The sequence below is a fragment of the Komagataeibacter diospyri genome, assembly GCF_043995075.1.
In the GTDB taxonomy this organism is placed as follows: domain Bacteria; phylum Pseudomonadota; class Alphaproteobacteria; order Acetobacterales; family Acetobacteraceae; genus Komagataeibacter; species Komagataeibacter diospyri.
In genome coordinates this window covers 2,987,844-3,045,514 of the sequence record NZ_CP171836.1, presented here as the reverse complement: position 1 = coordinate 3,045,514, position 57,671 = coordinate 2,987,844, and the positions used below count along the sequence as shown (strand labels likewise).

Here is a 57,671-nt window from a genome sequence, read left to right as displayed (position 1 = left end):
TTCAGCAGCCCGTTACGCAGGCTGATATGGGTCAGGGCATTGTGGTATTCATCACCTTCGAATTCCAGCTGCGCCACAGTCAGGCGCAGGTCCGCATCCAGCTTGCGCAGCCGGTCGAACGGCAGCGTTTCGTCACTGCTTTTGCCATTCGCAGGCGCGACAGTGTTTGCGTCGGCCCTGGTGGTGGTCGTGTTACCCATCAGGGCATCCGCGTTCACCCAGCTTGCATCAAGCGCGCCACTGACCAGCGGCACGCCCGCATGCCCACCGTGAACCGACAGGTCCAGTGCCCCCTTGAGAGAGACCTGCGTGCTCTTGAGCGCAATATCCGAAAGCTGGAAATGCGCGCCGTTATCCTCGCTGACCAGATGGGTCGAGGCTTCCAGATGATCGATCACGGCACCATTGGGCAGCGGCAGCTTGCCTGCGGTTGCGTTGACATTAACCACCGCGCGCGACCCGCCCAGCGTGCCCGCGACACGCAGGCTGCCCGGATCACCCGACAGGTCCAGCGACAGCGGCAGCGGATCGGCCAGATGCGACAGCGCCGCCTGCTCCACCTGCTGCAGCGACCCCAGCGTGCCGGACAGTTTCAGCCCCTGTCCCTGCCATGTACCCTGGCTGCGGATGGTCACGGCATCCTTCGGACCCGGCGCGTCAACCGACAGCCCCTGCAATGTCAGGCCGGACAGGTACTGCCCGGCATCAACCGCGCCCGTGTCCAGATGCAGGGAATTGAGCAGCGGCGTGCTGCCTTCCTTGTCCGCCGCACTGCCATCAACCACGTTGGCCTTGATCGACAGACGCCGCGCGTCAGGCAGGCTCAGGCCGGGGACGAACGCCTCGATCGCCTTCAGGCTGGCGATATTGCCATCCAGCGTGATGTTGTAGCCCTTCATGTGGTCGGGGTCAGCCACCGTGCCATCCACCGCCAGCTGGCCGACCTGCTGCCCGCCAGCCCTGAACGCCGCCTGCAACGCAACCGGCCAGCCCGCGCGCGCGGTGGATGTCAGGTTGATCGCACCCGTATGCCCCGCCAGCGTGAAGCTGCCGCTGTCATTATGGCCAGCCACGTCAATTTCGGGCTTTGCGCCATCAACATCCGACAGGTTGATATGATCCAGCACCACCTTGCCCCTGCTGCCCGACATCTGGTCGTCCCAGTCAAGGTCGGCATTGCTTATGCGGATGCTGCCGATCTGCACTTTCCAGTCGGACGCGGCCTGCGTGGTTTTGGTGTCAGCCGTGGCCGTGGCCTGCGCGCCGGTGGGCGACAGACGCCAGTTGGCCATGCCCTTGTCGGTGCGTTCCAGATGGACGACAGGGTGGACCAGCTTCAGGTCTTCCAGCCGGATTTCATGGTGCAGCAGCGCCATCAATCCCACGCTGGCCTGCAGCTTTTCCGCCGTCACCATGTCGGTATAGGCCCCACCGGCCATGTCCGACAGCCCGACATCACTTACGGACAGCGACAGCGTCGGGAAGACATGCAGTTCCAGCCCCCCCATGCGCACCTTGCGACCGGTCTGCTTTTCAATCGCGGCAATGGCCTTGGTGCGCAGCGCATCAGGGTCCAGCATGGACTTGACCGCAAGCCCCGCCCCGCCCGCGATCACGACCAGCGCTGCGACCGAGCCAAGGAGTATGCGCCGTGCATTTCCGTTCTGTGCCATTTCAATTCCTGTCCTGTACCATTCTGGCCGCGCTAGCTGCGGCGGGGCTGCGCCGTGGCGGGTGCGACAAAACCGATCTGCCGGAATGTCTCACGCATGTGGGGGGGCAGGTCCGCCTCGACCACCAGCGTGCCACCTGCCGGGTGCGGCAGTTCCAGCCTGCGGGCATGCAGATGTAGCTTATCCGTAAAGCCCGTGACATGAGCTATGTCACCGCCATATTTCGGATCACCCAATATGGGGTTGCCCAGTGCCTCGCAATGCACGCGCAACTGATGGGTGCGGCCTGTCAGTGGTGACAGCGCCAGCCACGACAGCTTGCGCCCTGCCGCATCCAGCACCTCGTATTCCGACAGGGCATGCACCGCGTCCGCGTCACCGCGTTCGGCCACGACGCTGATAGCACCCGCACCCGCGCCCAGCTTGGTCAGCGGCTGGTCAATGATGCCCGTGGCAGGGCTGGGGCGGCCCACGACCACCGCCCAGTAGACCTTGTGCACGTCACGCCCCCGGAAGGCTGCCGCCAGCTTGGCCGCAACCCCGGGCGTGCGCGCCACCAGCAGCAGGCCGGACGTATCACGGTCAATACGGTGGACCAGACGCGGCCGCGGGTCATCGGGGTTTTCGCGCAGGCCATCAAGCAGCGCGTCGATATGGTGCGTGATGCCGGGACCGCCCTGCACCGCGATGCCCGCGGGCTTGTTCAGCACGATCACATGGTCATCACGATAGACGACCATTTTGTTGATCTCGCGCACCTGCCGTTCGTCCAGCGGCTTGACCGCCAGTGGCGGAGGACGGTTCGCATTGGGGATGGGCGGCACGCGCACGGCCTGCCCCGGTTCAAGACGGGTGGCGGCGGTGGCGCGTTTGCCATCCACGCGCACCTGTCCCGTGCGGCACAGCTTCTGCAGCGCACCCTGCGTCAGATGGGGGTAATGCCTGCGGAACCAGCGGTCGAGGCGGATATCGGCTTCGTCATCACTGACGGTAAGGGTAACGACACTCATGACCCACGGCTTTCGCGCACTCTGTTCCAACTGTCCAGTCGTCGTGCCACTTCACGTTCATATCCGCGCCCGGTGGGCTGGTACAGTTTCGGGCGGCGCATGCCGTCGGGGAAGTAATTCTGGCCCGATATGCCACCTTCCGTATCGTGGTCATATTCATAGCCCTTGCCATAGCCGATATCCTTCATGAGCGTGGTCGGCGCGTTGAGGATATGGGCCGGGGGCATCAGGCTGCCGGTAGCGCGTGCCGCACGGCGGGCCATGTTGTAGCCTTTGTACACCGCATTGGACTTGGGTGCCGTGGCCAGATGCACCACAAGCTGCGCAAGCGCCAGTTCTCCCTCCGGCGACCCCAGCCGTTCGAAAGTCTCCCATGCGGCGACCGCCAGCGGCAGGGCCTGCGGGTCGGCCATGCCCACGTCCTCGGCGGCGAAACGGGTCAGCCTGCGGGCGATGTAGCGCGGGTCCTCGCCGCCTTCCAGCATGCGGGCGAACCAGTACAGCGCCGCATCCGGGTCCGATCCGCGCATGGATTTATGCAACGCGGAGATCAGGTTGTAATGCTCCTCCCGGTCCTTGTCATACAGTGCCGCGCGACGTGCAAGCAGGCTGGACAGGCCACCGGGGTCCAGCGGCGCCTTCTGCGGTGGCAGGGCCAGAAGCTGCTCGACCATGTTCAGCAGGTAGCGCCCGTCGCCGTCCGCCATGGCGCGCAGGGTGGCACGGGCTTCGGGCGTCAGCGGCAGGGTCATGCCGGTCGCTGCTTCGGCGCGTTCCAGCAGTTTTTCCATCGCCGCGTCATCCAGCCGGTGCAGCACCAGCACCTGACAGCGTGACAGCAATGCGCTGTTGAGCGCAAAGGACGGGTTTTCCGTCGTGGCCCCCACCAGCACCACCGTGCCATCTTCCACCACCGGCAGGAAACCGTCCTGCTGCGCGCGGTTGAAGCGGTGGATTTCATCAACGAACAGCAAGGTGCCGCCGCCATTCGCACTTGTGCGCCGCGCATCCTCGAACGCGCGCTTGAGGTCAGCCACACCGGAAAACACCGCCGAAAGCTGCACGAAGCGCAGGCCCGCCGCATCGGCCAGCAGACGCGCGATGGTGGTCTTGCCCACACCCGGCCCGCCCCACAGGATCAGGCTGGCCAGCGACCCGCGCGCAAGCATCTGCCGCAGGCTGCCCTGCGGCCCGAGCAGGTGATCCTGTCCCACCACCTCATCCAGCGTGGTGGGACGCAGGCGGTCAGCCAGCGGCTGGGTGCGCGCGGGGGACCTGGATTCATGGGCCGGAAACGGGACCGGGCCACGCCTGTCCTGCTGTGGCGGGGGCGCGCCAAACAGGTCCGCCGGCTCGTTATCCATGCTGTCACGCCTGCCTGCCATATGCTCCTGCCTGTAATCATAGCGGCCCCACGTGGCGGACCATTACTGAATCTGGGAACTGTTGCCCTTCAATACCAGTACCCCCGACACAATACATGCCCCATACGGCAATGACACGCGATGTCAGAACTGGAAATAGATGAAGGGCTCGGGCGGCCGCCCGCCAATCAGGAACACCAGCAGCACGAAAGCAATACCTGCCGCCACCGCCATCCACGGTGCGGGCCGCAGGCGTTCGAGCACCACCTGCTGTGACACGGGACCAATCACCGCCACACACGCCGCCAGCCCCAGCACGACCGGATGCCGGATGGCGGCCCCGCTTATGCCATGCAGTCCCGCCATCGCCCCCAGCATCCGTCCTGCCGTTGCAAGGTCGGCGGCGCGGAACACCACCCATGTCAGCAGCACGAACCCGACGGTCAGCACGTACCCGCCCACGCGCGGCATGGCCTGCCCCGCCCGGTCCCACGCATGGGCCACCGCCAGTGCCGCGCCATGCAGCAGGCCCCACACGACAAAGGTCCACCCAGCCCCATGCCACACGCCCGCCAGCCACATGGTGACCATCACGTTGGCGGCCTGCCGCAGCGGCACGCAGCGGTTTCCACCCAGCGGGATGTAGATGTAATCACGCAGGAAGCGCGACAGCGTCATGTGCCACCGACGCCAGAAATCCCGCACCGATACCGCCGCATAAGGCGCGTTGAAATTGAATGGCAGGCGGATGCCCATCATCAGCGCCATGCCGATGGCCATGTCGGAATAACCCGAAAAATCAAAATAGATCTGCAGCATGTAGGCCACCGCCGCCAGCCATGCCGCCCCCATACCCGGTACATGGCCCGCATGGGCTGCATCAAACACCGGCGCGCAGATGGTGCCCAGCGTGTCGGCCAGCCCCACCTTCTTGCCAAGCCCGATCAGCAGCAGCAGGCCACCCCGGCCAAGGTTTTCCCACATCGCGGCATTGCGGGGGTTGATGTCGAACTGCGGGATAAGTTCGTTATGCCGCACGATGGGACCAGCCACGAGTTGCGGGAAGAACGTGACGAATTCCATGAAATCCGCCAGCCGGTACACCCGCGCCTGCCCACGTCCCAGATCGACAAGGTAGGATATCTTCTGGAATATGAAAAAAGACAGCCCCAGCGGCAGCACGATGGGCCATGCCGCATGATCCAGCCCCGCCCGGTGCAGGACGCTGCCCACCAGCCAGTCGGCATATTTGAAGCCGAACAGCACGGCAAGGTTGCCCACGATCCCCACCCGCAACCAGATGCGCCGGCCGGTCCGCCCCCACAGGATGGCGATCATCTGGCTGAACCCGATCATCGCAAGCCAGAACGGCACGAAACGCCAGTCCCACAATCCATAGAACAGCATCGAGGCTGCGATGATGACACCCTGCCGCGCGGCACGACTGTCGCCCACGGCGTAATACAGACCGAGAACCAGCGGCAGGAAGACAACCAGAAACGATTGTGACGCGAACAGCATCAGCCGCCGCGTTCCGCCACCGCCTGCCCCGCCGCATGGCCGCTGGCCCATGCCCACTGGAAATTGTAGCCGCCCAGCCAGCCGGTCACATCCACCGCTTCCCCCACCATGAACAGGCCTGGCACGTCACGCGCCTGCATATCGCGTGAGGACAGGCAGTCCGTATCCACTCCGCCGCGCGTGACCTCGGCCTTCACATAGCCTTCGGTGCCATGCGGGTTGAGCCGCCAGCTGGACAGGACGCTGGCGACATTGGCCAGCACCGCATCGGGCATGCCCGCAAGCTGCCCGTCAGGCAGGTGCGCCTGCGCCATAAGCTGGGCCAGGCGCTGCGGCAGCAGCATGGACAGCATGGCCACCCCGCCCGCACGCGGGCGATCGCGCTTGATCTCCAGCAGCCTGCGGCCGGCATCGATGCCGGGCAGCAGGTCGATGTCCAACACCTGTCCCGGCTGCCAGTATGACGAGGCCTGCAGGATGGCAGGCCCCGACAGGCCACGATGGGTAAAGACCATACCGTCACGGAAGGTGACCTGACGCGCCTGCCGCCCTTCCCCGGCCAGGCAGGTAATGCCCACCGTGACCGACAGCCCGGCCAGCGGTTCCATCCATTCACGGTCCTGCGCGCCGAATGTCAGCGGCACAAGACCTGGCGCGGGTGGAACGATGCGCAGCCCGAACCGGCGCGCAAGGTCGTGAGCCAGCCCCGTTGCCCCCAGCTTGGGAATTGACAGGCCGCCGGTCGCGACAATCAGGTTGGGCGCATGGAAGATGCCATGATCCGTCTCGACCCGGTAATGCCCGGCCCCGTCACGCGTCACATCGATGATACGGTGCGATACCCGCACATCCACCTGCCCCGCCGCGCATTCGCGCCGCAGCATGTCCACGATGTCGCGTGCCGAACGGTCACAGAACAGCTGACCCGCCGCCTTTTCATGCCACGGGATGCGATGGCGCTGCACCATGTCCAGGAAATCGGCGGGCGTGTACCGCGCCAGCGCCGATTTGGCGAAATGCGGGTTGGCGGACAGGAACTGCCCCGCCCCGGCATCCATATTGGTGAAATTGCACCGGCCACCGCCGGAAATCAGGATCTTGCGGCCCGCATGCGGCGCATGGTCCAGCACCAGCACCCGCGCGCCCGCCTGCCCTGCCGTAGCGGCCGCCATAAGGCCCGCGGCCCCGGCCCCCAGCACGATGGCGCTGAAACCGGCGGTCTGTGCTGTCATATCTTTAGAAATCCAGATCCGCGTAATGGGCGGGAGGGGTGAAACCGGTGATGCGGTCCTGTAGCAGGGCACGGAAACACGGACGGCTCTTGACGCGGGCGTACCAGTCCTTGGCCGCGGGTGCGCGCGACCAGTCCACGTCATCAAGGAAATCAAGGCAGGACAGGTGGGCGGCTGCGGCGAAATCCGCCATCGACAGCATGTTGCCCGCCAGCCACTGCCGCGTTTCGGCCAGCCAGTCGATATAGGACAGATGGGTGCGGATATTGGCATACCCCGCGCGCAGGGCAGCGCCATCAGGGTTGCCCTTGCCCGAAATACGCTTCATCACCTTTTCATTGAGCAGGTTGCGCGACACTTCTGCCCCGAACTTCTCGTCGAACCAGACCACCAGCCTGCGCACCTCCACCCGTTCGGCCAGCGTGCGGCCCAGCAGCGGGGTGTCGGGATAGGCTTCCTCCAGATATTCGCAGATGACCCACGAATCGGGAATGCACAACCCGTTGCTTTCCTGTAGCATGGGCACCGTGCCTGCAGGATTGCGGTCAAGATATTCAGGGCGGCGTTCCCACACACGCTCGGTCTTGAGTTCGAACGGCAAGCGCTTTTCCCCCAGCACGAGGCGGACCTTGCGGGAATAGGGGGACAGGGGAAGGTGGTAAAGGATGCGCATGTTCCCGCTTTATTGCATTGTCCCGCCATTCGCCAAGCCCCGAGTGCGCAGGCATGGAAAAGTATGGATGCATGACAGGTTAATAAGGCATCCGCCCCTCGACAGTTACCGCATGGCACGGTAGCTGGAAACAACACGTCCCATTCACCAGACAGGACAGGATAACGTTGCCCGACGAACTGCGTCCCACACCGAAAATCCGCGCACGCGGACGGTCGTTCCTTGCCCTGGTGCTGTCGCCTGAACCCGTGCTGGCCGACTGGCTGGCCGGGCTTGATGCGCAGATCGCGCGTTCAAGCACATTCTTTGCCGGCAAGCCGGTCATCCTTGACCTGTCCCTGCTGGACGCCACGACGGAAGGACTGGCCGACCTCTATCCTGCGCTGTGCGCGCGCGGCATCCGCGTCATCGGCATAGAAGGCGGCGATGCCGCATGGGCCGCCTGCGCCGGCTGGGACTGGCCATCGGGGTTCATGGGCGGCCGTGCATCCGGCGCCGTGGAAATACCCGATGACGCTGCTCCCGCACAGCCCCAGCCACCACGCGGGTCGTCCATGATCATCGAACAGCCCATCCGTTCGGGGCAGGTCATCATGAACCCCGATGGCGACATCATCATCGTAGGCTCCGTCGGGTCGGGCGCCGAGGTAACGGCCGGCGGGTCGATCCATGTCTATGGTCCGCTGCGCGGCCGCGCCATCGCGGGCATGAACGGTCAGCCCGACGCCCGCATATTCGCCCATTCCATGCAGGCGGAACTGCTGGCGATCGACGGATATTACATAACTGCGGAGGAAATTGATCCGCAGTATGTTGAAAAACCCGCGCAGATCGTCCTCACTAATGACACACTTGTGGTGCAGCCGCTTGTGCCGTCTGCCTTTCCCGTGCGCAAACGCTAGGCAGGCACCCGACAGTCTCCCGTCACGCTCCTTACGCGTGCCAACCATCCAACCGTATCCATCAGGTCATGAACAAGAAAACACCCCCTAAAAGCGGACAAGGAAGTACCTCAATGGCAAAAGTGCTGGTTGTCACATCCGGCAAGGGAGGCGTCGGGAAGACCACCTCAACCGCTGCATTGGGCGCCGCACTGGCACAGACCGGGCAGAATGTCGTCGTAGTCGATTTTGATGTCGGCCTGCGCAACCTCGACCTCGTGATGGGGGCCGAACGGCGGGTCGTGTTCGACCTGATCAACGTGATCCAGGGCGACGCCAAGCTGTCGCAGGCGCTGATCCGTGACAAGCGCATCGAGACGCTGTCGATCCTGCCCGCGTCCCAGACGCGCGACAAGGACGCCCTGACGGCCGAAGGCGTTGCCCGCGTCATGCAGGAACTGCGTGAGAAATTCGACTGGGTGGTCTGTGACAGCCCCGCCGGGATCGAACGCGGCGCGCAACTGGCCATGTACCATGCCGACCACGCCATTGTCGTGACCAACCCCGAAGTGTCGTCCGTGCGCGACAGTGACCGGATCATCGGCATGCTGGACAGCACGACCGAAAAGGCGAAGGGCGGCGGCAAGATTGAAAAGCACCTGCTGCTGACCCGCTACGACCCTGCGCGCGCGGCACGCGGCGAAATGCTGCGGATCGAGGACGTGCTGGAAATCCTGTCCATCCCGCTGCTGGGCATCATTCCCGAAAGCGAGGAAGTGCTGCGTGCGTCGAACCTTGGCGCGCCGGTCACGTTAAGCAGTCCCGACAGCCCGCCTGCCCGTGCCTATGCCGAAGCCGCGCGCCGGCTGGAAGGGGAGAAGCTGGAAATCACGGTCCCGACCGAACGCAGGGGACTGTTCGCACGCCTGTTCAAGGGGAAAAGCTGATGAGCTTGTTTGGTTCCCTTTTTGGTCGCGGCACGAAAACATCCGCCCCTGTTGCCCGCGACAGGCTGCAGATCCTGCTGGCGCATGAACGTACGGGAGAAGGCAATGAATCCGACCTCCTGTCCAAGCTGCAGGCGGAGATCCTGGAAGTCATCAAGCGGCATATCCCTGTCGAGCAGGAAAAGGTGCAGGTAAAGCTGGACCGCGGCAATTCCGTCTCGATGCTGGAAATCGACATCGAGGTACCGCAGATCCGCACGCCGGGCCGCCCGTAAGGGCCTGGCCCGGCCGGGTTTACACCCCGTTCAGGACGGCCCGTCAGGACAGGCGGGGTTCGATCCAGCGGCGCGCGTGTTCGAAATCGCGCGTGACCGCCGCCTGCGCCGCCTCCACGTCTCGCTGGCGCAGGGCTGCGATCAGGTCGTCATGCGGGTGGGTGCGCCCTTCATGCTGCATCTGGATCATGGGACGTGACAGGGCATAGATCGGCCCGATCCGCATCCACAGGTTGCGCAGGATAGTGGCTGTCAGGGGGAGTTCGGCCAGTGTCGCCACTGTAGTATGGAAATCGGCGTTGAACGCCGCCATGCCCCCGTCATCGCATGCGTGCGATGCATTCATGAACTGCTGCTGCAGGATGACCAGCGCCTCGATCCCATGATCGGACGCACGCTGGGCGGCAGCGGCGGCAAGGCGCATTTCCAGATCAACACGCAGATCATGGATTTCGGCAAAACTGCGCTGGGTCATGGCAGGCACGACGGCGGTATTGCGGTCGTTGAGTTCCAGTGCATGTTCGGACACAAGGCGCAGCAGCGCCTCACGCACGGGGGTGGGACTTAGCCCCAGTTCCGCCGCCAGCGGTCGCAGCACCAGCCGTTCGCCCGAGCGGTAACGGCTGCGGATCAGCCCGCGACGCACATGCTCATAGGCGTCGTCGCTCAACGCGCGGCGGGGAGGCTTTTCAGACTGGCCTGCGCTGAATGATACCATGCCGTTTACTTCATCCTTAATGCAAATAGGTCTTATTAGTACAGATCAATAATGATCTGGACGTGAATGGCAACGCCTGACGTAACGAAAAACCCGTTTTTCCCGCATTTAGACCGTTTGCGGACTGTCCCGACCTCAAAACCGCCCTGTGAAGGAACCCCTTTCCGCCCGGCCCGTTAGCACCAGCAATGATCCGTAACGGACATGCCGTCACCTGTATGCCCGGAACCGACAAGGAGAACATCATGTCCGAGACAGGCGAAAATACGTTCCTGACCGATGTACAGACCCTGCGTGAACGCGCGAAGAAGGCAATCGAGAAAGGTGCCCTCACCCCCGCATATCAGGGCAATGTCCAGACCGCGATCGACCTGCTGCAGACTGTCGTTGCGACCGAACTTGTGTGTGTGCTGCGCTATACCATGCATTCCATTTCCGTCACGGGCATTACCAGCGAAAGTGTCGCAAGCGAATTCGCGACCCACGCCAAGGAAGAGCGTGCCCATATGATGTGGGCGGCCGACCGTATCGACCAGCTTGGCGGTGTTCCCAACCTGTCACCCGAAGGACTGGCGACCCGCTCCGCCACCGAATATGGCGATGGCGGCAATCTGGTGGAAATGGTGCGCCAGAACCTTGTGGCCGAACGGCTGGTCATCGAACATTACCGCGAATTGATCCGCTATTTTGCCGACCATGACCCGACAACGCGGATCATGCTTGAAAAGATCCTTGCGGAAGAAGAAGAACATGCAACCGACATGCATGACCTGCTGGTAGCCCACGAAGGCCGTCCCTTCCTGCAGTCCTGACCTTCTCCCGCCTGTTTCCTTCCGCCTGCCCTGCCACCGCGCATGCCTCCCCTGCACCGGACCAGACCGGTGCGGGTGGCGTTGCCGCGCGCGGCGTCCCGCCGTATGGCAGGCAACTTTCTACTACTGACTGAAAACGGAGATTTCCCCATGACCAAGCCAAAAAACCATGACCTGTTCATTGGTGGCGCATGGTCCAAGGCCGACAATACCGAACGCGATACCATCCGTAATCCCGCAACCGGGGAAGTACTGGCCCATGTGGCGGTCGCGGGTAAACACGACGTCAACCGCGCCCTGCAGACCGCGCAGGACGCCTTTCCCGCATGGAGCCGACAGGTTGCGACCGACCGGGCGGATTACCTGTATCGCCTGATTGAACTGATCCGGCGCGATACGGAAAAGCTGGCGCGCATCATCACGTCCGAAAACGGCAAGCCGCTGAAGGAGGCCCGGATCGAGGTCAGTTTTGCCATCCAGTTGATCCGCTTCGCCGCTGAAAACGTCCGCCGGCTGGAAGGCAACATCATCCCCGGCAGCCGCCCCGGTGAGAAAATCCTGATCGAAAAAATCCCCCACGGTGTGGTGGCCGGTATTTCGGCATGGAATTTTCCCCTTGCCCTGACCGCGCGCAAGCTGGGTCCGGCGCTGGCGGCAGGCAATACCTTTGTCATCAAGCCGCATGAACTGACCCCGCTTTCGACCCTGGCGCTGGCCGAACTGTCGGTTGAAGCCGGTTTCCCAAAAGGGATCTTCAATGTCGTGACCGGCGGTGGTGTGACCGTGGGCAACGCACTGGTGACCAGCCCGATCACGAAGCTGATCACCATGACCGGCAGCACGCCCGCGGGCCGCAAGATCATGGCCGCCGCATCCGAAGGGCTGAAGGAAGTCCGGCTGGAACTGGGTGGCAAGGCCCCGTTCATCGTGATGGAGGATGCGGATATCGACGCCGCCGTGAATGCCGCCGTCGCCGCGCGATTCATGAATTGTGGCCAGGTCTGCACCGCCAATGAACGCACCTATGTCCATACGGCGGTCTATGATGATTTCCTGAAGCGCCTGCGCACGAAGGTCGAAGCCCTGAAAACCGGCAACCCACTGGATGAAAACACCGACATGGGGCCGAAGATCAGCGCGCAGGAACTTGAAAAGGTCGACGCCATGGTACGCAGGGCCGTGGAACAGGGGGCAAAGGTTGAACTGGGTGGCAGGCGCCTGACGGGCGGAGACTATGACAAGGGCAATTTCTATGCCCCCACGCTGCTGACCAACGTGAAAGGCGACATGGACATTGTGCGCAACGAGGTATTCGGTCCCGTGCTGTCACTGATCCGTGTCAGGGACTTTGATGACGCCATCGCCCAGGCCAACAATTCGCGTTACGGCCTGTCGGCCTACATGTTCACGCAGAATCTGAAAAACATCATGCGCATGACCAATGAACTCAACTTTGGTGAGATTTACGTCAACCGCGAAGGTGGCGAGGCCGCGCAGGGTTTCCACCACGGCTATGGCGACAGCGGCATCGGCGGGGAAGACGGCCAGTACGGGCTGGAAGCCTATGTCGATACCAAGACCGTTTACCTGAACGCATAAGGCAGACGGTACGACACCACACGCCATGGGCGGCCGGGAGCAATCCGGGCCGCCTTTTATTGCCCTCGGCATCCACCAGCCATGAAAAGTCTTTGGTGAAGCTTTTTGCAAAAAGGCGGCACCCAGAAACTTTCATTCTTTTTATCAATCGGTGGTTTTGAAATGCCGTCTTAAATCTGGCGCATCCACACCGTATCGATCGCGTGGCTGGGGCTTTTGTGCATGACCACGCGGGCACGTTCGCGCGTGGGCAGGATATTCTGCTGCAGGTTGGGCAGGTTGATGCGCCGCCAGATATCATGCGCCATACGCGCGGCCTCATCGGGTGCCAGGTCGGCGCAGTGGTGAAAATAGGATGTCGGCTTGCGGAACGCCGTGCGCTGCAGGGACAGGAAACGCCTTACGTACCAGTCCTCGATCACCTGTGTATCGGCATCCAGATAAATGGAAAAATCGAAGAAATCGGACGCCATGAACGGCTGTTCGGATACGGTCTGCAGCACGTTCAGCCCCTCGAATATCAGAATGTCGGGCTGGTCGATCACCTGATAGCGGTCGGGCACGATATCATAGGCTTCGTGCGAATAGACCGGCACCTTCAGGTTACGTTCCCCCGCCTTCAGCGCGGCGAGGAAGGCAATCATCTGCCGCAGGTCATAGCTTTCGGGAAAGCCCTTGCGGTGCATGAGGTGGCGCCGCTCCAGCTCACGGGTGGAATGCAGGAAGCCATCGGTGGTGACCAGCGCCACATTCGGGTGGTCGGGCCAGCGCGACAGCACCGCCTGCAGCAGGCGGGCGAACGTACTCTTGCCCACGCCCACACTGCCCGCGATACCGATCACGAACGGCATGGTCACCGCCGGTGCGCCGATAAAGGCGCTCTTGACCATGTTGTTCATGCTGCGCGTCGCCATGACATGCAGGTTGAGCAGGCGCGAAAGCGGCAGGTAGACCTCGGTTATGTCTTCCAGCGAGACCGGCTCGTTATGCCCCCGCAGGGCGGCGATGTCCGCCTCCCCCAGCGACTGGGGCACATTCGCGCGCAGTGCCGCCCATTCCGGACGTGGAAAGATCAGATAAGGCTGCACCATCCCATGGGGCGGATGCGTGGAGGTGACAGGACGCGCGTCCAGCACACAGTTCTCCATGCCCTTGTCCTTTCTGCTGTGGCGCCTGCGCGTGGGTGCAGGCCATCTGCCGCGTATCACCATCGCCCCCGCCAATCCATATGTCAGCCCCCCAATTTAGCGTGTGTAACCCCCCGCAGGCCGGGCTTTCCCCGCATCCTGATACAGACGTGATAATTGTGACACACTGTCCCCTGCTGCATGGATGGTATGGAACCGGCGCAGGGGCCAGTGCGCATCCCGCCCGCACACCATGCGTTATGATATGCACCCGGTCCGCACCGGTGCATGCATGAAGGATCTGGACCACTGCAATGAACGACGCCACCATCCACCCGTTTTCCGCCACACCACGTCTCACCACGGCCACGGACTGGACGGACGACCATGCGCGCACGGCCCTGCGCCGCATACTGGATGCCGCCATCCGCAGCGCCATGCCCGATGTCGTTCTGGCGCGCTACCTGCCACAGCGGCCAAAGGGAAAATGCATGGTAGTCGGCGCGGGCAAGGCCGCCGCATCCATGGCGGCTGCACTGGAACAGGCATGGCCTGATGTGGACCTGACGGGATGCGTGGTGACGCGCGACGGACATATGGCCCCCACGCGCCGCATCCGCGTGCTGGAAGCCAGCCATCCCGTGCCCGACAGCCGGAGTGAGGCTGCCGCGCAGACCATGATGGCCGAAGTGGCGGGGCTGGGACCGGATGATCTTGTCATCGCCCTGATTTCGGGCGGAGGATCGGCGCTGCTGGAACTACCGGCGGATGGCCTGACACTGGATGACATTCGCGCGGTCAACCATGCCCTGCTGCATTCCGGGGCCAGCATACGCGACATGAACGTGGTGCGCCGCCACCTGTCGGCCATCAAGGGTGGAGGTCTGGCTGCCGCCGCCAGTCCCGCACGTGTGGTGACACTGGCCATAAGCGACGTGCCGGGGGACGACCCGCTGACCATCGCCAGCGGCCCGACCGTGGCCGATCCCACCACGTCAGCCGATGCCCGGTCCATCATCACGCATTACGGCATTACCGTGCCCGATGCGGTGCAGCGCGTGCTCATGCGCCCTCCGATCACCAGCACGCTTTCCCCGCGCAATCGCTATACCCTTGTTTCCACGCCGTTCATGGCGTTGCAGGCCGCCGCCAGCACGGCGCGTGAACTGGGGCTGACCCCTCTGGTCCTTGGCGATGCACTGGAGGGGGAAAGCCGCGACGCGGGCACGTTCATGGCGGGCATCGCCCTGTCCGCACGCCAGCATGGCATGCCGGTGGCGGGGCCTGCGGTGCTGCTGTCAGGCGGCGAGACGACGGTGACCATCAACCCCGCCCTTCCCCCGCCGGGACGGGGAGGACGCAATACGGAATTCCTGCTGTCCATGGCCAATACCCTGCAGGGGCATGAGGGGATCTGGGCGATTGCGGCGGATAGTGACGGCATTGACGGGACCGAGGACGCGGCAGGCGCCATCATCACCCCCACTACCCTGTCCCGTGCCCGCGCACTGGGGTGTGACCCACGCGCCTGTCTGCGCGGGCATGACAGCTACACGCTGTTCCAGCAGACAGGCGATCTGATCATGACCGGCCCCACCCTGACCAACGTGAACGATATCCGGGCCGTGCTGGTTATTTGAAGAGCATTGCAGAAACCTGAAAAAAGTTTCTGGTGAAGCTTTGTTGAAAAAAGGCGGCACTTAAAACTTTTTAGTGACTGCCCTGCCCCTGCTTGCCGTAACTGACCTGGGTGTCGGGCACGACAAAATGCTTGCCATCGTTACTGTCGGACCCGCTATCGTCATCCCCGGCCTGATTAGGGTCATATCCTGAAGATATCATCTGCATTGCCGCCGCATCGGGCGGGGCGTGATAGGCTTCGGTGCCGGTTTCATCAGTTGGATCGGGCGGCCTGGGCAGGTGCCGCGACAACGGGCGCAGCGCATCTCGGGCATGGTCAACATGCCGCGCGCGCCCATGGGAGCCCAGCGGTGGCGGGGATTCATCCACATCGGCTGGATCATTATTGTCGTCCTGCCCCCCGCTACAGGCGGCAAGGCAGGCCAGCAATCCGATCATCGCAAGACGCGGTTTCATTCCGGCTGTCCCCACCCCCGTTTTTTCAGTTCCCGCCCCGTGCGCTGATGCGATAACACACGGGCAAAAAACGATAGCCTGCCATAACGGGACAGGCCAAGGGGATCAATGCTCGGCGCCATCCTCATCGGGGCCAACCAGCATGGCTTCCGCCACCACGCCTGCCTGTTCACGGACACGGCGTTCGATATCAGCCGCCATTTCAGGATGTTCGCGCAGGAACTGCTTGGCGTTCTCACGCCCCTGTCCGATGCGCTGGCTGTCACAGGAGAACCATGCCCCGGATTTTTCGACAATACCCGCCTTTACACCAAGGTCGATCAGTTCACCGACCTTGCTGATCCCTTCGCCATACATGATGTCGAATTCAACCTGACGGAAGGGGGGCGCCATCTTGTTCTTGACCACTTTCACGCGCGTCTGGTTGCCAGTGACTTCGTCCTTGTCCTTGATCGAGCCGATACGGCGGATGTCCATGCGCACGGAAGCGTAGAATTTCAGCGCGTTACCACCCGTCGTGGTTTCGGGGCTGCCGAACATCACACCGATCTTGAGCCGGATCTGGTTAAGGAAGATCAGCATGGTGTTTGAACGCGAGACGGAACCCGTCAGCTTGCGCAGCGCCTGGCTCATCAGGCGCGCATGCAGGCCCACATGGCTGTCGCCCATGTCACCTTCCAGTTCCGCGCGCGGCACAAGGGCCGCCACACTATCCACCACCAGCACGTCAACCGCACCGGAACGAACCAGCGTGTCGGCAATCTCCAGCGCCTGTTCACCTGCGTCGGGCTGGCTGATCAGCAGGTTATCGACGTCCACCCCCAGCTTGCGGGCATAACCGGGGTCAAGCGCATGCTCGGCGTCGATGAAGGCGCAGGTGCCCCCCTTGCGCTGGGCTTCCGCAATGGCGTGCAGCGCCATGGTGGTCTTGCCTGAACTTTCGGGGCCATAGATCTCGATAATACGGCCACGCGGCAGGCCGCCAATTCCCAGTGCGATATCCAGACCCAGCGACCCGGTGGAAATCACGTCCACCTGTTCGGTCGGGCGTTCGCCCATGCGCATGATCGAACCCTTGCCGAATGCACGTTCGATCTGGCTCAAGGCCCCTTCCAGGGCCTTGCTTTTGTCTATACCCGGAGCCTGTGCCATTGCTGCCTACCCTGATGCTTGAAAAAATGAAGTCTGACCCGGCATCCTGCGCTGCGCCACCTATCGGAAACAGGTGGCAGGTCATGCAGTCCAATATGGAACAAAACGGGACCATTTACAATGCCCCCGTTCACCCCCGCCGGGAATAATGGTGCCCGACCGGCCTGAATCCGTGGCCTAGCGTGGCCCCATGGCCAGGCCCGCGCCACGCGGATCGGTTGCGGCGGTGCAGGTGCTGGCGTCACCCGGCAGACCGTGCGGGCACGATACAGCATTGATGCGGCCCTGGGCCGTAACCGGATGGGCGTCGGGCGTCTGGCCCGCCAGTATCTGGTGCATGGCGATACCCACGGCAGCGGCGGCGTCATTCTGGCCAGACCCGGCCGCCACGGCGCGGAAGGCACGGCCCTGACTGGCGATGGCCGCCGTAAACAGCGGCAGCGGCAGGCGTGCGGGGGATGCGCCCAGCACGATACCGGTATTGCCCGCCATGCGCCCGGTGCCAAACAGGTTGTCCATGCTCAGGCTGCACGCCACGGCCATGCCCGAATGGTCAACCACGGTGAATGAAGTGGAAGCCGGAAGCGAGGGCAGCCCACCGCCGCTTCCTCCACCACCGTTGACGAAAGCCTGTGCGCGGGCCGTCATGTCATCGCCCGTGCCACTGGCATGGTTGCCATTCTGCGCCCGCCATGCCGCGACACTGGCCTGTGCACGCGTCGCCGCATCGGACGATGACGCGGCCCGGAACGCCACGGCACTGCCCAGGCCACCGTCGGCCGGTGGCGGCAGGAAGGCGACCTGCATGTCCCCGCTGCTCAGGCTCAGGGGCAGGCGCTCTGACGGGATGGCGCTGCGCATGTCGGACATCTGCAACCCGCCGCCCGCGCCCTGGCTGCCCGCGACAAAGGACTGCCCCAGCGCGCCATTATACAGGTCACCCACGCCCATGCTGCGGATCTGGTCCAGCGCACCGGAAAGATGGGTCTGCACCAGCGCATCCCCTTCCGCCAGTGCCTTGCCGTCCGAACGGCTGAATACCGCGCGGATGCCCGGGTCGGCCAGCAGCGGTACCTGCACCGCGGCCAGGTCACCGGCCAGCTGCCGACTGACATTGATACCGTTGGCCGCCAGTGCGATCGCATCAGGCACCAGTTCCGCGAACGCGGCGGACCCGTACTGCAGGTGCATGAGATACAGCCCGCGCGCCAGCATCGGAACTGCGGCCGGTCGGTCGGCATGCGGCATGTCGGGGGCCGTCACCGTACCCGCGACAGGCAGGAACATGAAGGCGCGGCCCCCGTTCTGGTCGCCCGGACGGTAGGCCAGGCACGCGCCGCCCGAACCCAGCGACGCACGTGACGGCAGCGTTACCGACAGCGCCAGCCCCATGGCCGTGGCCGCATCCGCCGCGTTGCCACCACGCTGCAGGATATCGCGTCCGACCAGCGTCGCCTGCGGTTCATCCGACGAAACCGTGCCGATCAGCTGACCGGGGGACGGACCAAACATGTGCGACACAAGCCGCATGGGCGAATAGCGGTGCCCGGCGCAACCGGCAACCGAGACGGCCAGAACAGCCGAAAGCGCCGTACGCATATACCGACGGGCAACAAGGGTGATCGAATGCTCTGGCACGCAACACTTCTCCAATGGGCAGGTCGGCTTTGATGAACCGGACGGGTCGTTGCACGACCGCGCGATCATGGCAGCCCCATCACGACTTACCGGCCTTACGGGCCGTGGGCAACAGGCAGCCTGCCCCGTTCCCCACCATCGCCCATTCCTTTCGTGTGCCCGATCCTTTACAGACACATTATCCTGACATGACAACGGAGCAAACCCGTGACATTCATTTCCCCCCGCCGGTACCGCCCGCGCCTGCTGAATGCCCTGCTGGCCGTGGGGGCGATGACCGTTACGGCCACCGCCGCACCCGGCACGGGACATGCCGCCGACACCACCAGCTTTACCCCCGCACAGCGGCAGGAAATCGTGGAAATCATGCGCAACGCGCTGAAAACCGATCCCACCATCCTGTCCGATGCAATCACGGCGCTGCGCAACAACGCCAATGCGGCACAGCAGAACGCCGCCCGCAGCGCACTGGAAAGCCACCGCGCCGACCTGCTGACGCCTGCGGCCAGCGATGCGATACTGGGAAATGCGGCAGGGCATACAACGGTTGTGGAATTCTATGACCCGCGCTGCCCATACTGCCGCAAGGTGCTGCCCGACCTTGATCGCCTTGCAAAGGAAGACAGGGACCTGCGGATCGTGGAAAAGGTCATTCCCGTGCTGGGACAGAACAGCCTGATCGCGTCACAGGCACTGGTGGCCGCCTTCGTTCAGGGTGGCCAGCCCGCGTATTTCCGCATGCAGGCAGCCATCATGAATGATTCCGTCACCCCCACGGCCGACCGGATGCGCACGCTGGCCACCCAGTCCGGGCTGAATGCCGCGACACTGGCCAGTGATATGAACGGTCCCAGGGTCACGGGCATCCTGCAGGCGAACATGGAACTGGCCCGCGCCATCGGGCTGGACGGCACGCCGACCTTCGTCTTCAACGCCCGCCAGATCATTCCGGGCGCGGTCAGCTACGATGACCTGAAAAAGGCGATTGCGCAGAGCCGCTGACCCACACGCCTCCATGTCAGCCCGCGCCCCGGCCATGCCGGGCGCGGGCCAACGGGTCAGGCCATGGCGGCGACAGGCTGCGGTGCAAGGTCGTTGATGCGCAGCAGACGGGACAGGGCCGTCACCATGTCGTCCATCATCTCATCCGTATGGAACGGTCCCGGCGTCAGACGCAGGCGTTCGGTGCCACGCGGCACGGTGGGATAATTGATGGGGGTTGCGTAAATCCCGTAATCGTTGAGCAGACGGTCGCTCAGCTCACGGCAGCGCTGGGCGTCGCCCACCGGGATCGGCACGATATGGCTTGGCGTCATGGTAAAGGGAATGCCTGCCTTGCGCAGCTTTTCGCGGAAGGTGTTGACGCGTTCGAACATGCGTTCGCGCCGCCAGCCATCCTTGCGCACCAGCCGCACGCTGGCCAGAGCCGCCGCGACAACCGCGGGCGGCAGGGCGGTGGTAAAGATGAAACCCGAAGCCGCAAGGCGCAGGTATTCGACAATATCGCTGGTCGCGGTGATGTAGCCACCATGCACGCCAAACCCCTTGGCCAGCGTGCCTTCGATGATGTCCACCTGATCGGCCACGCCGTCACGTTCCGACACGCCGCCGCCCTGATCCCCGTACAGGCCCACGGCATGCACTTCGTCCAGATATGTGATGGCGCCATACTTGCGCGCCAGCGCGCATGTCCCGGCGATATCGGAAATGTCGCCATCCATGGAATACACGCTTTCAAACGCGATCAGCTTGGGCGCATCCCTGGGGGCCGCGGCCAGCTTGGCTTCCAGGTCGGCAAGGTCGTTATGTTCGTAGATGACCGTGGTTGAACCGCGCGCGCCCTTGATCCCCGCGATCATGGAGGCATGGTTCAGCCGGTCGGAAAAACAGATCCAGCCGGGCATGCTGCTCAGGATCGTCTGCAGGGTCGCCTGGTTGGAGACATAACCGGACACGAACAGCAGCCCCGCCTCCTTGCCGTGCAGGTCGGCCATTTCGGCTTCCAGCGCGGTATGGACCGGGCTGGTGCCCGCGATGTTGCGCGTGCCACCCGCACCCGCGCCATGTTCGTGGATTGCCTGAATGGCGGCTTCGACCACCACCGGATCGACGCCCATGCCCAGATAGTCGTTGGAGGACCAGACCACGACCTCCCGATCCTGCGGGCAGGCGGGGGTTGACGGAGTGGCCTGTGTTTCCGGCTGGTCATACAGGGGATAACGCTCGGCCTGGCGTGCCAGTGGGGTGAACTGCCGGTATCGACCCTGCGCGCGGATATTCTCCAGCGCCGTCCGGCAGAACCGGAAGAACGGATGCCCATCCACTTGATTACTGGACACTGCTGCTTTTCTCCATGCACACCCCGGTCTGTTCACGGGGTCTTCATTTATGATGGCCACCATCACGGATGACCCGCGCCGGGGGGATGATGTTCCCCTCACGCGGCGCTATCGCCGGGGATTAACCGCCAGCGGGCCACCCTTTATGGCATGATGGAGGCGGAAATTGCAAAACCGCATTGAACTACTGCGCATAAATGCAGACCTGGGTTGCACTGTTCGCGGGCACACTGCGGGCGTCCATTTCCGTCTGGCTGCCACCGGCACCGGCATCCATCACCGCCTGCAGTACCGGCTGGCCATTGGCGTCCACCACTTTCTGCATGTCCGGCACGCCGCCATCGGCCCGGTCGGGCACGCTGACCACAATGGTGAACAGCGCATTGGGCTTGCGCGACAGGGCATCGGCCACGGCGGCGCGAACGGCGGGTTTCCATTGTGTATCAGGCGTTCCCGCCACGATGGTCACCAGCGCGGGACGGTCAATACCGGGCACCGGCGGCGGCGGATGCTGCGGCAGTTGTGGCGGGTCGCCCGCATGGCGGTTGAATGTTTTCTGGCCGATCAGCTTGCACCCGCCCATGACTGGCAGGCAGGCGAATGCGACAAGAAGGACGCGGCGGACAGGGCGCGGGGACGGACGGGACATGACCCCATACCGATACAGTATCCCCCACGCGTGGCATAGTGGGACAACACCGCAATATTGCCGCCACCCGCGCGGCGCAGTAGTCATGCGAAAGCGGCTCCGACCGATCCTTCCCCGACCAATGGACGACGCCGATGCCTGAAGACCTAGCCAGCACGCCCCTACCCGCGGCATCCCCCGCCGCCGCCAACATGCCCCAGCGGCTGGCAACGGCGATCCGCCACGCCATCAGCACCCACGAGCCCGACCGCCGTTACGCCCCGCATGCGCAGGTCATGGCTGATTTCTGCGCGGTGTTGTGGAGTCGCTTCCTGCGCTTCGATCCCGCCAGCCCCGAATGGCCGGACCGGGACCGCGTCGTGGTATCGTCCCCACGTTATCGTGTGCTGCCGCGCATCATGGCCGAACTGTCGGGACAGGCGCCACTGCCGCCACGCGTGGGCGACCCTGCGCGCCCCCGGCACGACCGGCAGGCCTGTGGCCCCAGCGGGCAGGGACTGGGGGCGGCGATCGGCATGGCGCTGGCGGAACAGAACCTTGCGGCACGGTTCGGCCGTTCGCTGGTCAACCACCGCATCTGGGGACTGGGCTGCTGGACGGAGCTGTCCACCGGTGTCGCACTGGAAAGCGCTGCCCTTGCAGGCCAGATGGGGCTGGACCGCGTCACACTGGTCGTTGGCCTGTGGCTGAACGAGCGCGAGGCCGTGGACGCCATACTGCCGCGCTACAGCGCATCGGGCTGGTCGGTCAGGAAGGTGAACGCAGCCAGCCCCGAACAGATCGCGGCCGCCATCACATCATCGCAGCGTACGCACAAACCCTGCCTGATCGCCTGTATCGCAGCCCCCGAAACCGACCCGCCACCGCCCTTCGCCGATGATCCGGGCCTATGGGCAGGGGCCGCGCGCCGGGGGGCCAGCGCGCGGCGTTCATGGCTGCGCAGACTGCTAAAAGACAGGCAGAAGGCCGAATTCGAACGCATGGCCCGCAACCAGCGTCCCGCCTTCTGGCAACCCGACTGGCAGCGGTCATGGCGGGAACATGGCAGTGCGATCGCCCGTGTTTCCCCCACCTTTGCTGCACAGCGGGGACTCGAGACCCTGCATGAACTCCTGCCCGAACTGACCTGCCTGCGTTCACGCCGGGGCATGCTGGCCGACCTGCCCGCCAACCGTCGGGGCGGCAGCGAAATCGACCTGTCATGCGGGACACAGGTGCATGGCATGGCTGCCCTGCTCAATGGCATTGCCATGCATGACGGACTGCTGGCGTTCGGCACATCGACCATCATCGCGGTGGACCGCATGCGCCCTGCCCTGCGCTACGCCGCCATGACGGACCAGCAGGTGATCTACCTGCTGACCGATGACGACCTGCTGCGCGGCGACGGGGCGGGCGGCGGCCAGCCGGTGGAACAGCTTGCCAGCCTGCGCGCCATGCCAAACGTCGCGGTTTTCCGTCCCGCCGACCACCGTGAGACCATGGAATGCATGGAACTGGCACTGCGGCGGACCAGCGGGCCAAGCCTGCTGACGCTGGAATCCACTCCCGCGCTGGCAACTTCCGCGGCCCCTGAACGTGAACAGCACGGGCTGACCAACCTGTGCGCACGGGGCGGTTATGTACTGGCCGAAGCCGAAGGCGCGCGACAGGTCACGCTGGTCGCCACGGGGCACGAGGCCATACTGGCGCTGGCGGCGCGCAAACTGCTGCGGGATGCGGGGGTTGCGGCGGCTGTCGTCTCCCTTCCATGCTGGGAACTGTTCGCCGTGCAAAAAATGACGTATCGTGCCGCCGTGCTGGGAACGGCACCCCGGATCGGAATAGAGGCCGCTTCAGGGTTTGGATGGGAACGATGGCTTGGAACGGACGGGCTGTTTGTTGGTATTGACGGATTCGGGGCGCCTTCCGCCCCCGACCGGCCAGACAGCACCGCCGACATCACGCCGGAACGGATCTGCCGCGACGCATTGCGTCTGGTCCACCCCCAGTCCGACGCCCTGGTTGAAACCGCGGGAGGAAACGGCGCGCCGCCCGGGATGGCATCAACCGATGCCAGTGTGTGAAATGTCTGACCTTACGGAGAAAATAAGAAAATGGCTGTTAAAGTCGCAATAAACGGTTTCGGTCGCATTGGTCGCCTTGTGCTGCGTGGCATTATCGAAAGCGGACGCACCGATGTCGTGCCCGTGGCCATCAATGACCTCGGCAGCGTGGCAGACAACGCACACCTGCTGTCCTACGACAGCGTGCATGGCCGCTTCCCCGCCGAAGTGAAGGTGAACGGCAACCAGATCATCATCACCGCCAACGGTCGTACCTACGACCCCATCACCGTCTCGGCCGAGGCCGACCCGACAAAGGTACCGTTCCAGGGCGTGGACGTGGCGCTGGAATGCACCGGCCGTTTCACCGACAAGGAAAAGGCAGCCCAGCTGATCAAGGCGGGCGCACGCAAGGTAATCGTGTCCGCCCCCGCATCGGGCGTGGACGCCACGATCGTGTACGGCGTGAACCAGGACGTGCTGACCCCTGACATGACCGTCATTTCAAACGCGTCATGCACCACCAACTGCCTGGCCCCGGTGGCCAAGGTGCTGGATGACACGTTCGGCATCGAATGCGGCTACATGGTCACCATCCATTCCTACACCGGGGACCAGCGCACGGTGGACACGCTGCACAAGGACCTGCGCCGCGCACGCGGGGCGGCGCTGAACATGATCCCGACCTCCACCGGGGCCGCGCGCGCCGTGGGGCTGGTGCTGCCGCACCTGAAGGGCCGGCTGGATGGCACCGCCATTCGCGTGCCCACCCCCAACGTCTCGCTCGTCTCGCTGGATTTTGTGCCCAGAAAAGCCCCGGCCTCGGTCGAGGAAGTAAACGATGCGCTACGTGCGGCGTCCGAGTCCGGCCCGCTGAAAGGCATCCTCGCCTATAACACCGCGCCGCTGGTCAGCACGGATTTCAACCACTCCCCCGCGTCCTCCACCTTTGACGCGACCCAGACAGCCGTGATCGATGGCGGCAAGCTGGTGCGCATCTGCAGCTGGTATGACAATGAATGGGGCTTCTCCAACCGCATGGCCGACACGGCTGCCGTATTCGGGGCACTGTAATGGGCGCGACATCATTCAAGACGCTGGACGACCTTGACGCCACCGGCAAGAAGGTCCTCCTGCGCGCTGATCTGAACGTTCCGGTCCGTAACGCCCAGATCACGGACGCAACCCGCATCCTGCGCCTGCTGCCTACCATACAGGAACTGGCCCGCAAGGGTGCGAAGGTGATTGTCGTCAGTCACTTCGACCGCCCCAAGGGCAAGCCCGTGCCGGAAATGTCGCTTGGCCCGATCGCCGATGCACTGGGGGATGCGCTGGGCCGTCCGGTCACATTCGTCGATGACTGCATCGGACCGAAGGTGCAGGAGGCGGTGGACGCCATGCAGGACGGGGATGTCGTCGTGCTGGAAAACACCCGTTTCTACCCTGGGGAGGAACAGAACGACCCCGCCCTGGCGAAGGAATTCGCGTCGCTTGCCGATTACTATGTCAATGACGCGTTTTCCGCCGCCCACCGCGCCCATGCTTCGACCGAGGGGGTGGCCCGCCTGCTGCCGTCCTTTGCCGGGCGGCTGATGGAGACGGAACTCAACGCACTGAACATCGCGCTGGAAAACCCGGCGCGTCCGGTGGGCGCCATTGTGGGCGGGGCCAAGATCTCCACCAAGCTCGACCTGATCGGCAACCTGCTGGCCAAGGTGGACATGCTGATCATTGGTGGCGCCATGGCCAACACGTTCCTTGCGGCGCAGGGTGTGAATGTGGGCCGGTCCCTGCAGGAAGCGGACATGCATGACACCGCGCGCGACATCCTTGCGAAAGCAAAGGAAAAGGGCTGCGAGATCGTGCTGCCGGTTGACGCCGTGACCGCCACTGATTTCAGGGCCGACGTGCCGACCCGCACCGTGCCCGTCACCGCCATTCCCGATGACGCAATGATGCTGGATGTCGGGCCGGAAACAGTCAAGCTGATCGAGCAGAAGATCGCGACGCTGAAAACGCTGGTCTGGAACGGTCCGCTGGGTGCATTCGAAATCACGCCATTTGACGCCGCGACCAATGCGGTAGCGCGCGACGTGGCGCGCCTGACCGATGCCGGTGCGCTGAAAAGCATTGCAGGTGGCGGGGATACGGTTTCGGCCCTGCGTCATGCGGGGGTGGAGAAGCATATCTCCTACATTTCCAGCGCGGGCGGGGCCTTCCTCGAATGGATGGAAGGCAAGACACTGCCGGGCATCATGGCGCTGGAAAACATTTTTGAACGCGCGATGCCGATCTGAGGGGAAAGCCATAAAAGTTCCTGGGCGCCGTCTCCTTATTTCCAAAAAAGGCGGCGTTCCCCTGAAGCTTTTTGAAAAAAGCTTCACCAGAAACATCTTCAGGTCAGGGACCATCCCATGGGATGGTCCCTTTTTTCATGCCTGAATGGTTCTGCCGGATCAGCCCGGCTGTTGTGGGTGTTCCGCCCCGGATGGAGGTGCATCGGCAGCTTCCGCCTGTCCTTCGGCGGGCATGTCATCGCGTTCGATGACCTTGATCGAATCGCCAACCAGCCCCTTTGCAAACGCCTCGGCAGAGAACGGACGCAGGTCATCGGCCTGTTCGCCCACCCCCACCAGATGCACCGGCAGGCCGAACGCATCGGCCAGCGCCACCACGATCCCGCCGCGCGCCGAACCATCCAGCTTGGTCACGACCAGCCCGGTCACGTTGACCAGTTCCTTGAACACCCGCACCTGTTCCACCGCGTTCTGGCCCGTGGTCGCGTCCAGCACCAGCAGCACGGAATGGGGAGCGGTCTCATCAAACTTGCGCATGACGCGGATGATCTTGGCCAGTTCCTCCATCAGCGCGCTCTTGTTGTGCAGGCGGCCTGCCGTATCGACCAGCAGCAGGTCGGCACCTTCCGCCGTGGCGCGCTTGAGGGCTTCGAACGCCAGACCCGCCGCATCGGCATTGGGCTTGCCCGCGATGACGGGCGCGCCCGTGCGCTCGCCCCATACCTGCAACTGTTCAACGGCGGCGGCGCGGAAGGTATCGCCCGCGACCATCATTACCTTCTTGCCCTGCTCGCCATAAAAACGGGCCATCTTGCCAATGGTGGTGGTCTTGCCGGTGCCGTTCACTCCCACCACCAGCACCACATGCGGCCTGAGCTTCGGATCAGGTTCAAACGGGATGGCGACAGGTTGCAGGATATTGGCGATTTCTTCCGCCAGTGCCTGCCGCACTTCCTCATCCGTTACTTCCTTGCCGAACTTGGAACGACGGAAGGAGTCGATCACCTTTTCCGCGACACTCGGGCCAAGATCGGCGGAGATCAGCAGGTCTTCAAGCTCCTCCAGCGCCTGGTCATCCAACTTGCGCCGGGTGAAGACGGCGCTCAGCCCACCGCTGAGTTTCTGTGTGGAGCGCGACAGCCCCGCCTTGAGACGTGAGAAGAAACCAAGTGCCATATCAGAGAATTTCCGCAACCAGTCCGTTATCGTCAACCGCCACCGGGCGCACCGTTTCAATGCGTCCGGCTACGGACACCGCCCCATCCGCCAGCCTTACCGGGGCGAATTCCTCGCTATGTCCCGACGTGTCCGTTTCCATCAGCACCCGCAGCGTACGGCCCATAAGGCGCGCATGGAAATCAAGCGCGGCCTGCGCACCCGCCGCCCGCAGCCGGGCCGCGCGCTCTTTTCGCGCGGGCACGGCAATGGCGGGCATGCGGGCCGCCGGCGTGCCGGGGCGCTCACTATAGGGAAACACGTGCAGGTAAGGCAGGGCGTTCATACGCACGAAATCGAGCGTCTGTTCGAACAGTTCCTCATCCTCGGTCGGGAAACCGGCGATGATGTCCGCCCCGATACCGATATCGGGCCGCAGCCCGCGTGCCCGCGCCACCACGGCCTGCGCATCCGCCGTCAGGTGCCGCCGCTTCATGCGCTTGAGAATGATGTCGCTCCCCGCCTGCAGCGACAGATGCAGATAGGGCATGAAGCGCGGTTCGTTTTCCAGCAGTTTCCATATGTCCTCATCAATCTCCACCGGATCGACCGAGGACAGGCGCAGCCGCTCCAGTTCGGGCACAAGGCCCAGCAGCCTGCGGCACAACTGCCCCAGCGGCGGTCTGCCCGGCAGGTCATCCCCCCATGAGGTAATGTCCACGCCGGTCAGCACCACTTCCCGGTAACCCGACTGCACCAGTGCGCGTACCTGTTCCACCACCACCCCGACGGGTACCGAACGCGACGGCCCGCGTCCGAAGGGAATGATGCAGAAAGTGCAGCGATGGTCGCAGCCCTGCTGTACTTCCACGAATGCGCGGGTGCGTCCTGCGAATTCGGTCACCAGATGCGGGGCGGTTTCACGCGCGGCCATGATGTCGGACACGGCGTTGCCCTGACCCAGCGCCATCTCGCTCCAGCTTGCGGCATCCAGCTTTTCACGGTTACCCAGCACGCGGGTCACGCCGGGCAATGCCGCCCAGCGTTCGGGGTCAATCTGGGCAGCGCAGCCCGTAACCACGATACGTGCATCAGGGCGGTCGCGATGGGCGCGGCGCACGGCCTGACGGGCCTGTCGCTCGGCCTCGCCCGTCACGGCGCAGGTATTCACGATCACCACATTGTCCAGCGCGGCTGCGTGATTGCGCATCACCTCGCTTTCATATGTGTTGAGACGACAGCCGAATGTCAGGATTTCCGGCTTCTTCATCGGGGATAGTCTTCCGGGTTGAACGTGCCATTGAAACTGGTCTGCGCGGGACCGGTCATCAGCACATGGCCATCATTTTCGCGCCATGTGATGGTCAGTTCACCACCATCCATCACCACGGTGCAGGTCCGCTCCACCAACCCGCGACGTATGGCGTTGGCCACGGCGGCACACGCACCCGAACCACACGCCCGCGTCAGGCCGCTGCCGCGTTCCCATACCCGCAGCCGCATGGCCCCAGGACCCGTGACATGGGCGAAACCGATATTGGCACGCTGGGGAAACAGGGGATGATGTTCCAGTTCCGGCCCCGCCACGCATGGGTCGATGGCATCAGCGGTGGGCAGGAAAAAGGTCGCATGCGGGTTGCCCATGGACACGGCGGCCGGATCGCCCGCGATGGGCAGGTGCAGCGTGTCCATTTCTTCCGCCAGTGGCACATCCGTCCAGCCCTGCGCGGGCGTTCCCATATCCACCGTCACCAGACCGGAGCGGATAATGGTGGCATGCAGCACGCCCGCGCGGGTCTGTAGCCCGACGCGATCCTGCCCGGTCTCGCGCGCTAGCAGGTCGGCGACACAGCGCGAGGCGTTACCGCACGCCCCTGATTCCGACCCGTCGGCATTGAAGAAACGCACGAACACGTCCGCTCCCTGCGCACAGGCGGGACGCAGGGTCACAAACTGGTCGCAGCCAATTCCGGTATGGCGGTCGGATAATGCGGCGATCCGGGCAGGTGTCAGGTCATGGCGGTGGACGCGTTCATCCACCACCACAAAATCATTGCCCAGCCCGTGCATCTTGAGAAAACCGGTCATCATCCGTCCTGTATAGGGGCAACCCACCCCTGTATGCGAGCGGGATGACACCCCGCGCGCGGCCTTGCAAGCCCGATCAGAGAAAACGCCCCGGCCGACCGCGCTGCAATACTTCAATCCTGTAGCCATCCGGGTCGGCAATGAAAAAGAACCGCCCCACGAACCGCTCCCCGCACGACATGTCCCTGACCGCCAGCGGCGACAGCCCGGCCGCCACAAGACGGGCATGTTCCCCGTCCACATCCGCGACCGAAACCGCCAGGTGACCATAGCCATCGCCCAGGTCATAGGGCGTGGTGCGGTCGTGGTTGACGGTCAGTTCCAGTTCGAACGTCTGTTCGTCATTGGACAGGTAGATAAGGGTGAAAGTATCGAAAACAAGCCGGTCGGCCACCTTCAGACCGAAAGCCGTATCATAGAATGCAAGGCTCGCGGCTTCATCACGCACGCGGATCATCGAATGGATCATACGGGCCATTCTGCTTTTCTCCTGTTCCCTACGGCCGGGCGCGTGATACTACGCCCACCGCATATGGCGTTGTTACTTCCGTACTGTCTGGCACATTCATGAACGACCTGCACGGGTTCCACCCGCATTCCTTCACTGCCGCATCGAATGAATCCGATACGGTATTCTATTCCCGCAGGCCCGCAGGTCCCATGCTGGACCAGGGCGCGCTTACGGCCATTACCGCGCTGTACCGCACGCTGCTGCCCGAAGATGGCAATATCCTTGACCTCATGGCCGGTCCGGACAGCCACCTGCCACCCGACATGGAATTTGACAGCGTGATCGGCATAGGCGTCAACACGCAGGCGCTGGACAGCAATCCGCGCCTGACCGACCGGGTGGTGGAAGACATAAACGAAACGCCCGACCTGCCACTGGCAGATGAAAGCATGGATGCAGCCCTGCTGTGCGATGTTGCGCCCTACCTGCGCCAGCCCGTGCATGTCTTTCGCGAAATTGCCCGCGTGCTGCAACCCGGTGGCCTGATCATCATTACATTCGGCGACCGTTTCATCCCGCAGAAGGCCACGGCGCTGTGGCAGGCGCTGGATGAGGGGGACCGCCGCCGCATGCTGTCGATCCTGCTGCAACGCGCAGGCTTTGGCCCGGTGGATAATGGCAACGTCTCCCCTGCCCCCGAGGACCTGTTCTGGCATGACGCCGTTCATGCCATGACGGCGCGCCGTCCTGACATTTTGTAACATAAAACCAATAATACGGCCCTGCCCGTTACATTATCGTCCTGATACACAGCATCGGGCCATAGGTTGGACCGATATTAAAAGAAATTATCATTTACCCCTTTATTCAGAAATGTTTTGACATATATTCTGTGTAACCTGATTTGGGGCCCCCTGGCAGTACATGCGGATTCCGTCTTTTTCCATAACCCGGCCTGTGCGTCTGTCACACGTGCTGATGGTGTGTTCCGTTCTGGCCCCGTTTCCTGCCTGGGCTGACGAAGATCCAGAATCACTGGATATCATGGAACGCCAGATGGAGCAGCTGCAGCAGCAGCAGATGGCATTGCAGAAAAGCCTGCAGGCCATGCGCCAGCAGATCATCCAGCACCGCGCCCAGTTGGGCGGTACCGCAGCCCATGGCGGTCACCCGCTGGAGGTCACGGGATCGGGCGGGCATGTACGCGGCGGCTGGACCCCGGTGGAAGGACACGCCCCCGCATCGTCCCAGACGGCGGGGATCGAACCCATGGCGCGCCCGCGCATTGGCGGCCATTCCGACCCGGTATCCGAACTGGGCGACCAGCCGACCTATGAATCGGTCGTGGCGCACCGTGAGGAAGACCTGATTTCCCACATGGCCAACAACAATGTCGGCCCGCATAACCGTGAAACGGTGGGGGCGCAGTCGGCTGGCGCCCTGGGCAGCAAGGTGTTTCACCTTGGTCCCGTGTCCATCATCCTTGGTGGTTTCTTCGATGCGGCGGCACTGGTGGAAAACCGGCAGGTTTCATCGGGCATTTTCAACTACTGGAACGCCATTCCCTTCCGCAACAGCTCGAATTTCCACACCACCAATTTCAATGGCGATGCGCGGTATTCGCGCTTCTCGCTCATGGCGCGGGGACAGCTTAACCCGCACCTGACGGTGGCGGGGTTCGTGGAAACGGATTTTGGCGCCAGTGCCGAAACGACCAATCCGTATGAAAGCAATTCCTACGTGCCCCGGCTGCGACAGGCTTACCTGACGCTGGATGATTCGCACGCCAACATGCATTTCCTGATCGGTCAGGCCTGGACCATGCTGACGCCTGACCGCGTGGGTATCGTGCCCCGACAGGAAAGCCTGCCCGAAACGATCGAATCCTCCATCCTTGCGGGACAGACATGGTCACGACAGTGGCAGCTGCGCGTGGTCAAGGATTTCATGAACCACCGTGTGTGGACAGGTTTCTCGATTGAAAACCCAGCCACCATCTATGATACGACCGGCTTCTCCGCGTCGGGGGATAACGGGGAATACAGCCTGCCCGGCAGCGGCAACTATGCCAAGGTCGGTTCCAACGGTGTGGGGCTGAGCAGCAACACCACCAATTATTCCAACGAAATCGCCCCCGACATCATCGGCAAGGTGGCATGGGACCCGACATGGGGCCATTACGAAATCGAGGGACTGCTGCACTTTCCCCACGACCGTTCCGTCATCAATGGCGTAGGCGAAAACCATACCGCCATCGCATGGGGGGCTGGCGGGTCGATGATCCTGCCGGTCATTCCCCACCGGCTGGAAGTGCGGCTGGCAGGACTGGCGGGCCGGGGCATAGGCCGTTACGGCTCGGTCCTGCTGCCTGATGCCACGCTGCGGGCCAATGGCGCGCCCGCCCTGCTATCCAGCGCGCAGACAACCGCGGGCGTGATCGCGCATCCGAACAAGGTGCTCGACGTCTATGGCTATTTCGGCATGCAGCGTTCAGGCCGCAGCTATTTTGATTCAGATGGCACGGCCTATGGCTATGGCAACCCGCTGGCAAACAACACCGGCTGCGAAACCGAAGGGTCAGAGGCCTGCGTCGCCAACATCCGTTCGGTGGAGGAATTCACCATCGGCGCATGGTACCGCTTCATCCACGGCCAGTATGGCACGGTGCAGGCGGGCACGCAGCTGGCCTATTCGCGTGTGCATACATGGGGGGGCATGGGTGGCGCGCCGACAACCAGCCTGAGCGAAATCTTCTTTGACTTCCGTTACCTGCCATTCCAGTAATCGCCCCCTTTCTGCGGGAGATATTGCGTCCGGCATGGAAAAGGAGGAAGGTGGCCCACAATCGGGGATGATGGAAAGGCCAGCACTCATGTCAATCAGGTTACGGCACTTGGTTCTGCTGGGTGTATTATGTGCCCCTGTCATGCCGGGTGTAGCGATGGCTGATGCCGGGCATGCCGACGCTGGCAACGAAGATCCCGGTGAAGCCTCGCAGCGTCATTTTTCCATGCACCAGCTTTCCAAAAAGCCACCCCTGCCCCGGCTGCACATGGATTACAGCCAGTACCGCTACATCCCGCCGGGTGACAGGATCAAGGAACAGCCGGACCTGAACCGTCTGCTGTTCTGGACCCCGTCGGGGGAGCCGGACGGCTATGCGGAACGACGAGGCACCGCCGTCCTGTATTATGACCGCACTGGCAAGGCCGTGCGTGTTGATACCAACCCGTACGGTCGCTAAAATACTGTTTTAAAATGAACGTTTTTGGGTGCCGCCTTTTTGAAAAAAGCTTCACCAGAAACTTGCTTCAGTTTTCTGCCTGCTGCTGTGGCACATAAAGCTGGTCCAGCATGGACGGTACCAGCAGGGATGCAGCCGGTCCATCCGCCATGACCCGGCCATGACGCAGCAGGATGGCCCGATCAAATATACCAGCAGCCTGAACCGGGTCATGCGTGGTGGCGACAATGGCGTGGCCCTGTGCCGCCAGCCTGCGCAGCAGGGCGTACAGCCGCAGCTTCTGCCCGTAATCAAGGCCGGTTTCCGGTTCATCCAGGATCAGGATGCGGCCCCCCTGCGCCAGCGCGCGGGCCAGCAGCACGGCCTGCCGTTCCCCACCCGACAGTTCGGTATAGGGCCGCGTGGCAAGATGGATTATCGACAGTTCCGCCAGTGCATGTGTCACCGCTTCCCGGTCGCGTTCATGCAGCGTGGGGGCAAACGGCGTTTCCGCAAGTCGCCCCATGCCCACGATATCGCGCACGCTATAAGGAAACAGCGGCACATGCCCCTGCGGCACATAGGCGATGCGACGGGCGACCTCACGCCGGGACCAGTCCACCATGGGCTTTCCATCCAGCCAGACCTGCCCTGAATCCGGGCGGGCAAGGCCCAGCAGCAGGCGTAGCAGCGTGGTCTTGCCCGCACCATTCGGCCCCAGCAGGGCCGTCATTTCCCCCGTGCGGATACCCAGCGAGACATCATGCAGCACCGTGCGACGTCCCCGGTGGAAACCTGCATGCTCCATCCACAGGATGGCGCCATCCCCGTTCATGCCCGCCACCCGCGCCGCAACAGCGGCAGCACCGCGACAAACACAGCCACTCCCAGCAGATCGGCAATCAGGCCCACGGGTATTTCCTCCGCCGACAGGGTGCGCGCCAGATCGTCACACACCAGCAGGAACATTGCGCCGATGCACGCACTGATCGGCAGTACGCGCATGTTGCATGGCCCGACCAGCAGGCGCGCGACATGGGGTACCACAAGCCCCACCCAGCCAATCATGCCCGCAACCGCAACCGTCATGGCCGCCAGCACCGTGGCCCCGCCAATCACCCCGTATCGCAGCGCCATGACCGGAATACCCAGCGTGCGCGCTTCCTCATCCCCCATGGCCAGCCCGTCCAGCATCCGCCCACAGGCCGACAGCAGCACGATCCCCACCACGACCGGCCCCACCAGCACGCCCAGCGCCTGCGGTGTCACCTGCGTCAGGCTGCCCAGCAGCCAGAATACGATATCGGGCAACTGGTTCTGCGGGTCTGCCACGTATTTGAGCAGTGACAGCAGCGCGGTAAACAGCGCCGAACTGATCAGCCCGCCGAATATCAGCATCAGCATGGATGCAGCGTCGAACATCTGTGCCACCCCCACCCCGAACGCCACCGCCGCCAGACCACCGAAAAAGGACAGAGCCGCCACACCCGCATGCCCCATGCTCCATACAATGCCCAGCGCCGCCCCCATGCCAGCCCCTGCCAGCACGCCAAGCAGCCCGGGGGAAACCAGCGGATTGCGAAACACTGCCTGATACGCGGCCCCCGCGACCGACAGCGCAGCCCCCACGCATATCGCCCCCCCTATCCGGGGCAGGCGCGCACCGAACAGGACAGTATGCACCATGTCACCATTTGCCGAGGCATACCCAGCCGTCAGCAGGGCATGCAGTACCTGCCCCGGCTGCAGTGGAAAACGCCCGATACAGGCCGACAGAACCGCCAGCACCACCAGACCGGCGCCACACAGGCACCCGACCACGCGCACGCGCAGGATCACGGTGTGCCGCTCGCCATGGATTCGGGCGGCTGGCCCGCAAGGATACGGGCCGCGTCCTGCGCACTCAGTGCATAATGAAAATAGGTATCGTAGAATTCACGTGTCAGCAGCAGCGGATCCACATCACCAAACAGGTCGGGATGCAGGATCTTCGCAGCCCAGCTGATCTGTAGCGGCAGTTCGCTGCCATACCGGTCCCACGGGAAAACACCCGACGGATTGTTATGCACCCTGCCCTCACGCACCGCGCGCAGGCGCTGCCACATCCCGCCATCAGCCGCAGGGTCCAGCGTGCCGCAATCGGGACCAAGGATGATGACATCCGGATCCCATGCCGCCACCTGCTCGACCGAAACAGGCTTCATATTGCCGCTTACGCCCCGTGCGGCGTTACGGCCACCGGCAAGGGTGATCCATTCATCAACAATGCTGTCCGTCCCATCTACCTTCAGCGGGTGCAGCGACTGGACATGCAGCACGCGCGGGCGCTGCGCATCCGCCACACCGGACAGCCGGTCCCGCGCATCATTGACGGTCTGTCGCATCATGGTGCGGTAACGGGTGGCGGTCGCATGCGCCTGTTCGGTACCCAGGGCCGCTGCTGTCATGTCCATGACCCGCAGCAGTCCGTCCACATCATGGAAGGAGGCGACAAGCGTTGGCACCCCCACTCCACGGAACGCCGCGATGGCAGCCGAGGCATCAGGCACGAATACCAGATCCACCCTGTCCTGCAGCAGGGTTTCGGCATTGACCTGCGGACCGTTGACGGCGCGGGCCTGATAGAGGGCGGGAAAGACCCTGTACATCCATGGCCGCGCCTGCGGGCGGTCCACGGTCATGACAATCTGCCTTGCCCCACCCAGCATCAGCACCAGTTCGTTATGGGCGAACCACAGGTCGGCAATCCGCGCGGGGTGGTCAGGCACGGACTGGGTCACGCCCGCCATGTCCGTCACGTCCCGCGCCATGGCGGGTGACGGGACAGGGATGCCTGCCGCGATCGTGCAGGCCATTACCCCGATACCCAGCCAGCGTGTGCCCCATTCCACCGTAATGTTTCCTTCCCGCAGTCCGTGTATTGTATCGCAACAGATATATACATGAACCACCGGGACGCAATCAGCCCCGAAGAAAGGTTTTCTGACAAATCACCCTGAAAAAAGGCTGAAAACAAAAGAAGTTTCTGATGAGGCTTTTTGCAGAAAACTTCATCAGAACGCTCCTTTTTACACAGGACGGCAGGCAGAAACCCTTGTTATTTCCGGCCAGCCCGTTGTTCTGAAATACCCCTAACCAGCATAGGTGCTGATATCGGGACATGAACAGACAAGGTTGCGATCCCCATAGGCATTATCCAGCCGGTTGACCGGGGACCAGTATTTGCTGGCCGCCACCACAGCCCCCGGCAGGCTGGCCTGCGCGCGGTCATAGACATGGGCCCAGTCCGGGTCGGTCACGTCACGCACGGTATGCGGGGCGTGGCGCAGGGGACTGTCGTCGATGGTCAGCACGCCATTTTCAACCGCCGTGATTTCGGCGCGGATGGCGATCATCGCATCACAGAAGCGGTCCAGTTCGGCCCGGCTTTCGGATTCTGTGGGTTCGATCATGAATGTACCCGCCACCGGAAAGCTGACCGTAGGCGCATGGAACCCGTGGTCGATTAGGCGTTTGGCGATGTCATCCACCGTAACGCCGACCTTATCCTTCAGCGGGCGCAGGTCGATGATGCATTCATGCGCAACCCGCCCGTTCGCGCCGCGGTACAGCACGGGATAATGTGACGACAGCCGGGTTGCGATGTAGTTGGAATTCAGGATCGCGACCTCGGTCGCACGCTTCAGTCCCGCATCACCCATCATGACCATGTACATCCACGAAATGGGCAGAACATCGGCGGACCCGAAGGGGGCTGCCGAAATGGCATTGGCCTCACCCTTCTGCGGCGCGCCCGGCAGGTAGGGGGCCAGATGCGCGCCCACCCCGATCGGCCCCATGCCGGGGCCACCGCCACCATGCGGAATGCAGAAGGTCTTGTGCAGGTTGAAATGGCTGACATCCCCGCCATACACGCCCGGCTGCGCAAGACCGACCTGCGCGTTCAGGTTCGCGCCATCGACATACACCTGCCCACCTGCCGCGTGCACCAGTGCGCAGATTTCGCGCACGTTGTCTTCAAACACACCATGGGTGGAAGGATAGGTAATCATGATCGCGGCCAGATCGTCGGCGTGTTTCGCGATCTTGGCCTTCAGGTCGTCAATATCGACATTACCCTGCGGATCGCACGCCACCACCACGATACGCATGCCCGCCATCTGCGCCGATGCGGGATTCGTGCCGTGCGCCGATGCCGGGATCAGGCATACGTCACGCCCTATGTCGCCACGTGCATGGTGATAGCCGCGAATGGCCATAAGCCCCGCGAACTCCCCCTGTGCGCCGGAATTGGGCTGGAGCGAGACAGCGGCATAACCGCTGATCTGGCACAGCATCCGCTCAAGGTCGGTAAACAGACGGGCATAACCGCGCATCTGGTCCGCTGGCGCGAAGGGATGGATATTGCAGAATTCCGGCCATGTGATCGGCAGCATTTCCGCCGTGGCGTTCAGCTTCATGGTGCATGACCCCAGCGGGATCATGGAACGGTCCAGCGCCAGGTCACGATCGGCAAGGCGGCGCAGGTAACGCAGCATGTCGGTTTCCGACCGGCAGGCGGAAAAGATGGGCTGGGTCAGCATTGTGCCCGTGCGGGCAAGGCCTGCGGGGATGGGGCTGGCGATATCGGCAAGGCTGGCCTCGACCTGCCCGACCTTCGTCGCGTCGCCGCTCACGCTGGCCCAGACCGCGCGCACCGTGTCTGGCGTGGTGGTTTCATCAAGGCTTATGCCCACATGCGTCGCGTCCACGCGGCGCAGGTTCATGCCCGCATCCAGAGCACGCGCCATCACGGCGTCCGTATCCGCGCCGGTTTCAACCGTAACCGTATCAAAGAACGCCGTTGTCACAACCGTTGCACCCAGCGCACGCAGGCCTGCTGCCATGATCGTGGCAAGCCTGTTGATGCGCGTGGCGATGGCCCTCAGGCCCACCGGGCCATGGTACAGCGCATACATGGACGACACGATGGCGGGCAGCGCCTGTGCGGTGCAGATGTTCGATGTCGCCTTTTCACGGCGGATATGCTGCTCACGCGTCTGCAGCGCCAGACGGTAGGCGGGATTGCCGCGCGAATCGATGGACACGCCCACGATCCGCCCCGGAATATTGCGGCGGAACGCATCACGCGTCGCCATATAGGCCGCATGCGGGCCACCCGCCCCCATGGGCATGCCGTAACGCTGCATGGACCCGATGGCGATATCCGCCCCCAGTGCGCCGGGGCTTTCCAGCAGCATCAGCGCCATGGGGTCCGCCGCGACACCCGCAATCGCGCCCGTCGCGTGCAGGCTTTCGATCCATGCGCGCGGATCGCGGATTTCCCCCGATGATCCCGGATACTGGAACAGCGCGCCAAACACCGCCTGCGGGTCCAGATCGGTAGCGGGATCACCCACCACGACCTGCCAGCCCATCGGTTCGGCACGGGTGCGCACGACCGCGATGGTCTGCGGGTGACAGTCGGCATCGATGAAAAAGGCATTCGCCCTGGTCTTGGCCACGCGGCGGGCCATGGCCATGGCTTCGGCAGCTGCCGTCCCCTCATCCAGCAGCGAGGCATTGGCCACGTCCAGCCCGCTCAGTTCGATCACCAGCGTCTGGAAGTTCAGCAGTGCTTCCAGCCGTCCCTGGCTGATTTCGGGCTGGTACGGGGTATAGGCCGTATACCAGGCCGGGTTTTCCAGCACGTTGCGCTGGATTACGCCGGGCAGGATCGTATCGTAATACCCCTGCCCGATCAGCGATGTCAGAACCCGGTTTTCCGCCGCAATCGCGCGCAGACGGGCCAGTGCGACATGTTCGGGCACGCCCGCGCCAAGGCCCATGGCCCCCGACAGGCGGATATTGCCCGGCACTGTCTGCGCCATAAGCGTATCGAGGCTGTCCGCCCCCACCACACGTAGCATGTCGGCCACATCATTGGCATCCGGTCCGACATGACGGGTGCAGAACGCACCGGCATCATCACCCAGACCATGCCACAGGGAAGAAGAACCACAGGGGGAAGACGTCACGGCCAGCATACTCCGTAAAGCAGGGGAAACAGGTGGGAAGATCAGCCAACCAGTGCGGTATAGGTGGCCTTGTCCATCAGACCCGCAAGCTGGGATGCATCCGCAATGGTCATGCGCACGATCCAGCCTTCACCTTCCGGGTCACGATTGACCAGGGCCGCGTCATCACCCAGCGCATCGTTGAACGCCAGCACGTCACCCGTTACCGGCGCGTAGATATCGGACGCAGCCTTGACCGATTCCACCACGGCCACGCTGTCGCCCTGTTCCACCGTCGTGCCGGGATCGCGGGCTTCGGCAAAGACCAGTTCGCCCAGTTCATTCGCCGCATGGGCGGTAATGCCGACAACCGCGACATCGCCCTCAACGCGCAGCCACTCATGTTCCTTGGTGTAATAAACAGTCATGTCCATGCTCCATTGATCTGAAATATGTCTGAAAAAACAGGGAAAACCCTAGCGTTTGAAGGTCGCCGCCACGAAGGGCAGCGCCGTCACCACCATCGGCAGCAACCGGCCACGCACGCTGGCGAACAGTGATGCGCCGATGGCTGCATGGTCGGCCGCCACATACCCCATGGCGACGGGCCCCCCCACGCTGGGGCCAAATGCACCCGACGTCACATAACCGGCTGGCTGCGTGCCCGCTTCATCGGCGAACAGTTCGGCCCCGCCACGGACTGGCGCACGCCCCTGCGCACGCAGCCCCACACGGCGGCGCGTCGTGCCATCCGTCAACTGCTCGGCCATGATCGCAGCCCCCGGATAACCACCGGCCCGCGCACCACCGGGTTTACGGCTTTTCTGGATGGACCATTCAAGGGCGGCCTCAACCGGGGTGGTGGTCTGGTCGATATCGGACCCGTACAGGCACAGCCCGGCTTCCAGCCGCAGGCTGTCACGCGCACCAAGGCCGACAGGCGCGACATCGGGATGGGCCAGCAGGGCACGGGCCACGGTGAGCGCCCCGTCTTCCGCCATGCCGATTTCAAAACCGTCCTCACCCGTATAGCCGGACCGCGAGACGATGCAGGAAACACCCGCCAGTTCCATCTGCGCCACGTCCATGAAACGCATTCCGGCGGCTTTGGGATCAAGGGCAACAAGGGCTGCTTCCGCCGCTGGCCCCTGCAGCGCGATCAGGGCACGATCGGCCAGCATTTCCACATCACAGCTGGCATTCAGCGCGTCATGCACATGCGCGAAATCGGCATCCCTGCACGCGGCATTGACCACCAGCAGCAGCCAGTCACCCATGTTGGTGACCATCAGGTCGTCGCTAATGCCGCCATCCGCCGTCGTGAACACGGCATAACGCTGGCGACCGGGTTTCAGGCCAACGATATCGGCGGGCACCAGCGCCTCCAGCGCATGGGCGGCGTCCGCGATCTGGCCGGATTTCGGGCGGATGCGCACCTGCCCCATGTGCGAGACATCGAACAGTCCCGCCTTCGCCCGGGTGTGCAGGTGTTCGGCCATGACACCGGCAGGATACTGTACCGGCATGTCATAGCCCGCGAACGGCACCATCCGTGCGCCGAGTTCAAGGTGAAGGTCGTAAAGCGGCGTACGCAGCAGGGGCTGGTTCATGCGGGCTGGGCCTTGTGCAGGTCCGCATGCGCGCAGGCAGCCCCACATGCACGGCATGCGGACAACGTGGCACGGTACGCGCCAGCGGAACAGGGAACGGAAAACGGGGACAGGGGAAAAACACGGGCAGGCAACGGCGTGAACATGCGGGACTCCTGTCGAATCCGGATGGATTCAAAGAGCCCCTTCTGTCGCATGTGCCTGAGATCGTTATCCCGTCGGCGGATATCCGGGTCAGGGATACCTCTTTCCAGAATTCTTGGCCGACCGGTCCTTTGGCCTGAGAGTTTCCGGGGCGGTTGCTCCTTCGGCGCTGGCGCGAAGCCAGTCTCTCCCGTGTCGACAGAGCTGACTTGACATGACCGGATGCGCCAAGTCAATCCATGAAAACCATCCCGGCTTCAGGACGCCGCCCCCCCTGCATTCAGGCATGACGTTCTGGACACGTAATGTAAAAAGGATACATCCCCATGACCACAAGCCCGCTGACCATCGTGGCCGAATTCCGAATTCCTGCTGAAAACCGTGACCACTTCCTTGAACTGTGCGCCTATGACAGCGCGCATTCCGTGGCGGATGAAAGCGGCTGCCAGCGATTTGAAGCAGTCAGCCCGATGGATGACCCGCAGACCGTCATCCTGGTGGAAGTCTATGATGATGAAGCCGCATTCGAGACCCATCTCGCCACCCCCCACTTCAAGGTCTTTGAAGTGGCCGTGAAGGAGCTGGGCGCGGAACTGGTCAGCCTGCGCAAGACCGCGCGTATTGCGCCCAGGTCCTGACTGTCAGCCTGACGCCGCAACGAAAAAAGGCCGGAGGGGTTTTTCCCTCCGGCCTTTTTCATGTCATCGGCGTCATACGTTCAGCGCGGCAGGTTCTTCGCGATATAGGGCGGCAGGGTGAAGGATGCGACGTGCATTTCCGGCGTCCAGTACCGCGTATGCGCAATGCCGGCCTTCTGCGCGCGCGCGCGGATCACATCAACCGGCTGCTGCCCCGGCACAAGGCCCTTGGCCGCGACACCCAGCGTCATGAAACCGCCGACATAGGTGGGGACCGCCGCGACATAGGCCGAAACATGGTCGAAAAACTGCGCGCGGCGCGCACTGGTATCGCGCAGTTCATCCGCCTGCATGAACGGCACGCCACACTGGTTCACGATAATGCCGTTGGCCGTCAGGATGCGGGCGCAGTGTTTGTAGAACGAATCGGTAAACAGCACTTCCCCAACCCCGATCGGGTCGGTGCTGTCCACGATGATGACATCAAACGACCCGTCTGCCGCATTGGTCACATATTCGATCCCGTCGCCCACGATCACCTCGGCGCGCGGATCGTTCCATGCGTTCCCCGCGATGGAAGGCAGGAATTCCTTGGACAGTGCGATCACGTCACCGTCGATCTCGACCATTACGGCCTTTTCCACGGTGCCATGTTCCAGCACGCGCCGCAGCACGCCGCCATCACCCGCGCCGATAATCAGCACGCGCTTCGCATCGCCATGCTCCAGCAGCGGCACATGGGTCAGCATTTCCTGATAGACGAATTCATCGCGTTCCGTGATCTGGACCACGCCATCCAGCATCAGCACGCGGCCGAGATCGACGTTCTCGAACACGGCGATATCCTGGAACGCGCTTTTTTTGCGCGCCAGCATCCGGTCCACACGCAGTTCCTGCCGCCAGCCTTCGTACAGGCCTTCGCTGATCCACTCACGGGACATTGCGATCCCCCTTTCGTCCTATATCAATGCACATGAAAAAGCGCGGGCCGGAAATCAATCCGGCCCGACACTTGCGTTTTGTCGTGAAAGTCACACCGGGACATGGTGAACCCTGCCCCGGCCACAGCCGGCTAAAGCTGCACGCGCCCCCGGCGCTGCTCATCCACCTCGATCCGGCCGGCCTGGAACAGGCGCTGCATGACCGGGATCGCAAGATGCGGATCGCATGCCCCACACATGAAAATATCCACGGCGGCAAAGTTCCGCTCGGGCCATGTGTGGATCGAGATATGGCTTTCCGCCAGCACGACCACGCCCGACACGCCCCCATTGGGCGTGAAGTGATGGAAGTGACTGTGCAAGATCGTAGCCCCTGCCGTCACGGCGGCTTCACACAGGGTACGGTCGATCTGCTCGGGATCATCAAGATTCCGGGCATCCCAAAGATCGACAAGAAGGTGCGTTCCCGCAAACTTCATTCCGTCTTTTTCGACGAAATAATCCTTCCGGTCGTCCTCGGACGAAAACGGCGCTGAAGAGATCTGGTTATCGCTCGGGTGTTCCGAGACCATCCCCAGTTGAGCAAGTGCGTTCATCACGTACCCCCAAACCAGTAGACAGCCTGTTGGGCAAGATTGCCCCCTTGGGCCAAGAGAGGCGCTGATAGGGCCTGCGGGCCTTGTGGCGCAAGTGTTTTTCGCACCCCCGCCAAAGTTTTTTTCCCACCCACCCACAGCGCCTGCAAAAACAGACGTCTATTTTACAGGTTTACGACCGGTTTTTGCCGGTTTCCCCTTCTTTTTCGCGGATTCCGGCGCTTTGGCCGCTGTGGCTTTTTTGCCGCGTGCCTTTGCCCCGGCCGCAGGCTTCCCATCCGTTGCGGGAACCGGCACAAGCGGCTTATGGTCCAGCAGCGGGCGCAGGAATCGCCCTGTATGGCTGTCGGGGCTGGCGGCGACCTGTTCGGGCGTGCCGCAGGCCACGATCCGGCCACCGCCATCACCGCCCTCCGGTCCCATGTCGATTACCCAGTCGGCGGTCTTGATGACCTCCAGGTTATGTTCGATCACCACGACCGTGTTGCCCTGGTCCACCAGTGCGTGCAGCACCTCCAGCAGCTTGCGCACGTCCTCTGTATGCAAACCAGTGGTTGGTTCATCCAGAATATAGAGCGTGCGTCCCGTGGCCCGGCGCGCCAGTTCCTTGGACAGCTTGACGCGCTGCGCCTCGCCGCCCGACAGCGTGGTGGCCTGCTGGCCAAGGGCGACGTAGCCCAACCCCACCTTCTGCAATATGGCCAGCCGGTCGCGGATACGCGGCACGGCAGAGAAATAGGGCAGCGCCTCATCTACCGACATGGCCAGCACGTCGGCAATCGACTTGCCCCGGAACTTCACATCCAGCGTCTCGCGGTTGTAGCGCGCACCCTTGCAGGTATCACAGGTGACGAACACGTCAGGCAGGAAGTGCATCTCGATCTTCAGCACCCCGTCGCCCTGACACGCCTCGCACCGCCCGCCCTTGACGTTGAACGAGAAGCGGCCGGGCTTGTAGCCGCGCGCCTTGCTTTCGGGCAGCTCGGCAAACCAGTCGCGGATGGGACCGAACAGGTCTGTATAGGTGGCGGGGTTGGAACGCGGCGTGCGGCCAATGGGCGACTGATCGATATCGATGATCTTGTCCAGCTGGTCCAGCCCGTCGATGGCCGTATAGGGCGCGGGGTTCTGCCCCGATCCCATAAGCCTGCGCGACAGGGCCTTGTACAGCGTGTCGATCACCAGCGTGGACTTGCCGCCGCCCGAAACCCCGGTCACGCAGGTAAAGGTGCCCAGCGGAAACCTGGCCGTAACATCCTTGAGGTTGTTGCCCGTCGCCCCCCGCAGCACCAGTTCGCGCCCGGGGTCGATGTCCCGGCGTTTTGCAGGCACGGGAATGCATTTGCGCCCTGACAGGTATGCCCCGGTCAGGCTGTCGGGGTTTTCGGCCACTTCCTGCGGCGTGCCGGCGGCCACGACCGTGCCGCCATTCACGCCCGCACCCGGCCCCATGTCGATCAGCCAGTCGGCGGCGCGGATCGCGTCCTCGTCATGTTCGACCACGATCAGGGTATTACCCAGCTTTTTCAGCCGGTCCAGCGTGCCCAGCAGGCGTTCATTGTCACGCTGGTGCAACCCGATGGAGGGTTCATCAAGCACATACAGCACGCCCGTCAGGCCCGAACCGATCTGGCTGGCCAGGCGGATGCGCTGGCTTTCACCGCCCGACAGCGTGGCCGACCCGCGTGACAGGGTCAGGTAATCCAGCCCCACATCATCAAGGAAGCGCAGCCGGTCGAGGATTTCACGCAATATGCGGTGCGCGATCTCGGCCCGCTGGGGCGTCAGTGTCGCTTCCACCGTGCCGAACCAGTCCAGCGCCTTGCGGATGGGCATGTCGGATGCCTGCGCGATGTTCAGCCCAGCCACCTTGACCGACAGCGCCTCTGGCCGCAGTCGCGCGCCGCCGCACACATGGCATGGCTTTTCTGACTGGTAGCGCGACAGTTCCTCGCGCACCCATACGCTGTCGGTTTCCGCCATGCGGCGGCGCAGGTTCCTGACCACGCCCTCGAACGGTTTGGTCAGGCTGTAGGCACGGCGGTCGTCACGATAGGTGAACTCGATCGGGTCTTTCCCACCTTCCAGGATCACGTCCCGCACGCCTTCGGGCAGGTCTTCCCATGGTGTATCCATCGACACGCCGTAATGCTTCGCGATGGAAGCCAGTGTCTGGGTATAGTAAGGACTCTGGGCGTTACGCCACGGAGCAATGGCGCCCGCAGCCAGCGAAAGCGATTCGTCCGGCACGATCAGGCGCGGGTCGAAAAAGGTTTCCTGCCCGATGCCATCACAGGCCGGGCATGCCCCCTGCGGCGCATTGAAGGAAAACAGGCGTGGTTCGACTTCCTCCAGCGTGAAACCGCTGACGGGACAGGCGAAGCGGGATGAGAAGACCGTGCGCGGAGCGTCCTCGCCCGCCGGTGCGTTCTTCACCACCTCTTCGGCATAGACCAGGCCGTCGGACAGGCCGAGCGCCGTCTCAAAACTGTCGGCCAGACGGGTTTCAATGCCTTCCTTGACCACAATGCGGTCCACCACCGCTTCGACCGTATGACGCAGGCGGCGATTGAGTTCGGGCACCTCGTCAATCGTATACAGCGTACCGTCCACCTTCACGCGGGTGAAACCCTTGCGCTGCAGTTCGGCCAGTTCCTTCCTGCACTCCCCCTTGCGGTCACGCAGCACCGGGGCCAGAAGCATGAGGCGCGTGCCCTCGGGCATGGCCATGACGCGATCGACCATCTGGCTGATTGTCTGCGCCTCGATCGGCAGGCCGGTGGCAGGTGAATACGGCACGCCCGCGCGTGCCCATAGCAGGCGCATGTAGTCATGCACCTCGGTCACGGTGCCGACGGTGGAGCGGGGATTTTTTGATGTCGTCTTCTGTTCGATGGAGATCGCGGGCGACAGCCCCTCGATCGAATCGACATCTGGTTTCCCCATAAGCTCCAGGAACTGCCGCGCATAGGCTGACAGGCTTTCGACGTACCGGCGCTGGCCTTCGGCATAGATGGTGTCAAACGCCAGTGACGATTTGCCAGACCCGGACAGCCCGGTCATGACCGTCAGCGCGTCACGCGGTATGTCGATATCGACATTCTTCAGGTTATGTGCCCGTGCCCCGCGCACACGGATGGATTGCGGGCTGACATGCTGTGCCGCCGGAACCTGTTCCGGACGCGAAGAAACGCTCATGAACTCTCCCTGTTCCGTTCCCGTGCGGGAAAGCGGATACCGGCCGCCATTTCGGGCCACACCATATCTGGTCCTGATGGTCCATTACGACAAGGGCGACAATGCACCGGCCTGCATGCGCATGCCATCCTGCGGCACGATAGCGATCTCCTTCCCGCACTCGCAATTCCAAGTCGTATCCGGTAAGATCGCCGCACCTATTTCGCCACGATCGCCATCCGGCGGCCCGTGGCGGCATCTGGCGGCGGGCATGGCCCGCTGCCGGTCCCATACTCGAACTGCAGCAGGACAGCATATGGCGGGCAGCGTCAACAAAGTCATTCTGGTCGGTAACCTGGGCAAGGACCCCGAAGTCCGGAACAGCCAGAGCGGGGCGAAGATCGTCTCGCTGACATTGGCCACAAGCGACACATGGAATGACCGCGCATCGGGTGAGCGGCGCGAACGGACGGAATGGCACCGTGTCGTCATCTTCAACGAACGCATTGGCGACGTGGCCGAGCGTTTCCTGCGCAAGGGCCGCAAGGTCTATCTGGAAGGTTCGCTCCAGACCCGCAAATGGACCGACCAGAGCGGCCAGGACCGCTACACCACCGAAGTGGTGGTGGACCGCTTCCGTGGCGACCTTGTCCTGCTGGACAGCAACCGTGGCGGTGACGCCGGTGGTGGCGATGACATGGGCGGTGGCTATGGCGGCGGTGGCGGCTACAGCGCACCCGCGCGCCAGCAGCCCCAGCGTAACGAACGTCCCGCCACGGGTGGCGGTGGCGGCGGCTGGGATGCGCCCGCCGGCGGCAGCGACCTGGACGACGAAATCCCGTTCTAGGCCCGCCTTACCCCCCGTGTGGCGCTTCGCTGCGGGGGGCAAGACATGCTATACACACGCAGGGACATGATGGCCGCGCCCCGGCCATAGCCTTGCCTTCCGTTCCACCCCCGTACCCGCACGGCCACGGGGGTGGATAACCCTGACATGACGGAACTGCCTTGACCGAGATACCCGACGATCCCCTGCCCCCGTCCGACATGCTGCCGGTCACGATCGAGGAGGAAATGCGCTCCTCCTACCTCGCTTACGCGATGTCCGTCATTGTCAGCCGCGCCCTGCCGGACGTGCGCGACGGGCTGAAGCCGGTGCATCGCCGCATCCTGTATTCCATGCGCGAAAGCGGGTTCACCCACGACAAGCCCTATCGCAAATCGGCCCGCGCGGTCGGTGACGTGATGGGTAAATATCATCCGCATGGCGACTCCTCCATCTATGACGCCATGGTGCGCATGGCGCAGTCGTGGTCGATGCGGGTGAAACTGATCGACGGGCAGGGCAATTTCGGGTCGGTGGACGGGGATTCGCCCGCCGCCATGCGTTATACCGAAGCGCGCCTGGCCAAGGCCGCATCCTTCCTGCTGGATGACATCGACCGCGATACCGTCGATTTCCAGCCCAACTATGATGAAAGCGAGCAGGAACCCACAATCCTGCCCGCCGCCTTCCCCAACCTTCTGGTCAATGGCGCATCGGGCATCGCGGTGGGCATGGCGACCAACATCCCGCCTCACAACCCCACCGAGATCATTGACGCGACCCTTGCGCTGATCGCGCGTCCCGACATGACGCTGGACGACCTTCTGGAATACGTGCCGGGTCCGGACTTCCCCACCGGGGGCACCATCCTTGGCCGTGCCGGCATCCGCAGCGCGTTCGAGACGGGTCGCGGGTCGGTCATCATCCGCGCCAAGGCCGAGATCGAGGAAATCCGCAAGGATCGCCGCGCCATCATCGTGACCGAAATCCCCTATCAGGTGAACAAGTCCACGCTGCAGGAACGCATTGCCGACCTGGTGCGCACCAAGCAGGTCGAGGGCATTTCCGACATCCGTGACGAAAGCGACCGTTCGGGCATGCGCATCGTCATCGAAATCAAGCGCGAGGCGACGCCGGAAGTGGTGCTGAACCAGCTCTACCGCTTCACGCAGCTCCAGACCTCGTTTGGCGTGAACATGCTGGCCCTTGATGGCGGGCAGCCGCGCCTTATGGGCCTGAAAGACGTGCTGGAAGCGTTCATCCGCTTCCGTGAGGACGTGATCCTGCGCCGCGCGCGCTTTGACCTGAACAAGGCGCGTGACCGTGGTCATCTGCTGGTCGGCCTTGTCATCGCGGTGGCCAATATCGACGCGGTGATCGCGCTGATCCGCGCGGCCCCCGACACGGCATCCGCCCGGGCGGCCCTGATGGCGCGTGCATGGGACGCGGCCGACGTGGCGCCGCTGCTGGAACTGATCCATGACGAGGGCAATGTCATCATCGATGGCAAGGTCCACCTGACGGAAGCACAGGCGCGCGGCATTCTGGAACTGCGCCTGCAGCGCCTGACCGGGCTGGAACGTGACAAGATCCAGAGCGAACTGTCCGAAGTGGCTGTCAGGATCAACGACCTGCTGGACATCATCGCCAGCCGCCCGCGCCGCATGGAAGTCATGCGCACCGAGCTGGCCACCATCCGCGCCGAACTGGCCACGCCGCGTGCGACCGACATTGCCGATTACGCCGGTGACCAGACCGATGAAAGCCTGATCGAGCCGGGACAGATGGTCGTCACCATCACGCGCGAAGGCTTCATCAAGCGCACGCCGCTGGATGTGTTCCGCGCGCAGAACCGCGGCGGGCGTGGCCGGACGGCCGCGGGACGGCGTGGTGACGACATCATCGTGCGCTCGTTCAACGCGCATACGCACCAGTGGGTACTGTTCTTCTCCTCTGGCGGCAAGGCGTATCGGGAAAAGGTCTGGCGCCTGCCCGAAGCCAGCCCCACCGCCAAGGGCCGCGCACTGGTCAACCTGCTGCCCGACCTGGGCAGTGACACGATCACCGCCGTCCTGCCCCTGCCGCAGGATGAGGAGTTGTGGGAAAACCTGCACCTTGTCTTTGCAACCGCATCGGGCAGCGTGCGGCGTAACCGGCTGAGCGATTTCCGCAACATCCGCTCGTCGGGCCTGATCGCCATGAAGCTGGATGAAGATGACCGCCTGATCGGAGTCGCCACCTGCCGCGAAGGTCAGGACGTGTTCCTTGGCACCCGCAACGCGCGCTGCATCCGATTCCAGATCACCGATGACACGCTGCGTGTGTTCGCCGGTCGTGGCAGCTCGGGCGTACGTGGCATAAGGCTGGCCGAAGGCGACAGCGTAAACAGCCTGTGCGTGCTCAACCACGTCGAGGCCACGGTAGAGGAACGCGCCGCCTACCTGCGCATGGCCAATGCCCGCCGCCGGGCCGAGGCCGCCATGGAAGGCGATGAAGCGGAAGACACCGTGGTTTCGGATGAAGGCGAAGCCACGGGCGACCTGCCCCTGTCCCCCGAACGCTTTGCCGAACTGGAAGCGGCGGAGGAAGTGCTGCTGATCGTCAGCAACGCGGGCTATGGCCGCCGGTCCTCGGCCTATGATTACCGCGTCAGCGGACGTGGCGGGCAGGGCATCAACAACATGACCTTCTCCGCCAACAAGCGCGGCAACGCAGTGGTTGCAACGCTGCCGGTTCTGGCGGGCACGGACATCATGCTGGTGACTGATGCGGGCCGCCTGATCCGCCTGCCCATCAACCAGGTGCGTATCATGTCGCGCCAGGCCAGTGGCGTAACCCTGTTCCGCCTGAACGACACGGAAGAAGTCACCAGCGTCTTCCCGGTCATGGATGACGGGGAAGACGGTGAGGAAGGCGAGGTAACCGATGCCCCCACCCGCGATGCAGGGCAGGATGACTGAGGCCACCACCATCCGGACGGGATTCTACCCCGGCACGTTCGATCCCGTGACCAGCGGGCACATGGATATCATCGAACGTGCGGCCGGGCTGGTTGACCGGCTGGTGATCGGGGTTGCGGAAAACCGGGACAAGCACCCCCTCCTCCCGCTGGAGGAACGGCTTTTGTGCCTGCGCACCGATATCGAACCGCTGAATGCCGGGCGCGCCATCCCCGTTACCGTGGTCGGTTTTACCGGGCTGGTGGTGCATGCGGCGCGTACGCATGGGGCGCATGCAATCATTCGCGGGCTGCGGGCGGTTGCGGATTTCGAATATGAGAACCAGATGTTTGGTATGAACCAGCATATGGCACCGGACATTGACGCGCTGTTCCTGATGGCGCGGGAGGGGCACCAGTACATCTCCTCCCGGCTGGTCAAGGAAATCGCCCGGCTGGATGGGGACATTTCCGGTTTTGTCCCACCCTTTACCCGCAGGCACATTCTCAGCCGCCTGCGTGGCTGATGGAGCGGGGCCGCGCGTATGGTCCCGGTCCTCCCACCCTTCACTTTACGAAACGGATCACGATGTCTGCTACAGAAAACAAGTCCGACCTGATCAACATGGATCTCAAGACAGGACGGGTGGTGATCCGCCTGCGTCCCGACATTGCCCCGCTGGCGGCCGAGCGTATCCGCACGCTGGCAGCGGAAGGGTTTTATGACAACACCCCCTTCCACCGCGTGATCCACGGCTTCATGGCGCAGGGCGGCGACCCGACGGGCACCGGCACATCGGGCAGCAAGCTGCCGGATCTGAAAGCCGAGTTCACCAACAAGGCCAAGTTCGAACGCGGCACGGTCGGCATGGCCCGCACCATGAACCCCGACAGCGCGAACAGCCAGTTCTTCATCATGTTCGAACCCTCCCCGCACCTTGATGGCCAGTACACCATCGTGGGTCAGGTGATCGAAGGCATGGACCATATTGACAAGGTCAAGCGTGGTGCAGGCCAGAGCGGCATGGTTCAGGACCCCGACCGCATCATCAAGATGCGCCCGGCTGACGCCGAAGCCTGATTTGACGGACACGGCCGGACAGCGCGCCCCATGCGACGCGACTGCCCGGCCAGTGGGCTGTAGCCGGTGGCCTGACGCCCATGGCGCGCGCCACCGGCGCCACAGCCTGTTTTTGCTGGCCTTATGCGGCCACGCACAGGTTGACACCCCCGCCGGGGATGTTTAGAGACCTGCGCAAGGCGTTACGCCACGGGTTTTACCGTTGCGGACCCCTTCATACAGGTGATGTGAGCCGGTAGCTCAGTCGGTAGAGCATTCGACTTTTAATCGAATGGTCGTGGGTTCGAATCCCACCCGGCTCACCATTCCCTGTCTTCCTTTTTTACATGCAATGCCGCCTGTCCCTTCAGGCCCCGCGCCATTTCCGGACGTTGGAACCTGTTGTCGGGCACGTTCGCGCACCGTGGTGCGAACCTGTGGTTTCATGGTCCAATTTACTGAAATACAATACTTTATGCGCCATCCACCGGTCTGGCGCATGGGACATCATGGCCTGTATCCGGACCATCGGGGCGGGACACGCGGGATGTTTTTGCGTGCCCATAGATATATGGATGTTCGATCCAATAATTAAGTTATCTATTTGTGATTATTTTTATAATTTTATGTCTTGAACTTCCTATATTTTTTCAAATAAATGACCATTCGCCATGCGGTCACAGGATATTCGCACATTCCGACCGCTTTTAAACCCGCTGTCGTTGCCGGTGCAATGGATGGCGAACCTGCCTACCCCGCTTGCGGGCAGGCCTATCAATGTCTGTGAGATACCATGAGCCTGCATCCCGTCCTGACCGCCGTGACCGAACGGGTCATTTCCCGTTCGGCCCGTACCCGTCGCGCGTATCTGGACCTGATCGCGCGTGAGCGTGAAAACGGTATCAGCCGCCCCCGTCTGGCCTGTGGCAACCTTGCGCACGCCATCGCGGCGTCCGGTGATGACAAGACGGGACTGCGGTCGGCACGCGGCATGAATATCGGGATCATTACGTCGTATAACGACATGCTGTCCGCCCATCAGCCCTATGGCCGTTATCCCGACCAGATCAAGCTGTTCGCGCGCGAAGTGGGTGGCACGGCACAGGTGGCAGGGGCGACCCCCGCCATGTGCGACGGCGTGACGCAGGGGCAACCGGGGATGGAAATTTCCCTGTTCAGCCGTGACGTGATCGCCATGTCCACGGCAGTGGGGCTGAGCCACGGCATGTACGAGGGAGTCACGATGCTGGGCATCTGTGACAAGATTGTGCCCGGCCTGCTGATCGGCGCGCTGCGCTTTGGCCACCTGCCCACCATCCTGATCCCCTCCGGCCCGATGCCATCGGGCCTGCCCAACAGCGAAAAGCAGCGCATCCGCCAGCTTTATGCCGAAGGCAAGGTAGACAAGGAACGCCTGATGGATGCGGAATCCGATTCCTACCATGCAGCGGGCACCTGCACGTTCTACGGCACGGCCAACACCAACCAGATGCTGATGGAAGTCATGGGTCTGCACCTGCCCGGTTCATCCTTCGTGCCGCCCAACACGAAGCTACGGCAGGAACTGACGCGGGCGGCCGTCCACCGGCTGAGCGAAATCGGCACACGTGGCGAGGACTATCGCCCGCTGGGCCTGTGCGTGGATGAACGCGCCATCGTCAATGCCGCCGTTGGCCTGCTGGCCACGGGCGGGTCCACCAACCTTGCCATTCACCTGCCCGCCATAGCGCGGGCTGCTGGTATCGTGATCGACTGGGGCGACCTTGACCATCTGTCCTCCGTCGTGCCGCAGCTGACCCGCGTCTATCCCAACGGGTCGGCGGACGTGAACGCCTTCCACGCGGTAGGCGGCATGCCCAGCCTGATTGGCTCGCTGCTGGACGCGGGGCTGCTGCATCCCGACATCATGACCGTAGCCCGTGGCGGCTTTGCCGAATACCGCAAGAAGCCCTGCATGAAGGACGACACGCTGGCATGGGAAGAAGCCGGTCCTTCCACCGATGACACCATCCTGCGCGCGCCCGCCAACCCGTTTCGTGCCGATGGCGGCATGAAGGTAATGGAAGGCAATCTGGGACGCGGCATTTACAAGACCAGTTCCGTCGCCCCCGAACGCTGGACGATCGAGGCCCCGGCCGCCGTATTCGACCATCAGGAAGACGTGCTGAAAGCCTTCAGGGACGGAAAGCTGGACCGGGATGTGGTTGTCGTCGTGCGCTTTCAGGGACCGGCCGCCAACGGCATGCCCGAACTGCACAAGCTGACGCCGACGCTGGCGGTGCTGCAGGACCGGGGACACAAGGTGGCGCTGGTGACCGACGGCCGCATGTCGGGTGCCAGCGGCAAGGTGCCCGCCGCCATTCATATCGGCCCCGAAGCCTATGTCGGCGGTCCGCTGTCGCTGCTGCGCGATGGGGATATGGTGCGTGTATGTGCGCAAACGGGCCAGATTGATGTGCTGGTGTCGGCCACGGAACTGGCAAACCGCACGCCATCGCGCCCGCCCGCACCGCAGTTCGGCACGGGGCGCGAGCTGTTCGCGCTCATGCGCGCAAATGTGGACATGCCCGAACAGGGAGCATCGGCCATCCTTGCCTCCATGGACCACATGGCGGCACAAGAAGACGCCTGAATCCGGCGCATGCGCCGCGAACCGTTGTGAAAAAGGGAGGCCGACATGGCCCGCATTGAAGACATCATGACCCTTGCCCCGGTTATCCCGGTGCTGGTCATCCACGATCCCGCCCATGCCCGCCCGGTGGCCGAAGCCCTGGTGGCCGGTGGCCTGCGCGCGCTGGAAGTCACCCTGCGCACCGAATGCGCGCTGGAAGTCATTGCCGAAATGGCGAAGGTGGAAGGTGCCGTCGTGGGCGCTGGCACCGTGCTGAATGGCGATGACCTGAAAAGTTCGGTTGACGCGGGTGCCCGCTTTATCGTCAGCCCCGGCCTGACCGCCAATGTCGCCCATGCCGCAAACGCGTGCGACGTCCCGCTGCTGCCCGGCACGGCCAATGCCAGCGACATCATGCGCGGGCTGGATCTGGGACTGACGCATTTCAAATTCTTCCCCGCCGTCGCGGCAGGTGGCATTCCGGCGCTGAAGGCCCTGTCCGCCCCGTTCGGTCAGGCGCGTTTCTGCCCCACTGGCGGCATCAAGGCTGATACCGCAGCCGAATGGCTGGGCCTGCCATCTGTCCTGTGCGTGGGTGGATCGTGGCTGGTGCCCACGGGCACGCCTGATGTCGCGGCGATTACGGCACGCGCGAAGCAGGCCGCCGCACTCAAGGTCTGATACCCCATAACAAATTGATAAAAACAAAAGTTCCGGGTGCCGCCTTTTCCCAAAAAGGCGGCATTCTTTCCGAATCTTTTTTCGAAAAGCTTCGCCAAAAACTTTCTTTCTATTTACATGCCCGACGGTCGGTCGTGTCGGCTTTCCCTTCCGCCTTTCCCTAACAGAGTGCAATACCACCACGATGGTCAGGTAAAGGAACAGGCCAGTTATGGAGCATAACCCAGGCGGAACGGACCATCGCCTGCAACGCCCCCTGCAACCCACACTTCAGCGACCATTCATTCACCGGCAGGCTACATGAAGAATACATGTGGGATGAAAGGGAATACGGGCAACTGAAGCAGGCCATCACCTGCCTGTCCCGGCATAAATGCACGGCCCCCGTCATACGCGCGCAGGCATTTGATATTTTCAGTTACCTCATGTCCAGCGCGTTGAGGAGCCACTGCAATCCCGATGACCTGTTCAGGATCACCAACATGGATACCGAACAGTTCCGGACACGACGCAACGAGCTGCAGACCCTGTTCGACAATTTCCGGGGAAACAGACAGTTCCGTCAGCCCTGAGACCACCCCACCTTACCACACCCGCCGGAAGGTCAGGTTGTAACGGCACGGACCCGTCACCGGGTGCTGGCCCGCCCGCAACGCGGCGATACCATGGAACACCAGCCGTGACAGGCCGCCCCACACCACGACATCCCCATGCAGCAGGGGAATGCGCCGGACCGGGTCCGTCCGCTGCAACCCGCCCCACTGGAACATGGCAGGCAGACCGAAGGAGACGGACACAACCGGCGCATCCGTCCGTTCATCATCATCCTGATGCAGCCCCATGCGCGCACCCGGGCGATATCCGTTGATCAGGCAGGTATCAGGCGCGAAACCATCATACCCTGCCAGCCGCGCGGCGTCGGTGGCCCATGCCCGCCATGCAGTCGGCAGGGCGGGCCAGGACTGACCCGTCATGGGATCATGAGTTTCATAACGGTGGCCACGCGCATCACTACACCAGCCAGCAGCCCCGCAGCAGGTCATGGCGACCGACATCATGCCGCCGCCCGCTGTCGTCATGCGTCGGAAAGGGGAAAGCCGTGCAATCCGCTTTATGCCCGCCAGCATATCCGTCGCCTGCATGGCCGCATGGCCACGCAGCACAGCGGCCCCCGTATCAAGCACCTCATGCTTCGGAACAGGAGAAAGCGGCAGGTCGAGCATGAATTCCCGCTGTGTCATGCCCTGCTCCCCCTCTGCCCTGCTACGGTTCAAAAACAAACCACTGATAAAAAAAGTTTCAGGAAATACCACTGAAAGAAAAAGGGGCACCCATGATGGATGCCCCTTCCCTATCGCGCCATGGGCGTCGGTCAAAAGCTGTTATCGTCGCCCGCGTCGAAACCGCCCCCATCAAATCCGCTGCCATCATCACCGCCACCGGCGTCAAAGCCGGGATCGGCGCTGGTGCCACCACCGGCGAACGGGTCGGCACCGCCGGTGCCAGCCGTGCTGTCACCGTAGTAGTTGTTGATCGTCTCACTACCTGGCTGCGGCATGCCACTGGCGAATCCGCCCGCGTCATGATGACCACTGAACAGGCCCGTCAGCGCGTTGCCCATCATCATGCCACCGGCGACGCCCGCCGCCGTGGTCAGGGCCGAACCAAGGAAGCCCGAACCACGCGCGGGGAACATGCCCGGCTGCATACCCGGCGGATAGACCGGCTGCGGCGGCGGAGCGGAGGGTGCTGCACCTCCCCACCCCGGCGGGGGGGCGGCCTGCTGCGCGCGCTGCCCGCCACCGAACATGCCGCTGAGGAACCCGCCGCCCGATGATGGCTGGGACTGGGCCTGCTGCTGAAGCTGCTGGATCTGCTGCTGCGCCTGCTGCACCTGCCACTGAAGCTGGCGGATCTGGTTCTGCGCCTCCGCCAGGGCGGCTTCCTGCACCACGGCAGTCTGGGTGATGCGGTAGCGGGCTTCAGGATATTTCTGGAACATCTCCCCGATATACTGGTCGGCCTGCGGGTCGATTGGCGGAAGGGCGTTTGCCGTCTGGGGCACGCTGCCGGGGGCATTGCCCCCGACGCGGGCAAAAAACTGTGTGATCAGCTGGCGTTCCTGGTCATTCATCCTGTCTGTCCTGCCTTGGGCTGGGAATACCGTTTCCCTGCCGATGTGGGTCGTGCGCGTGCAATAAGCAAGGGCGGATCCTGCCATACAGGGTCGATCCGGGCTCAGGGCACGCCCTACCTTCCGGTCGGGGCCGCATAACGGTATGCTGTCCGGCGATTTTGCGCCAGATGGTGCATACCTGTCCCCGTTTTGCGGAGCATCTTGTTCATGGACCCGGCCCCTGTGCCCCGATCACCCTCATCTTCCCGCCCGCTGTCGTTTCAGGGGCTGATCCTGAAACTGCACCAGTTCTGGTCCGATCAGGGCTGCGCCATTCTCCAGCCCTACGACACCGAAGTGGGCGCGGGCACCCTGTCGCCGCACACCACGCTGCGCGCGCTTGGCCCGAAACCGTGGAAGGCGGCCTATGTCCAGCCCTGCCGCCGCCCGTCCGATGGCCGCTATGGCGAAAACCCGAATCGGCTGCAGCACTATTACCAGTATCAGGTACTGCTCAAGCCTACGCCGGAAGACAGCCAGAAGCTGCTGCTGGACAGCTATCGCGCCATCGGCATCGACCCGCTGGAACACGATATCCGCTTTGTCGAGGATGACTGGGAAAACCCCACCATCGGCGCATGGGGACTGGGCTGGGAAGTCTGGTGCGACGGGATGGAGGTGACGCAGTTCACCTATTTCCAGCAGGTTGGCGGCATTCCCACCGTCATGCCTTCGACCGAACTGACCTACGGGCTGGAACGGCTGGCGATGTACGTGCAGGGAATCGAGAATGTCTATGACCTCGATTTCAACGGGCAGGGTCTGAAATACGGCGATGTGTTCCTGCGCGCGGAACAGGATTATTCCCGCCACAACTTCGAGGCGGCGGATGTGGAGATGCTGCACCGTCACTTCATCGACGCCGAGCGCGAATCCAATGCCCTGGCCGAAGCGGGGCTGGCCCAGCCCGCCTATGACCAGTGCCTGAAGGCCAGTCACCTGTTCAACCTGCTCGATGCACGCGGCGTGATCAGCGTCAGCGAACGGGCATCCTATATCGGCCGCGTACGCGCGCTGGCCAAACGCTGCTGCGAAGCGTGGCTGGCGGGCGAGGAATAAGAGATCATGCCCGAACTTCTTATCGAACTCTTTTCCGAGGAAATCCCCGCCCGCATGCAGGCGCGCGCGGCAGCCGACCTCGAACGCCTGGTGTGTGAGGCGCTCAGTCCCCTCAACCCGCGCAATACTACGGCATTTGCCGGCCCGCGCCGTATCGCACTGTCGCTGACGGTGGATGCAACGGTGCCCGGCGGCACGGTGAATGAACGCGGCCCGCGTGAAAGTGCCCCGGAAAAGGCACTGGCAGGCTTC

50 protein-coding genes, 1 tRNA gene, 1 pseudogene and 1 riboswitch (2 of these 53 cut by a window edge) are annotated in these 57,671 nt (G+C 63.2%); of the genes and pseudogenes, 24 read left to right on the top strand and 28 right to left on the bottom strand.

What is annotated here, in order from left to right:
* The 6 genes from ACE2AA_RS14230 to ACE2AA_RS14205 form a co-directional block, all read right to left on the bottom strand.
* Nucleotides 1-1,673 carry the 5' portion of an AsmA family protein gene (locus tag ACE2AA_RS14230; protein ID WP_395370221.1) on the bottom strand. 805 nt of this gene lie to the left of the window's left edge, so the window shows 1,673 of its 2,478 coding nt (coding positions 1-1,673); it begins with the start codon at nt 1,671-1,673; the stop codon falls past the left edge of the window.
* A 32-nt stretch (nt 1,674-1,705) separates the two neighbouring features.
* Nucleotides 1,706-2,683 carry an RluA family pseudouridine synthase gene (locus tag ACE2AA_RS14225; protein WP_141262089.1) on the bottom strand — a complete coding sequence of 326 codons (978 nt, stop codon included), beginning with the start codon at nt 2,681-2,683 and terminating at the stop codon, nt 1,706-1,708.
* Nucleotides 2,680-4,068, bottom strand: a complete 1,389-nt coding sequence (locus ACE2AA_RS14220) for a replication-associated recombination protein A (RefSeq protein WP_141302248.1) — start codon at nt 4,066-4,068, stop codon at nt 2,680-2,682. Before ACE2AA_RS14220 ends, ACE2AA_RS14225 begins: the two co-directional genes overlap by 4 nt.
* Before the next feature lie 123 nt (nt 4,069-4,191).
* The gene (locus ACE2AA_RS14215; RefSeq protein WP_395370218.1) at nt 4,192-5,568 is read right to left on the bottom strand and encodes an MBOAT family O-acyltransferase; all 1,377 of its coding nucleotides are present in this window, start codon (nt 5,566-5,568) and stop codon (nt 4,192-4,194) included.
* Nucleotides 5,568-6,800, bottom strand: coding sequence for an NAD(P)/FAD-dependent oxidoreductase (locus ACE2AA_RS14210; protein ID WP_395370217.1), 1,233 nt, complete (start codon nt 6,798-6,800; stop codon nt 5,568-5,570). The genes ACE2AA_RS14215 and ACE2AA_RS14210 overlap by 1 nt, the downstream gene beginning before the upstream one ends.
* A 4-nt stretch (nt 6,801-6,804) precedes the next feature.
* A complete protein-coding gene (locus tag ACE2AA_RS14205; RefSeq protein ID WP_025437472.1) occupies nt 6,805-7,473 on the bottom strand; it encodes a glutathione S-transferase family protein in 669 nt (222 codons plus the stop codon).
* A gap of 167 nt (nt 7,474-7,640) precedes the next feature.
* Here ACE2AA_RS14205 and minC point away from each other — a divergent pair, with 167 nt between their 5' ends.
* The 3 genes from minC to minE all read left to right on the top strand — a co-directional run bounded on the left by minC (nt 7,641) and on the right by minE (nt 9,576).
* The gene (gene minC / locus ACE2AA_RS14200) at nt 7,641-8,375 is read left to right on the top strand and encodes a septum site-determining protein MinC (RefSeq protein WP_395370215.1); all 735 of its coding nucleotides are present in this window, start codon (nt 7,641-7,643) and stop codon (nt 8,373-8,375) included.
* Between the two features lie 113 nt (nt 8,376-8,488).
* Nucleotides 8,489-9,301, top strand: coding sequence for a septum site-determining protein MinD (gene minD / locus ACE2AA_RS14195; RefSeq protein WP_141262084.1), 813 nt, complete (start codon nt 8,489-8,491; stop codon nt 9,299-9,301).
* Nucleotides 9,301-9,576: a cell division topological specificity factor MinE gene (minE, locus tag ACE2AA_RS14190; RefSeq protein ID WP_141262083.1), complete on the top strand. Its 276-nt coding sequence runs from the start codon at nt 9,301-9,303 to the stop codon at nt 9,574-9,576. The genes minD and minE overlap by 1 nt, the downstream gene beginning before the upstream one ends.
* 43 nt (nt 9,577-9,619) lie before the next feature.
* Here minE and ACE2AA_RS14185 read toward each other — a convergent pair whose 3' ends face one another.
* On the bottom strand, nt 9,620-10,294 hold the full coding sequence (locus ACE2AA_RS14185) for a GntR family transcriptional regulator (protein ID WP_141262082.1): 675 nt from the start codon (nt 10,292-10,294) through the stop codon (nt 9,620-9,622).
* A 245-nt stretch (nt 10,295-10,539) separates the two neighbouring features.
* On the opposite strand from ACE2AA_RS14185, the gene ACE2AA_RS14180 reads away from it, so the two are divergent.
* Nucleotides 10,540-11,106, top strand: coding sequence for a bacterioferritin (locus ACE2AA_RS14180; protein ID WP_227002507.1), 567 nt, complete (start codon nt 10,540-10,542; stop codon nt 11,104-11,106).
* Nucleotides 11,107-11,256: 150 nt separating this feature from the next.
* The gene (gene aldA / locus ACE2AA_RS14175) at nt 11,257-12,705 is read left to right on the top strand and encodes an aldehyde dehydrogenase (RefSeq protein WP_141262080.1); all 1,449 of its coding nucleotides are present in this window, start codon (nt 11,257-11,259) and stop codon (nt 12,703-12,705) included.
* A 170-nt stretch (nt 12,706-12,875) separates the two neighbouring features.
* Here the strand turns inward: aldA and coaA are convergent, their stop codons facing one another.
* Nucleotides 12,876-13,853 carry a type I pantothenate kinase gene (gene coaA, locus ACE2AA_RS14170; RefSeq protein WP_141262079.1) on the bottom strand — a complete coding sequence of 326 codons (978 nt, stop codon included), beginning with the start codon at nt 13,851-13,853 and terminating at the stop codon, nt 12,876-12,878.
* A gap of 293 nt (nt 13,854-14,146) precedes the next feature.
* Between coaA and ACE2AA_RS14165 the strand changes: the two genes are divergently transcribed.
* Complete coding sequence (locus ACE2AA_RS14165) at nt 14,147-15,472, top strand: glycerate kinase (RefSeq protein ID WP_395370213.1); 1,326 nt, start codon at nt 14,147-14,149, stop codon at nt 15,470-15,472.
* A 70-nt stretch (nt 15,473-15,542) separates the two neighbouring features.
* Here ACE2AA_RS14165 and ACE2AA_RS14160 read toward each other — a convergent pair whose 3' ends face one another.
* The 3 genes from ACE2AA_RS14160 to ACE2AA_RS14150 form a co-directional block, all read right to left on the bottom strand.
* The gene (locus ACE2AA_RS14160) at nt 15,543-15,911 is read right to left on the bottom strand and encodes a hypothetical protein (RefSeq protein ID WP_141262212.1); all 369 of its coding nucleotides are present in this window, start codon (nt 15,909-15,911) and stop codon (nt 15,543-15,545) included.
* A gap of 123 nt (nt 15,912-16,034) precedes the next feature.
* Entirely contained in the window at nt 16,035-17,081 is a 1,047-nt protein-coding gene (gene recA, locus ACE2AA_RS14155; RefSeq protein ID WP_141262077.1) for a recombinase RecA, read from the bottom strand.
* 177 nt (nt 17,082-17,258) lie between these two features.
* Entirely contained in the window at nt 17,259-18,680 is a 1,422-nt protein-coding gene (locus tag ACE2AA_RS14150) for a gamma-glutamyltransferase (protein ID WP_141262211.1), read from the bottom strand.
* Between the two features lie 246 nt (nt 18,681-18,926).
* Here ACE2AA_RS14150 and ACE2AA_RS14145 point away from each other — a divergent pair, with 246 nt between their 5' ends.
* Nucleotides 18,927-19,721, top strand: coding sequence for a DsbA family protein (locus ACE2AA_RS14145; RefSeq protein WP_141262076.1), 795 nt, complete (start codon nt 18,927-18,929; stop codon nt 19,719-19,721).
* Nucleotides 19,722-19,777: 56 nt separating this feature from the next.
* On the opposite strand, the gene hemA is transcribed toward ACE2AA_RS14145, so the two are convergent.
* A complete protein-coding gene (hemA, locus tag ACE2AA_RS14140) occupies nt 19,778-21,121 on the bottom strand; it encodes a 5-aminolevulinate synthase (RefSeq protein WP_370685935.1) in 1,344 nt (447 codons plus the stop codon).
* A 121-nt stretch (nt 21,122-21,242) separates the two neighbouring features.
* Nucleotides 21,243-21,707 carry a hypothetical protein gene (locus ACE2AA_RS14135; RefSeq protein ID WP_141302237.1) on the bottom strand — a complete coding sequence of 155 codons (465 nt, stop codon included), beginning with the start codon at nt 21,705-21,707 and terminating at the stop codon, nt 21,243-21,245.
* Nucleotides 21,708-21,841: 134 nt separating this feature from the next.
* On the opposite strand from ACE2AA_RS14135, the gene ACE2AA_RS14130 reads away from it, so the two are divergent.
* From ACE2AA_RS14130 to ACE2AA_RS14120, 3 genes are read left to right on the top strand one after another with little or no spacing between them, the layout of a single operon-like run.
* The gene (locus tag ACE2AA_RS14130) at nt 21,842-23,773 is read left to right on the top strand and encodes a transketolase-like TK C-terminal-containing protein (protein WP_395370211.1); all 1,932 of its coding nucleotides are present in this window, start codon (nt 21,842-21,844) and stop codon (nt 23,771-23,773) included.
* Nucleotides 23,774-23,803: 30 nt separating this feature from the next.
* Nucleotides 23,804-24,826 (top strand): type I glyceraldehyde-3-phosphate dehydrogenase, encoded by a 1,023-nt coding sequence (gene gap / locus ACE2AA_RS14125; RefSeq protein WP_141302233.1) that lies wholly within the window; start codon nt 23,804-23,806, stop codon nt 24,824-24,826.
* Nucleotides 24,826-26,049: a phosphoglycerate kinase gene (locus ACE2AA_RS14120; protein WP_141262072.1), complete on the top strand. Its 1,224-nt coding sequence runs from the start codon at nt 24,826-24,828 to the stop codon at nt 26,047-26,049. Before gap ends, ACE2AA_RS14120 begins: the two co-directional genes overlap by 1 nt.
* 159 nt (nt 26,050-26,208) lie before the next feature.
* Here ACE2AA_RS14120 and ftsY read toward each other — a convergent pair whose 3' ends face one another.
* From ftsY to ACE2AA_RS14100, 4 genes are all read right to left on the bottom strand, one after another.
* Nucleotides 26,209-27,225 (bottom strand): signal recognition particle-docking protein FtsY, encoded by a 1,017-nt coding sequence (ftsY, locus tag ACE2AA_RS14115; protein WP_141262071.1) that lies wholly within the window; start codon nt 27,223-27,225, stop codon nt 26,209-26,211.
* A gap of 1 nt (nt 27,226) precedes the next feature.
* A complete protein-coding gene (gene mtaB / locus ACE2AA_RS14110; RefSeq protein WP_141262070.1) occupies nt 27,227-28,474 on the bottom strand; it encodes a tRNA (N(6)-L-threonylcarbamoyladenosine(37)-C(2))-methylthiotransferase MtaB in 1,248 nt (415 codons plus the stop codon).
* Nucleotides 28,471-29,295, bottom strand: coding sequence for a diaminopimelate epimerase (gene dapF / locus ACE2AA_RS14105; RefSeq protein ID WP_395370209.1), 825 nt, complete (start codon nt 29,293-29,295; stop codon nt 28,471-28,473). Before dapF ends, mtaB begins: the two co-directional genes overlap by 4 nt.
* Nucleotides 29,296-29,368: 73 nt before the next feature.
* The gene (locus ACE2AA_RS14100) at nt 29,369-29,770 is read right to left on the bottom strand and encodes a VOC family protein (RefSeq protein WP_141262068.1); all 402 of its coding nucleotides are present in this window, start codon (nt 29,768-29,770) and stop codon (nt 29,369-29,371) included.
* 89 nt (nt 29,771-29,859) lie between these two features.
* Between ACE2AA_RS14100 and ACE2AA_RS14095 the strand changes: the two genes are divergently transcribed.
* From ACE2AA_RS14095 to ACE2AA_RS14085, 3 genes are all read left to right on the top strand, one after another.
* Complete coding sequence (locus ACE2AA_RS14095; RefSeq protein WP_141302228.1) at nt 29,860-30,504, top strand: class I SAM-dependent methyltransferase; 645 nt, start codon at nt 29,860-29,862, stop codon at nt 30,502-30,504.
* A gap of 163 nt (nt 30,505-30,667) precedes the next feature.
* Nucleotides 30,668-32,527, top strand: coding sequence for a hypothetical protein (locus ACE2AA_RS14090; protein ID WP_395370206.1), 1,860 nt, complete (start codon nt 30,668-30,670; stop codon nt 32,525-32,527).
* A gap of 157 nt (nt 32,528-32,684) precedes the next feature.
* Nucleotides 32,685-32,987 (top strand): hypothetical protein, encoded by a 303-nt coding sequence (locus tag ACE2AA_RS14085; protein ID WP_141262209.1) that lies wholly within the window; start codon nt 32,685-32,687, stop codon nt 32,985-32,987.
* Nucleotides 32,988-33,054: 67 nt separating this feature from the next.
* Here ACE2AA_RS14085 and ACE2AA_RS14080 read toward each other — a convergent pair.
* The 6 genes and pseudogenes from ACE2AA_RS14080 to gcvT form a co-directional block, all read right to left on the bottom strand.
* Nucleotides 33,055-33,723, bottom strand: a pseudogene (locus tag ACE2AA_RS14080) (ABC transporter ATP-binding protein); the annotation flags it as partial.
* A gap of 74 nt (nt 33,724-33,797) precedes the next feature.
* A complete protein-coding gene (locus ACE2AA_RS14075) occupies nt 33,798-34,805 on the bottom strand; it encodes a FecCD family ABC transporter permease (RefSeq protein WP_395370204.1) in 1,008 nt (335 codons plus the stop codon).
* The gene (locus ACE2AA_RS14070) at nt 34,802-35,821 is read right to left on the bottom strand and encodes an ABC transporter substrate-binding protein (RefSeq protein ID WP_395372221.1); all 1,020 of its coding nucleotides are present in this window, start codon (nt 35,819-35,821) and stop codon (nt 34,802-34,804) included. The genes ACE2AA_RS14075 and ACE2AA_RS14070 overlap by 4 nt, the downstream gene beginning before the upstream one ends.
* 276 nt (nt 35,822-36,097) lie before the next feature.
* Complete coding sequence (gene gcvP, locus ACE2AA_RS14065) at nt 36,098-38,992, bottom strand: aminomethyl-transferring glycine dehydrogenase (RefSeq protein WP_395370202.1); 2,895 nt, start codon at nt 38,990-38,992, stop codon at nt 36,098-36,100.
* A 32-nt stretch (nt 38,993-39,024) separates the two neighbouring features.
* Nucleotides 39,025-39,390, bottom strand: a complete 366-nt coding sequence (gcvH, locus tag ACE2AA_RS14060; protein WP_141262062.1) for a glycine cleavage system protein GcvH — start codon at nt 39,388-39,390, stop codon at nt 39,025-39,027.
* A gap of 48 nt (nt 39,391-39,438) precedes the next feature.
* Nucleotides 39,439-40,572: a glycine cleavage system aminomethyltransferase GcvT gene (gcvT, locus tag ACE2AA_RS14055; RefSeq protein ID WP_395370201.1), complete on the bottom strand. Its 1,134-nt coding sequence runs from the start codon at nt 40,570-40,572 to the stop codon at nt 39,439-39,441.
* A 259-nt stretch (nt 40,573-40,831) separates the two neighbouring features.
* A riboswitch (glycine riboswitch) is annotated at nt 40,832-40,919 on the bottom strand.
* 123 nt (nt 40,920-41,042) lie between these two features.
* Here gcvT and ACE2AA_RS14050 point away from each other — a divergent pair.
* Nucleotides 41,043-41,354 (top strand): putative quinol monooxygenase, encoded by a 312-nt coding sequence (locus tag ACE2AA_RS14050; RefSeq protein WP_141262060.1) that lies wholly within the window; start codon nt 41,043-41,045, stop codon nt 41,352-41,354.
* 80 nt (nt 41,355-41,434) lie between these two features.
* Here ACE2AA_RS14050 and speE read toward each other — a convergent pair whose 3' ends face one another.
* The 3 genes from speE to uvrA all read right to left on the bottom strand — a co-directional run bounded on the left by speE (nt 41,435) and on the right by uvrA (nt 46,089).
* Entirely contained in the window at nt 41,435-42,295 is an 861-nt protein-coding gene (gene speE / locus ACE2AA_RS14045; RefSeq protein ID WP_141302218.1) for a polyamine aminopropyltransferase, read from the bottom strand.
* A gap of 131 nt (nt 42,296-42,426) precedes the next feature.
* Entirely contained in the window at nt 42,427-42,891 is a 465-nt protein-coding gene (gene speD / locus ACE2AA_RS14040; protein WP_025437442.1) for an adenosylmethionine decarboxylase, read from the bottom strand.
* Between the two features lie 159 nt (nt 42,892-43,050).
* Complete coding sequence (uvrA, locus tag ACE2AA_RS14035) at nt 43,051-46,089, bottom strand: excinuclease ABC subunit UvrA (protein WP_395370199.1); 3,039 nt, start codon at nt 46,087-46,089, stop codon at nt 43,051-43,053.
* A 295-nt stretch (nt 46,090-46,384) separates the two neighbouring features.
* On the opposite strand from uvrA, the gene ssb reads away from it, so the two are divergent.
* From ssb to ACE2AA_RS13995, 8 genes are all read left to right on the top strand, one after another.
* A complete protein-coding gene (ssb, locus tag ACE2AA_RS14030; protein ID WP_141262207.1) occupies nt 46,385-46,915 on the top strand; it encodes a single-stranded DNA-binding protein in 531 nt (176 codons plus the stop codon).
* 161 nt (nt 46,916-47,076) lie between these two features.
* A complete protein-coding gene (gene gyrA / locus ACE2AA_RS14025) occupies nt 47,077-49,854 on the top strand; it encodes a DNA gyrase subunit A (protein ID WP_395370197.1) in 2,778 nt (925 codons plus the stop codon).
* The gene (gene coaD, locus ACE2AA_RS14020; RefSeq protein WP_141262056.1) at nt 49,847-50,359 is read left to right on the top strand and encodes a pantetheine-phosphate adenylyltransferase; all 513 of its coding nucleotides are present in this window, start codon (nt 49,847-49,849) and stop codon (nt 50,357-50,359) included. The genes gyrA and coaD overlap by 8 nt, the downstream gene beginning before the upstream one ends.
* Before the next feature lie 62 nt (nt 50,360-50,421).
* The gene (locus tag ACE2AA_RS14015; protein WP_141262055.1) at nt 50,422-50,913 is read left to right on the top strand and encodes a peptidylprolyl isomerase; all 492 of its coding nucleotides are present in this window, start codon (nt 50,422-50,424) and stop codon (nt 50,911-50,913) included.
* Between the two features lie 229 nt (nt 50,914-51,142).
* Nucleotides 51,143-51,218: transfer RNA gene (locus ACE2AA_RS14010), tRNA-Lys, on the top strand.
* 467 nt (nt 51,219-51,685) lie between these two features.
* Complete coding sequence (edd, locus tag ACE2AA_RS14005; RefSeq protein WP_141302214.1) at nt 51,686-53,524, top strand: phosphogluconate dehydratase; 1,839 nt, start codon at nt 51,686-51,688, stop codon at nt 53,522-53,524.
* Between the two features lie 45 nt (nt 53,525-53,569).
* A complete protein-coding gene (gene eda, locus ACE2AA_RS14000; protein WP_141262053.1) occupies nt 53,570-54,184 on the top strand; it encodes a bifunctional 4-hydroxy-2-oxoglutarate aldolase/2-dehydro-3-deoxy-phosphogluconate aldolase in 615 nt (204 codons plus the stop codon).
* A 311-nt stretch (nt 54,185-54,495) separates the two neighbouring features.
* Nucleotides 54,496-54,756, top strand: coding sequence for a hypothetical protein (locus ACE2AA_RS13995; protein ID WP_395370194.1), 261 nt, complete (start codon nt 54,496-54,498; stop codon nt 54,754-54,756).
* Nucleotides 54,757-54,768: 12 nt separating this feature from the next.
* On the opposite strand, the gene alkB is transcribed toward ACE2AA_RS13995, so the two are convergent.
* Both alkB and ACE2AA_RS13985 read right to left on the bottom strand, forming a co-directional pair.
* Nucleotides 54,769-55,425, bottom strand: coding sequence for a DNA oxidative demethylase AlkB (gene alkB / locus ACE2AA_RS13990; protein ID WP_141302210.1), 657 nt, complete (start codon nt 55,423-55,425; stop codon nt 54,769-54,771).
* A gap of 131 nt (nt 55,426-55,556) precedes the next feature.
* Nucleotides 55,557-56,318 carry a DUF2076 domain-containing protein gene (locus tag ACE2AA_RS13985; protein WP_395370192.1) on the bottom strand — a complete coding sequence of 254 codons (762 nt, stop codon included), beginning with the start codon at nt 56,316-56,318 and terminating at the stop codon, nt 55,557-55,559.
* 210 nt (nt 56,319-56,528) lie between these two features.
* Here ACE2AA_RS13985 and ACE2AA_RS13980 point away from each other — a divergent pair, with 210 nt between their 5' ends.
* Together ACE2AA_RS13980 and glyS are read left to right on the top strand one after the other, a co-directional pair.
* A complete protein-coding gene (locus tag ACE2AA_RS13980) occupies nt 56,529-57,419 on the top strand; it encodes a glycine--tRNA ligase subunit alpha (protein ID WP_141302206.1) in 891 nt (296 codons plus the stop codon).
* A 6-nt stretch (nt 57,420-57,425) separates the two neighbouring features.
* Nucleotides 57,426-57,671, top strand: partial view of a glycine--tRNA ligase subunit beta gene (gene glyS / locus ACE2AA_RS13975; RefSeq protein WP_395370191.1) — the start only. The gene runs 1,815 nt beyond the window's last position; only the first 246 of its 2,061 coding nucleotides appear in the window; the start codon lies at nt 57,426-57,428; the stop codon falls past the right edge of the window.

Coding starts and splice junctions, on each gene's coding strand:
- ACE2AA_RS14225 (WP_141262089.1), bottom strand. CDS start 2,683: ATGAGTGTCGTTACCCTTACCGTCAGTGATGACGAAGCCGATATCCGC.
- minD (WP_141262084.1), top strand. CDS start 8,489: ATGGCAAAAGTGCTGGTTGTCACATCCGGCAAGGGAGGCGTCGGGAAG.
- coaA (WP_141262079.1), bottom strand. CDS start 13,853: ATGGAGAACTGTGTGCTGGACGCGCGTCCTGTCACCTCCACGCATCCG.
- ACE2AA_RS14100 (WP_141262068.1), bottom strand. CDS start 29,770: ATGGCCCGTATGATCCATTCGATGATCCGCGTGCGTGATGAAGCCGCG.
- ACE2AA_RS14085 (WP_141262209.1), top strand. CDS start 32,685: ATGGCTGATGCCGGGCATGCCGACGCTGGCAACGAAGATCCCGGTGAA.
- ACE2AA_RS13980 (WP_141302206.1), top strand. CDS start 56,529: ATGGACCCGGCCCCTGTGCCCCGATCACCCTCATCTTCCCGCCCGCTG.
- ACE2AA_RS14120 (WP_141262072.1), top strand. CDS start 24,826: ATGGGCGCGACATCATTCAAGACGCTGGACGACCTTGACGCCACCGGC.
- ACE2AA_RS14205 (WP_025437472.1), bottom strand. CDS start 7,473: ATGCGCATCCTTTACCACCTTCCCCTGTCCCCCTATTCCCGCAAGGTC.
- speE (WP_141302218.1), bottom strand. CDS start 42,295: ATGTCCCGTGAGTGGATCAGCGAAGGCCTGTACGAAGGCTGGCGGCAG.
- ACE2AA_RS14095 (WP_141302228.1), top strand. CDS start 29,860: ATGAACGACCTGCACGGGTTCCACCCGCATTCCTTCACTGCCGCATCG.
- dapF (WP_395370209.1), bottom strand. CDS start 29,295: ATGATGACCGGTTTTCTCAAGATGCACGGGCTGGGCAATGATTTTGTG.
- ACE2AA_RS14070 (WP_395372221.1), bottom strand. CDS start 35,821: ATGGCCTGCACGATCGCGGCAGGCATCCCTGTCCCGTCACCCGCCATG.
- ACE2AA_RS14135 (WP_141302237.1), bottom strand. CDS start 21,707: ATGTCCCGTCCGTCCCCGCGCCCTGTCCGCCGCGTCCTTCTTGTCGCA.
- ACE2AA_RS14210 (WP_395370217.1), bottom strand. CDS start 6,800: ATGACAGCACAGACCGCCGGTTTCAGCGCCATCGTGCTGGGGGCCGGG.
- ACE2AA_RS14015 (WP_141262055.1), top strand. CDS start 50,422: ATGTCTGCTACAGAAAACAAGTCCGACCTGATCAACATGGATCTCAAG.
- ACE2AA_RS14165 (WP_395370213.1), top strand. CDS start 14,147: ATGAACGACGCCACCATCCACCCGTTTTCCGCCACACCACGTCTCACC.
- speD (WP_025437442.1), bottom strand. CDS start 42,891: ATGAACGCACTTGCTCAACTGGGGATGGTCTCGGAACACCCGAGCGAT.
- minE (WP_141262083.1), top strand. CDS start 9,301: ATGAGCTTGTTTGGTTCCCTTTTTGGTCGCGGCACGAAAACATCCGCC.
- ACE2AA_RS14220 (WP_141302248.1), bottom strand. CDS start 4,068: ATGGCAGGCAGGCGTGACAGCATGGATAACGAGCCGGCGGACCTGTTT.
- ACE2AA_RS13985 (WP_395370192.1), bottom strand. CDS start 56,318: ATGAATGACCAGGAACGCCAGCTGATCACACAGTTTTTTGCCCGCGTC.
- alkB (WP_141302210.1), bottom strand. CDS start 55,425: ATGACACAGCGGGAATTCATGCTCGACCTGCCGCTTTCTCCTGTTCCG.
- ACE2AA_RS14090 (WP_395370206.1), top strand. CDS start 30,668: ATGCGGATTCCGTCTTTTTCCATAACCCGGCCTGTGCGTCTGTCACAC.
- recA (WP_141262077.1), bottom strand. CDS start 17,081: ATGGCACAGGCTCCGGGTATAGACAAAAGCAAGGCCCTGGAAGGGGCC.
- ACE2AA_RS14180 (WP_227002507.1), top strand. CDS start 10,540: ATGTCCGAGACAGGCGAAAATACGTTCCTGACCGATGTACAGACCCTG.
- coaD (WP_141262056.1), top strand. CDS start 49,847: ATGACTGAGGCCACCACCATCCGGACGGGATTCTACCCCGGCACGTTC.
- uvrA (WP_395370199.1), bottom strand. CDS start 46,089: ATGAGCGTTTCTTCGCGTCCGGAACAGGTTCCGGCGGCACAGCATGTC.
- ACE2AA_RS14130 (WP_395370211.1), top strand. CDS start 21,842: ATGCCTGAAGACCTAGCCAGCACGCCCCTACCCGCGGCATCCCCCGCC.
- hemA (WP_370685935.1), bottom strand. CDS start 21,121: ATGGTGGCCATCATAAATGAAGACCCCGTGAACAGACCGGGGTGTGCA.
- ACE2AA_RS14160 (WP_141262212.1), bottom strand. CDS start 15,911: ATGATCGGATTGCTGGCCTGCCTTGCCGCCTGTAGCGGGGGGCAGGAC.
- eda (WP_141262053.1), top strand. CDS start 53,570: ATGGCCCGCATTGAAGACATCATGACCCTTGCCCCGGTTATCCCGGTG.
- ACE2AA_RS13995 (WP_395370194.1), top strand. CDS start 54,496: ATGTGGGATGAAAGGGAATACGGGCAACTGAAGCAGGCCATCACCTGC.
- gcvT (WP_395370201.1), bottom strand. CDS start 40,572: ATGAACCAGCCCCTGCTGCGTACGCCGCTTTACGACCTTCACCTTGAA.
- gap (WP_141302233.1), top strand. CDS start 23,804: ATGGCTGTTAAAGTCGCAATAAACGGTTTCGGTCGCATTGGTCGCCTT.
- ftsY (WP_141262071.1), bottom strand. CDS start 27,225: ATGGCACTTGGTTTCTTCTCACGTCTCAAGGCGGGGCTGTCGCGCTCC.
- ACE2AA_RS14215 (WP_395370218.1), bottom strand. CDS start 5,568: ATGCTGTTCGCGTCACAATCGTTTCTGGTTGTCTTCCTGCCGCTGGTT.
- gcvH (WP_141262062.1), bottom strand. CDS start 39,390: ATGACTGTTTATTACACCAAGGAACATGAGTGGCTGCGCGTTGAGGGC.
- ACE2AA_RS14185 (WP_141262082.1), bottom strand. CDS start 10,294: ATGGTATCATTCAGCGCAGGCCAGTCTGAAAAGCCTCCCCGCCGCGCG.
- mtaB (WP_141262070.1), bottom strand. CDS start 28,474: ATGAAGAAGCCGGAAATCCTGACATTCGGCTGTCGTCTCAACACATAT.
- gcvP (WP_395370202.1), bottom strand. CDS start 38,992: ATGCTGGCCGTGACGTCTTCCCCCTGTGGTTCTTCTTCCCTGTGGCAT.
- ACE2AA_RS14050 (WP_141262060.1), top strand. CDS start 41,043: ATGACCACAAGCCCGCTGACCATCGTGGCCGAATTCCGAATTCCTGCT.
- edd (WP_141302214.1), top strand. CDS start 51,686: ATGAGCCTGCATCCCGTCCTGACCGCCGTGACCGAACGGGTCATTTCC.
- ACE2AA_RS14150 (WP_141262211.1), bottom strand. CDS start 18,680: ATGCGTACGGCGCTTTCGGCTGTTCTGGCCGTCTCGGTTGCCGGTTGC.
- aldA (WP_141262080.1), top strand. CDS start 11,257: ATGACCAAGCCAAAAAACCATGACCTGTTCATTGGTGGCGCATGGTCC.
- ssb (WP_141262207.1), top strand. CDS start 46,385: ATGGCGGGCAGCGTCAACAAAGTCATTCTGGTCGGTAACCTGGGCAAG.